This is a genomic window from uncultured Algoriphagus sp. (assembly GCF_963974365.1).
GTDB lineage: Bacteria > Bacteroidota > Bacteroidia > Cytophagales > Cyclobacteriaceae > Algoriphagus.
Genome location: NZ_CAXBBX010000007.1, coordinates 57,672 through 115,342 on the forward strand (window position 1 = coordinate 57,672; position 57,671 = coordinate 115,342).

Genomic DNA, 57,671 nt, shown 5'->3' on the forward strand with positions numbered 1-57,671 from the left:
AACTTATATTCAATATTTAAAATTTTAAAAAAACGAGGTCTGAAAAAAGTAAACAATACCTTAAACACCAAAAAAACAATCATAACAAATAATATATTTCTTATTCATGGAAGAGATGAAACTAAAAAACTTGAGGTAGCAAGATTTCTTGAGAATGACATTAAACTAAATGTCACTATCCTACATGAGAAACCAAATTCCGGGAAAACTATTATTGAAAAATTTGAAAAATATTCTAACGTTGATTTTGCTGTGGCAATTTGGACAGGAGATGACAGAGGTTCACTAGACCAGCATAATGAAATACTTAGAAAGCGAGCCAGGCAAAATGTAATATTTGAAACTGGATTCTTTTTTGGAAAGCTTGGCCGAGAAAAAGTAATTGTCTTATATGAAAATGATGTTGAGATCCCCTCTGATTATTTAGGAATTACTTATGTTCCTTTTGATGGTCAATGGAAAGATGATCTAAGAAAAGAAGTTAGCCATATTTATGAAAACTTTTAAAAGTCAAAAATATCAAATTTAAATATACCTCTCTATCTCAATATCTGGCATTTCGTCATAAGTCTGCCCATTTAGCTCTCTTCCAGCCTTTTTCTTATTCTTTCCTCCCCACTGTTTAAAGAAGAAAGCCACTTTTGAATGCTCGCATTGTTCCTGAATATCTAAGACCCATTCAGGACTCATAGATCTAGCCTTATGCCCGCTCTCTCCTCCTACGATCACCCAGTCTATCCCATCAAGGTTGATGTTAGGAAGTGGGCCTATCAGTGGCTCTAGCGATAGGAACTTGACCCTGGCACCCGTATTTCTTAAAAAGTCTATTCTATCTAAGACCAGTTCATCCTCTACAGATACGCCCATCCAGATATTGTGGGACCAGGTGAGGTGGTCATGGATCTCAGCCAATCGATCAGCACGTTTGGTAAGCACCTGAAAAACATGCTGTGGGTTCTCATGCATCACCTGAAAAACACGCTGAATAAACTCCAAAGGCACATCCTTGTGAAAAAGATCGGACATAGAATTTACAAAAACTATTTTTGACTTTTTCCAAGTATAAGGAATACCAAGCGTCTCTTCATGAATCCTGACTTTCTTGAAGCCATCTTTGTACTTCTCCACACCCATTGCCTTAAGTCTTCTGGTCATAACTTCCGCATAGCAGAATTTGCAGCCAGCAGAGATCTTCGTACAGCCAGTTACCGGATTCCAAGTGAGTTCGGTCCATTCAATTGAAGTTTGTGCCATACCTAAAACAATTCAAATTGATCATTATTACTTTTCCTTACTTTTTCGAAGAATTCTAAACCTCTGTCATGTTTCGAGTAAAATGAAAGGTAATAGATTCCACTTCCTTGACTATTTGTAATCCTTTCTTTGATCAATGCCGCTTTATATCCAAGCTTCTTAATATTTTCATCAAATTCATCAGATAGAAATTTGACAAATTTACTTTTTGCTACTTGTTCATCTGAAATTCTTGTTCTCCAATTTGAATCACCAAAGAAGAGATCCAATTTGGGATTATTCTCTTTGATGTAATGTCCCATATTCCGGATCCCATCCATTTGAAGAGCATGTAAAACTAGAATGTCAACCTGACGAACAGCCAGTTTTTTAATAGTCTCAAAATGAAGATTCAATGAAAATGGATCAATGAAAGCAAAAAACAAAGGATTTGAAAGTTTTAAATAGGCAGGCAAATCATCAAAAATCGTATCTACAACTTGATTAGCGTCTCCATTATAAATCTTATAGGATTTATCGGGATAAAGTCTTTCAATTCTCTTTTCAAGTGATTTCACTGTAGAAGCAGAATAATCATTTAATACATAATGCTGAAAAGAGTTAGGTAGAGACATTGCAATCAAAGCCGAATTTTTCATCATAGTTGGAGTCTCTTTAATTTTAACAATTCCTGGGCCAGTGAAAAGATCTATGTATACCAAGTTCCATTTATTCTTCATTCCGGTAGTAAAAATATCACAATACTTTCCTACGAGTTTATATTTCTTTTGTGCCCAGTTACCTACTTCCATTATATCTAAGCCGTCATTTTCAATGTGTTGGATAGGGTTGAATTTCATATATTTCAATTTAATTTTATCCTTCCCTCCATCTCAACAGCTCGATTATTTTTTAGCATCACCTGAATAGCTTGAGTGATTCTATCTTTCACCTGATTTCCGGTACGAGCAAAGCCAAATTCTTTCGCACCCTCACGGATCAAATCTTCTTGAGGTAAACTAATCAATTGCTGTAGGATAGCCTCTAAACCATTGATTAATTCCACCATTGGGATTTCTTCAATGCTCCGCTTATATCCATCTGGATCCAATACCCGATAATCCTTGTAGTTTCCTGCATCCTCCAAACTATTCCAGAAGCACTCTTCTCCATTTTCCTCCCTCGTCTTGGTCACCTCTGCCATTTGAAGCAACTCATCAAATCGTTTTTGAAGCCTTCCTCCCATCCTACTGATATCCCATGCTTCTAGGAGTCTTTTTCCAAGAAGGTTTTTGAGAATCGGACCTTCTACCGTCACGATTTCTTTGATTTGCTTTAGCTGACGCTGGGTATAGGTATAGGATAAAAAATCATCAGAGCTAGTTGGATTGACTTTGGTCAAACTTGCTTTCATATAATTTTTGGAATTGGATTCTATCTCGTCGATAGTATCTATATCGTCCGTTTCCTCTGATAAGGATTCTGAGGAAAATTCAACCATTGGTGGTTCAACCAATTCTGGTTGATTACTGATTTCTTCAATTCTCTTCAGCAATCTTGTGCCTTCTTTTGCCTTGGATTCCCACCAATCCAAAGACCAGACTTTAAGAATTTTCCAGCCCAAAACATTTAATACACCTTCTTGTACCAAAAGGCGATCTATGGAACTTTTAGAGCTTTCATGTGACTTGTTGTCAATAAGGATCCCGAGCAAATATTTACCGGGATCATCTGGATGAATGATTCCCAAATCTATTTTGAACCCAGAGCTTCCTACCCCCAGTTCTACCTGGTATCCATTTGAAATCAAGAAATCAGCTATTGACTTGGCTATACCTACAGATGAATAAATTCCATTGCTTGATTTGCTATGAGGCAGGTATGCTTTCCCTTTTTCAGCGAATGCCAGGAAAGCCTTAATTCCTGCAATTCCTTCAGCCTTTGAGCGATTTAGATCGATTTGATCAGCAGTAAGAGAGGAATAAATGATCATTTCATAGCGAGATCGAGACACTGCTACATTGAGTCTTCTCCATCCTCCATCTCTATTGAGTGGACCAAAATTTAAGGCTACGTTTCCATTTTCATCTGGTCCATAACAGATCGAAAACAGAATTACATCACGTTCATCACCCTGAACATTTTCGAGATTTTTGATAAAATAAGGCTCATCAAAAGAAAGAGCCATTTCCTCCAGTTGAGGATTTTGCTTAAATCTTTCCATCAAAAGATCTTCGATTAGTGTCTGTTGCACTGAGCTAAAGGTCACTACACCCACGCTTCTCCTCTTTTCAATAGGAATTTGGATTCTTCTGACCAGTTCATCTACCACTGCTTTGGCTTCTACAAGATTTTGCCTAGTCTTACCGCGGTCATACACCCCATTTAACTTCACGAATTTCACTTTTGTATCTCTATCATCAGGGGACGGAAAAGTAAAGAGTGAATTTTCGTAATATTTAGAGTTACTAAATGCAATTAAGCTTTCGTGCTTGGAGCGATAATGCCATTTCAGCTGCTTTGACGGAACGCTTAGCGCATCACAATCATCCAGAATGCTTTCCAAGTCTTCATTGGAATCTTCCTCATCTACATGCACTGAAGAAAAGAAATTGGTCGGTGGCATCTGTTTTGGATCTCCAACGATGATTAGCTGCTTCGCTCTTGCCATAGCGCCTACAGCTTCACTAGTAGGCATCTGAGAGGCTTCATCGAATATCAACAGATCGAAAGGCTCTTTGTCAATATCTAGATACTGAGCCACCGATATTGGACTCATCAGCATGCAAGGGCTAATCCGTGGTAATAGATTTGGTATCTGTTCGAAAAGCTTACGAATACTCAATCCTCTTCCATTATTTCGGATGGCACGTTGGAGTATTCCAGTTTCAGAACTTGTGGCTCCCTCCCTAGAAAAATCCGGAATCGACTCAGCTAATTGAATGAAGAGCATTTCCTTGGTCAGTTTGGCGAACTGAGAATTGAGTTTTCGGAATTCATGAATTCTGGACTCAAAAGCCTCTCCGGAAAACACACCTAAATCAGGGTGAGCTCTTAGGTATTCCATGGCCATCTTTCTATAGGTTGCCTTCAAGATGGAACCTTTCAAGCTGGCTGAAACTATTCCTTGCTTTTCCAGAGACTGTATTTCATTCTCTAAATGAAAAGTCTTTGAATTCGTTTTCACCAGAGTCCAGGCATGCCATTCTTTGAGGTTCTCGATATGATCTCTCCAGCCTTTGGCCTGCAGAAGTCCTGATTCAGCATTGGGATTCCAAAGAAAGGTTATTTCTGTCCCCATTTCATTTTCTAGGGATTCTCTGGCTGATTGATCTTTTTTGGAAATCTTTAACAGATCACGACAAAGTGACTTCCATTTGGTAGAATTTGAGTTGTTGAGTTCAATGACTTTTTTCTTGAATTCTAAAATCTGGGAAGCTGATCCAGCGATCGAATCTATGGAACGGTGAAGAATAGGAAGATTTTGTATAATCTGATCCAAATGGGCTAAGGAGTCACTATTTCTTAAAGCAGAAAAGACTCCCCAATTCTTTAGATTACTTTCATTAATTTCTAATGCCTTTTTTCTCACCTGAAATTCGCCTATCCCTGAGAGGAGCTCGACAACATCCTTTGCCTCTAGCTTTGTCTTGTGACTTAGGTAAGACTGAACAAGCATTTTAATTTTTCTCAGTCCAAAGAATCTAGGAAGAAACCACTCTTGCTCTTTTATTTTCCATTGCCGAAGTAGAGTTTCAGCATCTATTGAAAGAACACTTGGTTCATACTCTTTCCGAATACTCTCTTCCATGTCCAGATTAGCCTGAGCACTCTGAATAAGCGGAAGAAGCTCATCTACTAGTTTCTGTGGATGCGATTCTAAAAAAAGTTGATCCGGAATAGGAGGCATTTCCAGTAACAATCCCACAATTTTCTCCAAATGATCTTTATCAGTTTTCTTGAGACCCTTAGAAATCCCTAATTCACGAATTATGGCTTCAAAACTAGTAAGGTACTCCGAACGCTGAGCTATAAAAGTGATAACCAGAGCCTGGATTTTCTCTCTCAATTCAAGACTATACGTCTTAAGGTTTACGCCAAAAAAAGGATGATTAGGTGAAGGATCAGCTGCGAGCTCTGCTGCCTTCGCCAACTGGGTTAAGAAATCATCGAATAATGGGAAATTGGCCTTTTCCAGTTCAGAAATCAACTGATCAGGAATAGTTATTGAATCACTAAACCCTTCATGCTGGATATATTTAGAAAAAATCTCGAATAAGGATACCCCATGAAAGGTCTCTTGATGTAATTTTTGATAAACAGAATCCAAGTCAGCCTTAAGGGAATCTAATCTTGCAGATTCCGCATCAAAGTCAAATCCTGGTCTCCTACGTCTAACTTCAGTTGCACTTTTCAACTGACTTAGGACTTCTGCTTTTCTAGCCTTATTGGAATGCAACTCCAAACAAAATGGATCGAGTCCTATCGACTTCAATCTGCTATAAACGACTGACAATGCAGCCATTTTTTCTGCTACAAATAGAACCCTTTTTCCTCTGTAGAGTGCATTTGCAATGATATTGGTGATGGTTTGTGATTTTCCGGTGCCTGGAGGGCCATGCAGTATAAAACTGTTTCCTTCGACGGCAGCGCAGACAGCTTCCATCTGTGAAGAATCTGCAGGGATTGGTAAAAGGATATCTGAAGGTTTGTAATGTAAATCAAGATTATCTAAATCTAAAATTTGAAGACTTTCCTTCAATTGTCCTTCCAATAAGCCTTCAACTATAGGACTTTCCCTCAGCTTCTCGGTATGGCTGTGAATATCATTCCAGAGTATAAATTTGTTGAAAGAAAAAGTACCTAAAAAGAACTGCTCCTCAACGTCCCATCTAGGCATATTCATTACCGCTTGGCGAATAATGTGAAACACCGCATTGACATCAACACCAGAATCATCCAATGGTAAAGGGTCAAGGCCTGTAATCGTCAACCCAAAATCCTGACGAAGTTTTTCCAGCAAAGTGATATTTAGAACAGCATCTTCCTCTCTCCCCTTAATTATATATCCAACCCTAACTGATTTACGGATCAGATCTACAGGAACTAGGATAATTGGGGCAAAACGGGCTTTCTCGCTTCTTGGACTCTCATACCAACGAAGTAAGCCTATTGCTAGGTAAAGTGTGTTTGCACCATTTTCTTCCAGGGAATGTCTGGCGCTTCTAAAAAGAAACGTCAGGCGTGAGTTTAGCTCATCTTCCGTTAGGTAAGCTCGAAGTCGCTTTTGACTAAACTCTTTGAACACCAAATCATTCAGAGGATCACTCGAGGAATAAGCTTGATAGATCCCTTCATCTCGGAGCGTATTTTCCCAATCTTTTGGTTTATGAAGAATCTGGAACTCTTCACCTTGATATAGAGAATCCTCTAATTGACCAATTGGCACGTCAATAAACTGAATCGAAGAACGAGTTAGCCTGAGGTTCAATAAATTATTTCTAAGACTCAAATCCAGAAGCTTTCTCTCCCAAAGTTGCTGCTTCCCAAATACAGGCTTGTCGTGAGAATGTAACAAAGGAGCGAGCTGCTCTAGCTTCTCTGGTGCTATCGGTTCCCCTGCCTGGGTGAAAAATGAAGTATCATCGACTAGCTCAATTTCACCAGAATTGAATTTCCTCTGTGGCAAAGGGTAAATTCCTGAAAACCTCGCACGTTTGACATCGATGAAATAATTGAACTTTCTAAGATCTAGAAAATGGCCTCTAGATCTTTCTATAGCACTGTCAAAAGAAGCCGGATTCCCTTCACATAGGCAAGTTGCTTCAAGCATTAAGATTTCGTGAATACCAGAGGCCATTCGTTTGGTAAGCAATGATGTATCGTCATTCACAGAATCTGGAAAGGTATCTTCGACCAACCAACAACCGACAAAAGCATGTCCATCTATTAGCACCAAGATCGGATTCAAACCTATATTTTCTAGTGCGGATGCAAACAGTAAAGATAAGTCAAGGCAATTTCCAAGCTTTTGAGAAAGCACTTGATCTGCTAACCTAATTCGTTGACCTTGTGCGCCGAAGCTGGCAGGAACTGTCTGATAAACAATGTTCAGATTTTTTATAGCTGCATAGATAGCTCCAATTTGGGATTTGACGCGATTTGGATTTTTGGATTGATAAGCATCAAATGCTGAAGACTCAGTCCAAGATTTTAGATATTCTGCACCCTTTTTTACAATAGGTGATAATTCAGGAATATTTGGCAACACAAATCCAGTCAACAGTTCTGGAATTAAGCCTTCTCCAAGCCATTGATCAAAGGCAAGAAGCTCCAAATCAAATTCCTTCTCCACCAAAAGCTGTCCTTGATTCGCTAGTTGGACTGTCCATGCCCCTCTCATTCTTTCTGTCAGCGTAGCGAAAAAGTTGCCTTTCAGTTTTAGGTTAAGGTCTTTAATCTCCATGGTTTCACCAGGAATTAAATTGGCTATGTTTGTTTTAAATGAAGAGGAAAAATCATCAGAGGGGAATATCGTAAGGGTTAATTCATCCAAACTTTGATCAGTTTGGTTAGATATCGAAACCTTTCGAATTACCGGAATATGAGCATGAAAAGGCAGGTAGCTAATCCCTGGCAAATAATCCAGATCAAAATCAACCACCAATTCTTTTATATCAGAATTAGACATTATGTGAAATAAGAATGAAAGAGCAAATACCGAAACCGAGGCAATTCAATAGGAATTAATCATTAATAAACCAGCAAGAATGGCCTAGAATGCAATAAACTGATTTTCAGCAACAAAAAAATACCCAGTACAGGGTAATTTTAAGCTAAATCAACCAATCGGAAACTCCAATGAAAACTCCCAATTCAGTTTTGAGAGCCTTGGCTTTCTGCCCCTCAATGCTCTCAAGAAGTTTCTCAAAGGTTGGTGGCTTTTTCTGTCACAAATTTCATTAAGATTTGTGACAGAAATAAATTTAGGTTAAGGCGCCTAATTGACTCATGTGAATTAAAAATAAAGCCCCTAAGGGCTTTTTAATCAAGATTCCTCAGATTCTGGCTCTTTGACAGAAACATAAACTGTGTGGGTTTTTCCATACTGATCGGCTTCTTTGAGCTTTGCAACGTTGAATTTGACGTAGGTTTCTCCTTGGTATTCGAAGGTGTGGTTTTGAAGCTCAGCCATGTTAAGGCTCACTTCTACGATGTCCATGTTTTCAACTTGCTTTCCTTTACCGATGTACTTTTTTGAGAATGCCATACTATTTTGGTTTTAGTTAAAATTTATGCAGGTCATTTAGGACTGTTTGGAAAGCGAGAAAAAATTAGAATTTAAAAACTGGGAGGTAGTCCGTAGGAAACGCTGTTTTTAGAAAATTCTGCTTAATGCCTCAATTTTATGAAGCAGACAGGCAGTTCGACCTTTGTGCATACAATTGGACAAAACCGAAAAAAGGCATTAGAACACATCGGCAAATAAGTCAAGGCAAACGAAGGATTAATTGTAAGTAAACACCATAACTTAGTTTCGATTAAATCACCTATTCGTAAAAGTCAACCCTAGCTCATCCAGCTTCCGTAATGCGTCACCTGCGCGAGAGAATCTCCGTAGCTCTAGGTTATGAATGGCTTCAACCACAAGAAGGCGAATATCATTTCCTTTCTTCTTTCGCTCCTCCCACCCTTCAGAGTATCCTATCTTTTCAAGCTTAGCAACAACTCGAGCGTTCAGATCCTCTAGCTCTTTCAGCAGTGCCTTATTCTTCAGTGATAGTGATCGATCCATTCCGTGAAATTACGTATCACTATCCGAATGATTTGGAGGAATACGTTTTCTTCTCGGACGCAAATTGACATTGGGCGGGTGATATTTCTGCTTAGAGAATATACGAGCATGAACCAATTCATGATCCTTAAGTGTAGAATCGCATCGGTAAATAACCTGATCACCAGCAAGTACCTCTTTGATCAAATTCCCTTTCTCAATTGGAAAGAGTAGCACATCATAGGCAAGATCCCATTCATGATTATTTAGACGAATGATATCCTGAAAGGTGATTTCCCGAGTTTCCATAGGCTAAAAGATGTATAAAAAGTCAGGCTAATATCGGGAATACTATAAATTACACCTATGACAATCATCCATATTCCCTCCGATCCTGAAGTCACTTTTTAAGTTAAAGACTCTCTTGAGATACTAGAAATAGGCCAGATTCTTGATATTAAATACGAAGACTACATCACGCATGATGACTCTAGGGAACTTGCTCTATCTACACTGGAAAATGACGTAATGGTGGCAGATCGGCTATAGCAGTAAATCTTTAAAAGTATTTGGAATAAATCGTTAAATGACTGTTTATATGATTTCTATGTATGGATCGAAAATAAATCACATCTGCATTTTTTGTAAGCAAAGTAGAAAAATGGCTTAGATTCAAATTTTCTTTTTGAATGCCTTGAAATTCTGGCAAGATTTGAGAATGATCTAGTACTATAACTCTATCTACTTGAAATAATTTTTGATGAAGCTCGCTATCCTTATCCAGCATTGGATATAGGTATTTATAAAGGGGTTCAATCCATTTATCTGGTAATGGTTTCTTCCCAATAATCCACTTGTAAATCGATTTTCCCGTTATTCCCAAATCGTCCTCTATTACTGAAATCCTAATAATATGTTTATAAGTGAGTAAAAACTGTCTTGCTACGTTGTCTGCAACCATATATTAAATCCACAAGTAAAAATTCAAATCTAAAAAATTCGTCGATATTTAAAATCATGAATGTAAATTAAATATGACCAATATTAAAGAGCATTCACACTTCACCAGAATTTTCCACAATAATTATTCGAGCGTAATATTTTCAGAAATCGGAACAGAAGTCTGACCCGAAGGCAAAGCCTCATAATCATATTCTCTATAAACCTCACCATCAGCAAAAACTCGAATTGTTGCAGTTAAAACCTCAAAAGTTTCATCCAACTCCCTATCCAAAGGAACAGCATTGAAAACAAAACCCAGACTATGGATATCTGATGCTGATCGAACCTCGATAGAACTCATGGTAGGCTCATAGGTCAGTGAATAAGTGTTTCCTTGTTCGATTACCTGAGTCCATTCAAGCGAGGAAGGTTCAACCAATTGGGGAGCGACAAAAGTGGATGTGCCGCTCAGCATACTATGAACCGACAATGTCACCAGATATTCAAAATAATCGCCTCCCATTTCAATTTCAATGGTAACGGCTTTTTCCACCAATTTTGGATTTTCATCTTCCGATGAACATGCTAAGGAAAAGCTGACAAGAAAAAGAAGGAGGATGCAATTCAGTTTTTTCATCTTAAAGTTGGTTTAGTTTTAAAATTCTGTTTTAAGAATAGCGAGCTGATAAATATAGCAAAACCATATTATTTGCTCCCATTCCAAAAGAGCTGATTAAGTTGATAAAATGACTCTATTCCTCTCTGCTTTGGCTTGAATGTTCGAACAGTTTGCAATACACCTTGTGAAATACAATAAGTTCGAAGCGAAAAGGTGCATATTGATTCAGAAGAAATCTTATTAGACTTTCGGTTTTTTAGTTGAACAAGACTATCCGACAAAACATAAGTACAGTCTCGATCATGGACAAGATCCTGAATCTTACAATCCATCACCCGACCCAAAATCGATGTACTGAAGACCGAAATGATCTTGGCTTTTTTAGGAACATTTTTAAAAGCCTGTTTCAATAATGCATGGTCAAACTCAGCTCCTATGACCACAAAACCTGCATCTTCAAACCCTATTCTAGACTTATACTGATTTACAAAGTAAATCAGCGAAGCATAGGAATCCGATACATAAACTGACCGCACATTTCCCAAAAGATTAATAGCAGAAATGCCATAAGAAGCCTGTTTGTTTCGTTGAAGGCTAAGTATTTCCCTATCGACAAGCTGCTCCTTAGAATCAAAAAAGTCAAAGAGGATCTGCCCGTTACCATCTTGGGAAGCGTATCTGGAAAAAAGGCACTGAATTTCTTTTTCAACACCCTTGAAGCTCAAAATATCAAACTTCTCTCTCAAAGTCATTATTCTGCTCATCCGAGCGTTTTCTTGGATTTCTACCTTCTTCGGTATCGATGCTGTTCAACCGTTTGATTTTATGGATATCAAAATCGTCCCGGACTTCTTTCGGTAAAGAAGGGTCTGCAGAAATTTTAGAGTACTCTTCTTTTATGTTATTCAAATCTCGGACTGCATCCTTGTCCGTTGGATTTTTGGCGATCCTTCGTTCCACTTGTTTTTGAACTTCTTTGATGGCTTGCAGATATCCTTCACTATAGGCTTTATCCTCCTGACTTTCCTTTCCTAGCATTTTTTCAACTCCTGTGATCAACAGGTATGATAATCCTCCATCCAGCATCACAGAAAGGACTAATCCTGCCTTATTGGATCTGATCCCTTTGGGAGACGATGGGGAGATCTGAAATTCCATACCGTCGGCAAGCTGTACTTTGTCCCCTTCTTTGTATTTCTTCTTTTGCTGTGGATTTAGTTCCTCCCCATTGACAAGATTAGGAGCTTTGATATCCCTAGGATTGTAGGAAAGAAATTGTTTGGTGCGTTGATCGTACTCGATGATTTCCGACTGAATATTTCCTTCCCGGTCAACAAAGCTTTTCTTGATGTTGGCCAATTCTTTTCTGACAAGCTGGTTCCGTTCAACTTCACTCAAATCGGGATGGATCTTTGGTTCTTTGTAAACCGGATCTATCCTCAAGGCAGGATTCCCGTCCTCTCCCCTCACTATGGAAAGTCTTGCGGGTAATTTATCGATGTGGATATCCTTCCCCTTCAAATCAGACAGTTCCACTATATCGGTCATTTTACCGTTTTTCAAGGCATTGATTTCTTTTTCTGGAATGGTAAATTTCCCGTCTTTGACGACACCGAAAATCTCCAAGTCATTCATCGGTAAGTTGTTTTGGCTCTTCATATTGTTATGGCTATTATTTTGATAAATAAGTGATTAATTCTTCTTTGGTAGAAAGTCTGGATATCATCTGAATGAAAAGAACTGGATTAATGTAGTCCTTACCATTTTTGATAGTCAAATGAAGATGATCCCCAGTGGCCCTTCCCGTGCTTCCAGAAATTCCGAGCACCGATCCAGGCAAAACATGCTCTTCGGGAGAAACCAAGACTTCGGAAAGATGCCCGTAAATCGACTCGTATTTCCCATGTTGGACCTTGACGAAATTTCCTAAAAGCGGATTATTTCCCTCTGAAACGACCTTGCCGTGTAACATAGAATAGACTTTTGAATGGTGGGTTTCTAAATCGATTCCTCCATGGAATGTCTGCTCTTTGGAAAATGGATCTGAACGATATCCATAATCTGAAGTCAGAGAAAAATCTTCCAAAGGGACTGAAGCAAGCACAACTCCCCTCTCCTTTTCTGTCGTTGGGATAACTTGGGACAAAAGATCTACTTCAATCGAATCGAACTTCGCTTGGGATGCTGTAGTACTAATCACATTCACCAAATGCCGTTCCTTTTGAAATTCAACAGAATTGAATTGCGGGAATGCAACGTGAGCGACAAAAAGAAAAAGTATAACTGATAAAATCATTTTCATAGTGCATGCCTTTTAATCTATCGGTGCCATTTCTCTGTGCTTTTCAATAATCTCACTTACCTCCCGATGAATTCTTTCAAAGTTTTTATCAAGGATTTCTTCCTTTTTCCCTTTGAAGTCATAGTATTTGGGGGTAGAGCGATAAGAATTTTCTTCTTGTTTGATCTCCTTCATATCGAGATTAACCTGACAATGGACATTAGAGGTTTTGTATTTCCCATCAAACTCGGTCCCCTCAGTTGCGATTATTCCGGCAATCTCTCCCGTGTGCATGGAGGCTATTTTTCCGGCAGGAATAAGTGGTTCGTATTTTTCACTGTAGGACACGGAAGTTCTATCACGGTCAATGGACACACTTTGACCCAACTGCTTTCGCTTGCCAAACATCATTTCCAACCATGACAAGGTATCCTTGTGTCGGACTGAGCCACAAAGGACATTTCCAATTACCGAAGTCATTGTCGAAGCGGTTTCTTTTCCCTGTAGTTGGTTTAATTGAGGGAGTTCCTGAAGTCCCAACAAAACAGCAACCTTATTACTTCTGGCGGTAGAAATCAGGTTTTCGATTTTGTGTATGTAAAAAGTCGGTGCCTCATCTGCTATCAATGCAGTAGGTAGATTCCCTTTGGTATTAATCAGCCTAGTTAGTCGATTGATGATCACCGAATAGCAAGTTCCTGTGATGCTCTGTGTTTCTGTACTATTGGCCAGCACCAGAATAGAAGGATTATTTGGATCAGAAATCTTAAGGTCAAAATCATCACCACTAAATACCCATGCGGTTTCTTTGGTGTTAAGTCTAGAAAGGAAAATTTTCAGGGTTCCGACCTGTCCTTCTAACTGCTTGTAAACCTTCTTTTCATAGGCACTACGAAAAGGAGAAACCATGGATCTGAGTTCTGGATATTTCGTCAAACAGTCAAAAATATCCTCATAATCCCGATTAAGGAAATCAAGCACATGGGAGAATGTTGAATGTTCTCCGTTCTTATACCTGGAGACAAAGAAGATGCAGGCCGATAGGAAATTGATCGCTGACTGTTCGAAAAACTTGTCTGCTCCTCCTGTAGAATCCGATTTTTGCAGAGACTTAAAAATGGCTTCTGCTGTTTCAGATGCATTGGCGACTGTTTTCAGATACCTTCTATCGATTGGATTTATCCTCCTGGAATATTCCACTTCATCAAGGTTAATGACATGGAATTTAAAATTGGGATTCTTCTTTTTGTCCTGCGCTTTTAGATAATGGAAATAGGCGATTTGTGCCAGATCCGGAAACTTGAAATCATACAGACACATCGTAAAACCCTTTCCGATCATCTGACGAATAAAGGGATTGATCACCCCAAAGGATTTACCAGAGCCAGGAGTTCCGATTACAAAAGTGCCTCTGAAAGGATTTACTAAATTGATCCATCCTTTTCGAACTTTCCCTTTGTAATAAAATTTCATGGGAATGTTAACTGAATAGGGATTCTCTAATTTCTTCTTGTCCTGCAAAAAGGATTCTCCCTCAATATTCCACTCATCCTTGCCTAGACCAGATTTGATCATTTTGGAAACATTGTCCAAAGAAGTATGAATCAGTACTGCCCCTATGAAAATACTCAGGATATAGCCCAGATTTTCAATGGAAGTATAATCGATTACCTGAAAGGAATTTTCCAAGGTGTAGATATATACAGATCCAAAGAAAAGTATCAGCCCAATTGCCAAAGGAAAAACAATCTGGTTTCTTGAATTTAGGTCCAAGTTCTTCCTGGATTTGGTTCCGATAGCAGAAAGGCATATTGCTATCAAAATGGCAATTTTGCCAAGCAAGACATTGCTATATATTTTCAGGTTTAGGAATTTCTCAAAAAGAGGTTCAAAATGCTTTCCGATCCCATCCAACACCATCAGCTGAGGAGCATAGACAAACATCAGAATGTCCATAAACACCATCAGATAAACAATGAACTGGAATGTTCCGTGAAGGCTCTTTAATTCTCTTTTCTCATTCATAGCGTATCGGCGACTAATAGATCCGAATACTTTACCTGAAGCGTGAGTTTCCTTCCGCTGATCTGCGATTCCGCTAATTCAATGGTAAAGACCTTGGAATTGGGGAAGGTGATTTTTTTGAACACATAGATATTTCGATACTTCTTTTGAAAACTTTCTGGTGTGAAAAGCTGGTATTCTGGTTCTATTTCGATGGACTGAACATTGGTTGCTTTGGTGATTTTTTTGTCTTCGATCTTAAACCTCAGTTGGTCCAGGTCAAACTTTAGGTTGGTTTTGTTCTTGAATGAAATGTCAAGGAAAATGTAATCGTCCACCGTATAGATGTTGTTTACCTGACCAGTGATTCCATATTGAGTACTTTGGATGGTGTTTTTCTTCTTTTTCTGTTTGAAAGCTTCAGTTGAAAAATAGCGAAGCTCCTGATCACTCATTGGGATTTGACCGACGGCTAGAGGATTGGTATTGATTGGAAGAATTTCAATCTGGGTTTTGAGCTGCCGCTCGTCGTGCGCATACCATAAATCATACTGGGCAATGAACTTTTGCCCTATGATGGTTACTACTCCCAGCGATTTATTGTATCCATTCAGATTGGAAACACTATCTAGTACAGCCTTAACCCGAAATACATTTTCCAATGGAATATCACCGATCATTTTATTGGTGGAGATATCGACGTATTGGATGGGTTCAGGGGAAAGAAAATGAAGGGAAATATCCTCATCTATGTAAATCTTGGGAAGCTGGCTTTTCAGTAAAGTCCCATTCTGTTGCCCGTACGCGGAAGCAGATATCGCCCAAAGGATAAGAGTTATGATTTTAAGGTTCATAGTATATCAGTTTTGATTTTGAATCAACTTTTGGTTTTCCTGCAATTCGTTAGGATCTATCAGATACACAGAAGTTCCATATTTGATATTGGCCTTGTTCTTTTTGATGGTTTTGGTAACGGCTTGGGAAGTTGAGGTAAACATCTTCTGAATAGCCGACATATAGAGTTGGCTCATCGCATCCGAATTTTGTTGCATAGTCAGATTCATTCCGCCAGCTGTATTGCCTCCGAGTTCCTTAGAAAATTCCCTGAAAGCACTGGCCGGAACGTACAAGCCTTCCATCCCATCCACATCATAAATCGACAATTCGATGGGATAGATCTTATCCCCCATCATCACTGAGGAAATGGTTAGTTTCACCCGCTGGGCTTGATACCCAGAAATTAGTGCATAGAGATAAGTCCCTTTGCTGACGATGGCATTTCCGATAAGAATATCATCCAAAAGTCGAATTCTCAATCTTGCTCCCATTGTTCCATTCTTGATCTCCTGGTCAATGATAGCCTCGATGAACTTCCCTTTCTTTTCTCTGGTGACGGTATTGAATATCGTAGCCGTTCCGCTTGACTTGTGAACTCGATAAACCTCTCTTTCAGTTGTTTTTTGGAAATCTTCAACCTCATTTCCCTTTTGCAGTTCTTCCTGAAAAGTGGGATCATTCGCTTTAGATATTGAGTCTATCACAGCCATTTGTGCCTTGAACAGATCCATTGGATCTTCATATTTGTTGGATGGTTCTGCCGTCTTATTTCCCTCCAATTGATTGATGGCCTTTAACAATTCCTCATCCTCTTTGGAATAGCTCTGTTGTCTGGCAGTCATTTGGGTAACCGGAGGAACTGTATTGGACGAATTGGTGGGATCAGAATAAAAACCTGAGTTTTTAAGGGCGTTGTCAATGGAATCCAGTAGTCTTTTTTCCTCTTCGTTGTAAAGGCTTTTGATCTGGCTGGATTCCTCAATGTCCAATTCAATTCCTTTGATTGCAGTATAGCCATCATTTGCCCTTTTATAGGTTTCTCTGGATGCTTCCATTTTGGAATCGATCTTTTTATTCTGGATATGTTCTGACGCCTTCCCTATTTCGGATTGGATTCCACTTAATCCTTGTTTCGGCGCCGTTGGACTTTCTTTGCTAAATGATTTATACCCGTAAAACATCAAACACAAAAAAGGAAACATGATAATAGGCAGAATGTATCTCGGCTGTTTGAAGTCAATGTTCATCGTCTGTTGATTTATTGTTGAAGTATTGCAATTGCTCGATTGCTTTTTCTAGGTAGATGGAATCTTCCTTGGAGATCGATTTCTTAGATAAGATCCTTTCAATCTCTGCCTCTAGCTCCACCATTTTTGCTGCTCTTGATGATAAATTCTGAAAGGCTGAAAACTCATCAACAAACCCTTCTGGAATAGCATGTAGGTTTTCTTTGAAAGCTTTAGACTGATTTTCAGCGTCTGATCTGAGCACAAAAAAAGTCAGTATAAAAGAGACCAAGATCAGTAGGATCATTACGCAAAAAATGATTTTTGAGTGGCGTTCAATAACAGACTTAGCCTTGCTTCCTACAGCATCCACATAGGGAGAAAACTCATTTTTAAGTTCCTCGAATACGTTGGTATTATTTTCCTTAGAAGGTATTTTTCGAAACATTGGACAGGTCTTTATTTTCTATGGTTTTCCAATTGGTGATCAATACACCGTGGCTGTTATTCTCACTTCTTGGGATATCAATTAATTCCCCTTCAGTAATGATCGATCTAGTTATGGTGGCACTTCTGCGGTCGATCTTTTGCTTTCCGTAATAGCGGAACCTATTCTGTTCTATCACAATGGAATCTGTCTGGATGGAAAGCACGGAGCTTGACGATAGGATGGAATTGAAATAGCCTTTCTCTTTCAGATTGTTGTATTGTCCTACCCCTGTCTCATCCACAAAGTACATGGCCTTACTCATCTGATATTCGATATGCTTATCGTCCGGAGTAAGGTTGAAAAAGAGGCTGTGGAACAGATCTACGGCTGCTTTGTACTCTGCTGGTCTGTTCATTTGCATATTGGTCTGCTTCGCCAAAATGGGAATGTCATTGTCCAGGATATAGATGGATTGCCTGGCGTTTGCTACCTGTTGGTAGGCATAGGCTGAGACAAATCCGCATATGATGATGGAAGTCAGAAAGCTTCCCAAGGAAAGAACAGTTGCCAACCTGATTTTCGATTCAATGTTTTTGATGATCATGGTTAGATTAGTTTAGCTCTGGAAATTGATTTGGTAGCGGAAGAACTCATTCTTCCAGCGGTTGATGCGGCTGAGGAAATGCCCGACGTGGAAATGATCCATGTGGATATGGAAGGCACCGTCATTATAGCAATAGCACTTACAATGAAAGCGACTATTACGAGTCCGAAACTCAGGAATCCATTGGAAGCTAACCAAGCCATTTTTTCAAGCCTGTCTGCTCCGCCCCCTGTAGAAAGCAGGTATTCGTATTTATCAATTTCCACTTCCAATGCGTATTGCTGGAATCTTCCGGTGATGTAAAGAATCAGAAAAGCTACACCTACGTATAAATTGACCGATACGAAGCGGGCAATCCAGGTAGTAAAAGCATCCCGAAAAGCAGGAAGAATACTCGCGACTACCGAAAATGGGCCGAGTATGACCAAAACAGTAGAATAAATAATCTGGATCATGAAGATGATATAGACACAACTCCTGAGAATCCATATTGCCAATAATTCGATAATCTGGGTAGCAAGAAGTTGGATACTGGTCTGCATCCTGATTCTCATTTGCATGATTGGCCCAAGGACTTGATCTGAAAAAAAGCCCTTTACTCCGTCCACGACTACAGTCCCCAAATCATCGTCTGACTCCTGAGCCTGGTCGGATGCCATTTCTGTAACTGCTTGAAATTCCACCAGCTGATCTGCCATTTCTACCATATAGGCCGAGCGATCAAGTCTCAGCGCATTGTTCGTGTCGTTCTGTGTTCCAAATAGTGCTTCTGTTTTGGCAGCAATTAAATCTGTCGGAAAAGCGATGATCTGGCAGAAAATAGGCCACCACATCAGTAAGATTACCAAAGCAAAGGGTCTTAAAAGTGGCATGATTTCAAGCCTCTTGTCCCCTGCCATCATTTCGTAGCATTTCAGACTGAAAAAAATCAACATGAAAATACAGGCTAACGTCTGTGCGTCTTTTATGAAAGGATCTGCATGGGCAAAACCATAATCTCTCATCCCTTCAAAAAAGGTCATCACCCCCCTATCGTAAATGCTGTTCCCCTGCAAATAGCTGATAGTCTCCTTGTACTCATCATGATTGACAGATTGTCCAAAGCCAATGATGGGCAATCCAAGAAAAACAGAAAGTCCGGCTAGTATCTTTTTCATATGATTACAATTGTCTTTTTAAGGCCATAACCTGTCCCGTGGCGAAGGAAACGGGATGGAATCTCGCATGCGTTTTAATCACGCAAGTATGTGTCGTGTGAGTAATGCTCGATTTCATTTCAGCACTTGGGTTTTATTGGCAATTCTTTTCGCTCTTTCCACTTCATCCGTTGGATATGAAAGGGTTATTTCTCCGTTTATTTTCCGATCGTTCATCTTTCGGAATGCAAGCATATTGGCAGACATATCGAGTTTGTATTGCCACTTTTTGAGTATATCTCTCATGTCAAGCATGATTCTGTGATACATTAGAATTCGCTGTCCCCTTTCCATGTCCAGGCTCCTTGCAAATTCGTATCGCTCCGAAAGTGAAGCCATGTTGTTGAGATACCATTGATAGGCTCCATGATCTGTCATATAAGCAACTACCTCTTGGGAGATTCCATGAAAAGCATTGGAATCAGGATCATCTAAAGGTTTAAGCTCCTTTTTATAATAGAGTTGATAAAGTGGATCTGTAGCCGAAAGTGCTCCTGAAATGCGAGCCATTTCAGCATTTGCCAAGTTCTTGAGGGTATCAGAATGCTGCTTGTAGTAATCAGATGAGATTTGCATAGCAGCCGCCAAACCTAATCGTTGGGTCTGTTCCCCAGCCGCAGACAACGGCCTTCTGTCCAAATCTGGATAATCAGGATGCAGTGCCCAGGTAGAATACCACATAGGATTAGTTGGAATTCCAAGAAGTCTCTTGGGTTCTGGATAAAATTTATCTTGATCCCATTGTTTATAGACCATCCGTTCCTGTTGAGCAACAATTGCTTTATCATTAATAAGGGTCTGTCCAGATAGAGAGGAACAAACAGAAAAAAGGATCAAAAATGCCAGTGAATTTTTCATTGGGTAAGAATTTTCTGTTTGATGATAATTTCATTGATCAAGCCCAAATCCTTGTTGATGTAGGATTGGTAAGGATTGAGAGATCTGATTGCACCATTGGTTTTTGCCCAATAGATGCTATTTCGTGAAGCGAGAACCAAGGCGAAAATTACTTGCAATTCTTTCTGGACGGTATTGAGTAGCTCGTCCCTGACATTGTAATTCATCAATAGGTTATCGCCTTCTTTTATGATCAAACTTGATACTTCTAGTGCAAGCTTGATGCTTCTGGATTTGGCCTGAGCTGTGTATTCTTCGACAAAAAGGAAAAGTACTGGGTTATCTGAAGCCAACTGAAAAGCCTCATCAGAAACCGAACTGATATCCAAAACAGTTTCGGCAATCATCTCAATCTGAATGGCATCCTTAAACCCTTTATTTACTTGAGTCAGAGAGTTGACAATCATCGTTTGAACCAGAGCCAAGCTTGAAGAATTGAGAATGATATCATCGGTGTTTTGCTTGATGATATCTAATGATTGCTGATAGCCTATTTCACTGACGTTTCTCATTGCAGCATTTGCATTCACTGTCATAAAATGATTCCTATCAAAGACAAAAGTTTGTGAATAGGCATTTACGGAACCCATAAACAGAAAAAAGAAAAATAGCTTTTTCATTTTGTCAGGGTTTTGGCGTTTTGAATTATCTCTTCTACCAGCGCCATTTCCGTTGCCACATAACCGAGATAAGGGTTGACTCCCTGCTTTCTTTTTATATGATGTTGTAGGGATTTGGAAGTAGTATAGGACAGCCCGTTGATGTCCTTCAGCTCGTCTATGATGTGCTGAAAAAGAATTCGTCTTTCCGATACTTTCATTTGATTCACCACACCAATACTTGCTGAAAGTCCAATGAGGTAATTCATTAGAGAGTAGGATCTCTCGACGAAAAGCTTTTCTGTCTCAATAGCAAAAAGCAATAAAGACGGATCTTGCCTACTGTAATAGACAATCTGCTGTTGGTTGTCTATGATGGAGTTCACCAAAGGTGAAGCTGTGCTACCGATGCCGATGGCATCAATAACGATGGACAGTTTGGCAAAGCGTTCCTGGACGGTTCGGTATTTTTCTTTTACCGAATTGACCAGGTTGTTGTTAACCTCTTCATTAACTGCATTCTTGCCTTGGTTGGTTTTAGCCTCCTTTTGAAGATTGTGCTCAGATTTAGATTCTTCTACCAACTGGTGAAGAAGTGCAACATTCACTTGGGCATTACTCGCTCCTACATGGGCAAATAGTACGAAAAGAAAAGTCCAAAAAACTTTCATGGTTGAAGGGTTTTGGTTTTTCTTACGATATCATTTGCAAGCTGAATATCCACGTTGATATAGCCCTGAAAAGGATTCAATGCTTTTACAAATCCCTTCATTTGGGCGAAATACATGGAGCGATACATGCCGTAAGTGTAGGATCTCAGGATCACCATTTCTGTCAAAATCTGGTTGATAAGTTTGGATCTTTCACCTGCATCCATGAGGTTATTTTCTCCTCCCTTCAGAACAAAAGAACTGACTTCCAATGCTAAGGAAGTTGCACGTTGCTGAAACATGGTAGCATTCCTCTCTGCAAAAAGGAGCAATGCAGGATTCTCCCCTGCCAAGTCGATCACATCGCTTAAATCTCCTGAAATGGCAGTTGCCATTCTTGCTATTTCTTGGACGTTTGAGAGATTGGTCAAAATGGAACTGACCTCCGAAAGCCCCCTATAGATTTTGTCCTGCATCGAATTGACGATGGTTAGGTTTCCCGTAACTGCCAACTGCCCGCGCTCAATCAGTGTTAATCTCTCATTGGTTGCTTTCAATTGAGTATTTATGATTGCAGAATGAGCGGCTGTAGTACCTGAAACGGCCGCATCCACATAAACCGCCTGACCATAGGCAGATCCAGATAAGATTAGCAATAAGACTAAATACAAATGTTTCATAGCTGTATGGGGTTATGATGGAATCAAAGCTTCTCTTATAGGGCTACCCTGCTTATTGACTTCTCTAATAAAATTGTGTAGGGAAAGCTGGGAAGCTTTAAAATTCTCAACAAAGGCATCCAGTCCGTTTTGATAATCGCCGAATGCCTCGGTATAGATTTCTACCGCCGATTTTTCAGGCTTTTCAGTGGTATAGGTTAGATATTGATATAAGGACACTTCTACTCCATACACTTCACCAGTAGCCCCACGCCTTATATATACTTCCTTGAATCTTCCCCTTCCTTCTTGGTTGTTGAGTTGGTTGATGGTGAAGATCTTCTTCCGTTCATTCTCATTGATGGAAAGCAGAGAGGCTATCTGGGAATAGTTATCCTTGAATTTGGTTTGGTCTAACAGGCAAACCGTATCGGAATTGTTGATGATACTATCTTTGACTACCGCATTACCGATGATATCGCCAAGCTCCTGGGTCACCACAATTGCTTCACCCCAGAATTTCCGAACTGTTTTATAGAGATAAAGAATATACCCAGCCATGAGTGGGGATGCTATGGCCTTCCAGGCCTCTTCGATAATCAGAGCCTTGCGGTACTTGGTTCGGAACCTCATTTTCTGAATGAAAACATCCATAATTATGAGCGTAACTATTGGGAAAAGAACCTTATGCTCCTTGATACTGTCGATTTCAAAAACCACAAAAGATTCGGTGAAAAGGGATTGATCTACGGCTTCATTGAGAAGGCTTTCAAATTCCCCTCCCCTGTAGAATTTTTTGAGGACAAATCGAAATTCATCCAGTTCAAATCCGATTCTCTCACGCTCAATGATTTCTGGAATTTTATCAAGAGCATATTCATAAAAGCTATCGAAGCAAAGCCTGTCTATTTTACTCTCCTCAGAAAAGAAAGAAGAATAGTAGCCTGAAATAGTATTCGATATTACGTCTGCTTCTACTTGTGTGACTGTCCCTTCTGCTGTTTTCCAAAGCAGGGAAACAAGCGTTTGGAGGTAGTCCTTTTTTTCGATGTTGTATTCCTCTTCCGAGATGGAAAATGGATTGGTTGTAATGGGTTTTTCTTCGGTATAGGTAATGTATTTTCCCTGGTAATACTGACACAATCCTGAATAGGAATGTCCCGTATCTACAATGACCACGTCCATAAGCCATTTGGGATCAGGCCTTTTATTCCACATGCAGTATTGCTCGATCAGAGCATTCATAAAGAATGATTTCCCAGAACCAGAAGGGCCAAGGACGAATTTGTTTCTGTTGTTAATGCGGTTGGTTTCCATTGGCAAGTCAGCTGGATCTATTTTCAGCGGAATTCCTTGCCTATCCGTAAAGCGGATCTGAAAACCACTTTCTTCGTCTTTGTTTAGTGATTCCTTTAAGAAAAAACATAAGGCCGCATCAGAAGTGGTTAGAAAATAATCGTACACTTTCAGTTCTGCAGTATTGCAGGGAAGCAGTGTCCTAAACAGTTCGAGTTGATTATAAGAGTTTTTGTTGGCGACGATCCCTTGCTGGAACAAGGAAGATTCCACATAATTGCAAGCTGTTTGGATATGTTCTTTCTTAGCTGAAACGACCACGTTAAAATGGCAGTTGACCAAAAGTTGATTGTGTCTAGCTACATCCTCCAAAAGCCTGTCAATATCCTCAACACACATATCGTTAGCAGGATCTGGCATTCCAGAATGTCTTTTCCGCTTCAATTCGAGCTTTGTATGGATTGGTCTCTGCTCTATAATTTCAATGACTTGGTTGTAAACTACAGTTTGGAAATTGGGGATATCAAACAGAAAACCCATGTTATCGACAGGAAACCCTTTGAGACTATCCTTATCATTTCGTTCCAAATGTGTATTGACGTGTTCAGGAAGTTCCACCTTGTCGGTGTCAACCAAGGTGATTGAACGGAAAGCCCTATCTCCACTTTCCACTTGAGTTTCTTCTGACAGTAAATTGTTCAGCACTAATCTTTCTTCATGAAAGTTCATGCTGAGAATCCTTCCTACAAATCGGTCAGTTTCTATTTTGTTAAGAGCTTCAGCTTTTATCCCAGAGCGTTCGAGAAGATCTGTCACCTTTCCGAGTGTCTGGATAAAGTCATTCACTGACTTTTCGTTGTACTTGCCTTTTGCCCTTTTGGTGATAACCAAAAATGTTTTTAGCGAAGTGTATTGCCGTCCTTGGAAATGGTCGTCATACTTTTGCTGTAGGTATTCGGTTGAGGATTTTTCGCTGTAGGTATTTCTAGAAAAAACATCCTGTTTTTGGATTAAATGTCCCTCCCCCAATATTTTAATCAGATTGTTGTATAGCTGATGAAAGGAATCGTACTTGGATGAATCTGCGGAATATTGTAAAACAGGATTATCCAGTTTCAGCACAACCCCAAAATCTCCCTTTAGATTGAATAGACAATGAAAACCTTTGATCTCATTTTCTACTCCTAAATAGGGCAACTTAAATTCATTCCTTTTTTTCTTGAACATGATTCTTTTGATTTTAAGGATGTAGCGAACTGAAATACACCTACATACTTTGTTTTGCTGTGCAAACCTTTCTTTTGTTGCTGGGAAGTGATGAAAAGGCCTGCTGCTATCACTGATATGGTGATTACACCGCCTAAAACCATGCTTGTCAAACTTCCGATTAGGCCTCCCATCACGACACCTATAACTAGGGAGGCAACTCCCCACCCAATGAATTTCCCTTGAAAACCTCGATATATAAGAGGCTTCTGAAGCCCCTTATATATCGGGAATTGCTTTGCCATCAGACTCCGAAAAACGCCTTGATAATCACACTCACCAACACCATGAAAAGACAGGAACCGCCCCATCCCATTAGCTCTTTGTTGATATCCTGATCGCCAGAATTCCATTTGATGTAAACCCTTACTCCTCCGATGATCCCCACTACTGCACCGATCACTAGGCAAAGACTGGCCACGGGATCTACATAAGTAAGCAGTGAGGATTCGGCTGCTGTAATTCCTTGAACACCTTGGGCTCTAGCAGATAGTGTTGCAAGGGTCATTATTGATGCACTCGCGATGATTTTTTTGGTTCTGTTGAACATGATTTTTGTGGTTTTGATATTAAAATATTTAACTAACTATGTTTGATTGATTTGATAGTCCTTAAGTAAGCGGCACCCCAAATAGTCCGCTGAGAAAAAAACCCATGGTGGCTAAGAAAAGGCAGGCGCTAAACCAGCTGATCACCTGAACATCGATATGATGTTTTCCCATTTGCCAATTGTTATAGACCCTCAGACCTCCTAATAATCCAGAGACAGCTCCGACTACAAATGACAGTCTGGAGAGAGCCACATAGAATTTTTTCATATCTCTCTCCACCTCTTGAAATTCGGATACGCCAGGAGGAGATTGCCCAAAGGCTTCAGCTTCCGACAAAACCAAAATGAGTAAAAAGAAGCCACTCAGAAGTAGAAGAGGATGGATTTTCATCTGTCTATAATTGTTTTTTAATGGTCATATGGAATCTCGCAGGGTTGATATTCATCTCAGTATTTGCCGTTTTCATCATGCTCGATTTCATGAGAACACCACTTTCTTTTTCATTTCAATTGTGCCTTCCTTGGCAAGCACAAACAAGGAATTTAGGTTGGTCACCCCGCCTGTAGATTTGATCGGATTTGGCTCATTGATTTCAAGTTCGATTTCCTTGGAACCTTCCTCCCTTTTTACCGATTCTTCGGTCGAAGTAGCCGGTGCAGCGGGTTCTGATTTTCTATCTATAGTTTCATCGTCCTCTATGACAGTAGGGGTCTCCCCAAACTCACTGAGGTCAGTTTGAAAGGTGTATCCCTCCCCTTCTTTTGCTTCGGTCAATCGTGGTTTTCGTAAGACATCGACCACCACATTTATGGCATAATACACTACATAGAAAAGGCTTAGGTATAAGAAGAAATCTGTCCAGTTCATGCTTTTTTACTTTTTGGTGATTGTTCGATTTTGTTGATCAGCTCCGGATGGTTTTCCAAGAAATCCCAGCACAAAAAATTCACAAAAGTGGTCACGTCAATTTTAAGTATGGATTTTACATGCTTTAAAATTCCCTCGGTCCTCGCATCAATGCGGATTAACCTGTGAGCTCCCCCATTCACTTCAAAATTTCTTATGCTGTCCAAAAGCTTCATGAAGTCAAGGTTTTCCTTTATCTCAGTAAATTTTTCCAAGTGCTCAGTGACTACCTTTTCCTCATTTTCTGGAAGTGGAATTTCTCCCCGGACACCTTTCACTAGCTTGTTTATGTAGTCTCCGTTTCCCATTTGGATTCTGCTTCTATGTAGTCATCGAATAATTTGTTGAAAATCGGATCTAGGATAGGCACCAAAGATTCCGGGGTATAGGAGGTAGTCAGCCTCTGAAAATCAATCCGATCCGAGACAGGTGAAGTCACCTCACCAAACTGGCTTAGTGCCTGTTTGACACTATCCAGTGTTTCGTATTTGACAGATGATTTGACCCGGTTTGGTATCAGGATGATCCGGCTTGACGGATTCACCTTTTTGACCACATAGCAAAATTCAAAAGTGCTGGTCACGCTATATTCATCATAGCAGAATGGGCAAATGATCAATTCGGATTCTTTAAACACCTGCACCAGGTTGTCATCGTCCATTTTTCCCGCCAGATCTATGACAGTGAGAATTGTGGGATCATTGTTCGCTCTTTTCTGAATGGACTTGAATCCGGGAATGCTTGACAGCTCTACTTCGTACAGCTTTTCATTTTCCAGCTGAGCCGAATTGAGGTATTTATTGTACAGTGACTGTTGGAAATCCATGTCAAAGACTTTCACTTTTCTCTCCCTTTTTTGTACTGCGAAGTTGGAAAACAGCGCTGCTAGAGTACTTTTCCCAACTCCTCCTTTTTGATTTGCGAATAGAATTATCATGGGTAGTTTTTATCTAGTGAGTTCATTATCTCCTTTGCGTTTTTTGTTTCTTCTTTTACCGTGAATGGCTTCGTCATCCACGTCATCAGCAATATTCAGCATTGGCATCAAATCGAATTCTTCTTGATTCTGATTGATGGATTGCTCTCCTGACTCACTGAAATATTTTGATAGCTCCAACTGCTGATCTGCCGAAAGAATATCCTTGGTTGGAATGTCTCCCTCGGATGTTTTCAAATAGGAATCCCCATCCTTTTTCTCAAACTGAAGAGCATGATATTCCATGCCTTTTCGAACAGTAGGAAAATCGTTGAGGGCGGATTGGAGCTTCACCTTTCCACCAATCCTATCAATTGATAGATCCTTGATTTTATCCTTTGATTGGTAGGCTTTATTCTCACTTGCCTGCTCAAGCAAATTTTTCAATGGGAACACTTCACTTCCTTTGAAAATGATCCTACTGGAATTATCAATGATGGAATAGCCATAGAGAGTCTTGGTTTCTTTCCCATGAAAGATCAGTTCAACTCCAAATTTGTCCTTGAGAAAATCTCCAAGGTCAGAGCGATAGCCAATATGTTTTTGCTTTAAGTTGCTTGTAGATGGTTCGAAAAGTGGAGCTGGACTGCTTTGGTAAACCTTTGAGTATTTGTCAAGAATCGCCTTTAATTGATTTGATCGGGACTTATCCTTTTCATAAGATTTAATTTTATGATGGATTTCTGACATTGGGATTGCCCCCTGTACCGAACCATACTTGGTCAATTCCAACTGCTCATTTTTCTCTCTTAGCTTGAATCCCAAATTCTCCAGAATCATCATCCCTTGGGCTTTTGTACTGAATTGAAATCCTTTTAGTTTATCGACAGCCTTCCCAGCTTCATGCCTCGGATTCAATCGCATGATCTCGTTAATGGCTTCTTGGGCTCTCAGCTTTTCAAATGAATCACTGATCTTTTTGCCTTCCTTATCAATTCTCGAGGAAACGATATGGACATGATTGTTCGCAGTATCCTTGTGAAAAACGATCAGAAAAGGATTGCTTCCATAGCCCATTTTATCCACCCATTCATGGGCAATATCGGTCAGCTGCTCTTTGGAATACTCCCTTCCTTTGCAGCTGATCATAGCATGAAATTGCTTGTTCTTGACAATGGAATTTCTGTTTGAATGGGCTATCAGATAGTTTTTAACTTCATTCGGCCCTACTTCCTTGGTGTCCTGCAGATAGCCAAAATTCCGAAGCCTGGTCAGCTCTCCTTTTTCATTCTGCGTTTTATTCGTGTTGTAGGTTACCCCGTTGAATGAACTTGTACTGGATAGAATTTTAGCTCTCATTTGATTGCCTGATATATCTGTTTCAAAACTTTATTCATATTGTCCCGGTATTCAAGATGCTTTGCCATCTGTATAGTGTGATCCTGAAAGAGCTTAAGAGAAATTTTGTCCCTATAGGTATTCGCATGCTTAGCCAGTTGATTGATATTATTGTTTACTCTGGCTTGCTCTGATACAATTTTCGCGATGGCATTTAAGATTCCGGAAGTGTCAATGATCTTTGCTTCTGAACCATTAAGTTTCCTTCTGACCAGTTCGCTTTTGGAGATATTTAGGCGTTTAGAATCGGCTATAATCTGTGCTTCCTGGTTCGGATGAATCCTAAATGCCACCAATTTCAAAGTGGCAGCATTGTCTTTCATCGAATTAATTTTGAGTAAAGAATCTGATTGCCTAGGAGAAAAAAAATACCTAGAACTACGCAAAAATGAGATATAGGCATATATGCGTAAATGGATTTCCATATACGCACATATACCTATCTGAAGGGTTCTCCCTTTCTAAAATGTATTATGAATAGGAGTTTAGTGAGTTTATCAACTCAACCCTGTTTTTAGTCTCTGATTTTCGATAAATCGATTGGAGGTGTTTATTTACGGTTCTTTCAGAAATAAAAAGTACTTCAGCAACTTGTTTACTCGTCAATCCCTGGGAAACCTGCTCTGCCACTTCGGATTCTCTTTGAGTTAATCCCGTTTCAGTGCACCACTGACTGAACAATCCTTCTGTGTCAAGCTCCTTTTGCAGGTCAAACCGTTCCAACTTTTCGAAGGCCTCTCTGTTTTCATAAATCACCTGCTTCACAAATAAGAAGGTGATGATGATAAAGCCACAGTTTGTAAAAATCACTTCTATGAATTGAGAAGCTTCTATGTAGCTAAATAATGGAAGTAAGGCCCAGGGGCACATGGCTAAATAAGTAAGTATTGCTTCCGCGGAAGTTTTATTGTCTTTGAATTTCTCGCGGATTGAATCCAAAATTTTATAGACAAGAAAAAAAGCATACCCTAAAGGAATGGCCAGCCCGTACCAAAGTGTCTTAGGTAGATCATTGGATAAGGGATAAAGAATACAGAAAAACAAGAAAAACGGAAGTATCAGGAACAACCAAACTCCGTATTTGGATTGCCAACGGAGTTCTTCCATATCGTAAGCCTTGTAGAAATAATAGGGAAAGAAAGCTCCCATAAAGAAACCCGAACCATAAGCCAGATTCATCTGAATCTTGATGGGCAAGGAAAGATCAGGATCGGGAAAAAGACCACCGGCTACATTATAAATAATCAGAAGCCCTAGTAAAATCAGGTAGTACAACCTTTTTTTCTCAGATGGCCTCTGGAGATGAATTATGAATTGCTGCACAAAAAAGATGCATTCTACCAGGACAAAAATAAATGTCACCAGATGCATTTCTGTTCCAAAAACTGTCATAGTACGTCCTTTCTATAGAAGTAAAATGGAAATCCAAATTGATTGGATGAAGAATAAACTGAGAAACCAAAATTCTCATACCATTTGAAATTACGTTCTGTGGAAGTCTCTAAACATACCGGAAGGTTTTTCTCACTGGCAATTTCAAGAACGGATCTTAAAAGCTTCGACCCCTCTCCCTTTCCTTGACTTTCCGGCTGAACCCCAATAAACCACACATACAAAAATGGATCCTTAGGCTGGGTTTCTTCTATGCTTGATTCCCTTTTCAGAACTTTGGGAATTCTAGGAATCCCAATACCCCGGAGGGCAAGTTTCAGATCCCAAATCCATAGCTTTAGTGGCTTACTTTTTTGGTCAGAATACTTTATAAGGACGCAGGAATTCCCGGTGTCAGAAATATATACCTCCCCATTTTCCAAGCAATTTTCCAAGCTGTATTCCATCAGGATCTCTTTTCCTTTGGCTGATTTGCCAACTACAAAATCAACTGACTTATTCCCTTTAAAAGATTTGACTAATATATTAATGATGTTTTTTCTATCCTGTTCTATGAATTTTCTCATGATTCAGTCGATTAAAATTTTACCGAGTTGCGAGGTGAAATACCTCCATTTGAATGATTCTGAGAAGAATCTGAAAATGGCAAGGAAGTGTTTGTGATAAAAAATTCGACAGAATTTGTTATACAAATACACAACTTGCATGGAACACGCAAAGGGTTCCTCAACCTTCTTTTTTCAATTTAACCATGGGCGAAACCCGAAGGCATATCTTCAACGATCGTCGATCTCTAGACGTATTTTTTAGTCTCAAAAAGATGGGTAAATTTTATGCGCTCGCCATAAACAAACGTCCCATCATTTTGATATACAGACATTTACACGGCTATATTTTGCCATATCCCGAAAATTCTTATCTATATATCAGTATATAGCAACATATAAGAATGACTTGATTGAGAAACGCCAATAACCTTCTTTTTAAATACATTTATAAGTATATATTTGTACAGATCGATAGCGTAACAATCAACAAAAGGAAATAGATCTACGCCTTATTCCTCCGCATAAACCAGCGAACGGCAGTCTTTACTAATCGCGTAGAGCGCCCAAATTGTGAAAGGTTAGTGGACTACTCCGTTTGAATATACCCACATATACAAATATATGGTTTTGCGATATTTCAAAACATGTTTTTTAGTTTATTTAATAGAGATACTCGCTCATGACTGAAAATCAGCGGTTAAAAATTGTTAGAAAATTTTTGAGTAAAACCCAAGTGGAATTCGCTTCCTCTATTGGATTGACTCAAGCTGGCTATTCAGATATCGAGAGAGGCAAAAACAATGTCTCTGGAAAAATTAAAATCCTTCTTAAAAGAGAGCATAATGTAAACATCACTTGGTTGGAATCCGGCGAAGGAGAAATGTTCACGCAAGTAGATGAAATTCATTCCCAATCAGATCACACGGTAATCTCCAACCTGAAATTGGAGATTGATAGACTTCAAAAGGAAATTAATCATCTATCAACTGAAAAAATGCAATACCTCGAAACCATCAAGAATCTTGAGGCTGAACTCAGTAGAAAATAAATACATTTTTATATAAATACATTTTTACCTAAATGATTTTTTGTATCTTGGATTAAATTTCAAGCCAATGAAAACTATATCAATTATGAACCACAAGGGAGGAACGGGCAAAACGACTTCCTCCATAAATATCGGTGCTGGTCTTGCGAAAAAAGGATTGAAAGTTCTCTTACTAGATATCGACTCTCAAGCAAACCTAACAGAGGGGTTTGGGATAGTAGATCCAGAGGAATCGGTATATGACTCCATCCGGGAAAACAAAAAATTACCCATTCTCAACATTTCAGAAAACCTAGATTTGGTACCCTCCTCTATTGATCTTTTGGGTGCAGAAATGGAAATCGTTTCCAAAATCGGGAGAGAGCAGATTCTGAACAAATTGCTTAAAACGGTACGCCCAAATTATGATTATGTGATCATAGATTGCCCTCCTTCCGTTGGACTCCTGACCGTAAATGCCATGGTAGCGAGTGATACAATCCTTCTACCTCTCCAGGGAGAATACTTTGCTTATAAAGGAGTTGACCGCCTGTTGGGAATAGTCCAGGAAGTAAAAGAAAACCTAAACGAAAATCTGGAAATCGGCGGAGTTTTTATCACCCAAATCAACACACAAAGGGTTTTGACCAAAACCATAATTGAAAAATTGACCGAGGATCTGCAGGATAAGGTCTTCGACACAAAAATCAGGATCAATGTAGCATTGGCCGAAGCCCAACTGCAGGGACAAAGCATATTTGACTATGCACCGGAATCCAACGGAGCAAAGGACTACGAAATGCTAGTCGAGGAAATTATCACCAAACTAAACTGAAACTGACATGGCAAAGAAGCTAAACGACCCGAGCAAAAACAATAAAAATCTGGGTACCAAACAAAGAGGGTTAGGAATGCTGATCAACCCAGAACCTGAACCACAGCAAAAAGAAAAAACATCCAGTAAGGAATTTGACACTGAAGATGTGAAAATCTACTCTCTCCGGATTCCAACTGATATGTTTGAAAAGCTAAAATATGAGATTGGTAGAGAAACCAAGTTATCAATGAGAGATATGATTCTGAAGGCAGTGGCTGAGCATTATGGGATTTAGGAAAAAATATTCCATTCTACTAGAAAGATGGGCTGTCTCAAAAGTCTAGTAATAAACTGAGATTTATTGGCTTAAAAGTTGAATCAGACACCAACCTTCATCGAAATAGATTACCCTCCATCTGAGACAGCCTTATTTCGTTCTATTCTTAATCATACTTCCAATTAATCCAATTCCGACAATTACGTCAACTATGTTCCACATTTCTCTTCCAAGTGCTATTTTAAAAAATGGTTGAAAGAGTAGGGCAAGTCCACCGTAAATAATCATTTCTATTTTCTGATTTTGTTCATTTGCTTTGTATGCTAATATTCCGAAACCAATTAGAGCAACAAAACGGACAAATTGATAATATCCGTATGGCATATCCAACAGGCACAAAAACAGCAGAATTGCTAGAGCAATCTTTATCAAAGCTTCACTATTCTTCATTTTTGTCTTTAACGTTATCAAAAATATCATCATCAATTTCACTTATCAACTCAAATTCATTTGAAATATGAGTGTCAAAAAAGTCGTCTTGCAACCTTGATAAGTATAAATCAGTAATAATATCTTGTTCCAAATAGTCTTCAAAATCTGGATGTTTTTCAAGAATTGGCTCGTTGTCAATTTTCAGCTTTGAACGAATTACTTTAAAAAATTTGATTTCGCTGTATTCAACTTTATCGTCTGCTTTAATTGTGTCAATTGCAACTTCAATAAGTTTCAGTTCATTTGCTTCTGTTAATTCAGTAGCAGTAAGTTCATTGAAATAACCTTTTAAAAATTGATGACCGTCTTTATTGATAGCAAGTAGCAACGTGTCCAATTCGGCATTGATGTCAATTTCTCCAAAGGTTTTACGTTCCTTTTGCAATTGCTTAATAAGTTTGACCTCACGTTTGTCAATATCGCCATCACAAGCCATACAAGAAAATGCTGTCTTTAGCAGTAGTTTATTGAAATGTAATGTTTCCATATCTAATTGTTTTTAAAACCGATTCTTGGTCGGTCGTTAGTATTTTCTGATAATCCTTCCATTTTCGCTCTTATAGCGATATAGCTGTGCAATTCATCTAGCTTAATTGAAGGCTTATTATTGTTTATTGTATCAAGTAAAATTTCCTTGGAAATTCTTGATTTCATTTTAAGTGCTTTTCTCGAAGCTTCATCACAAAGGAATTTTATATCACTTGAAACGTAGTTTTCTGTTGCTTTTGCAAGTTCAGAATAGTTTAAACCAACTTCTCTTGGTCTTTTTTCCAAGTAAAGTTTAAACATTAACTCACGAGCTTCTAGGTCAGGTGGTGGCAAAAAAAATACTTTGTCCAATCTTCCTGCTCTCAATATAGCTGGGTCAATTGAATTAGGTCTGTTGGTTGCACCGATAATAAAAATGCCATCATCTCCGCAATTATTCATTTGTGCTAAAAACTCATTTACAGCGCTTGTATTCATATGATTTACATTCGAGTTGTCACGATTAGGAACAACTGCATCCAACTCATCAATGAAAATGATGCTTGGTGCATTTTCACGAGCTTCATCAAAAAGGTTTTTGATTTTTTCCTGAGATTCGTTCACATATTTACTCTGAATATCAGATGGCTTTAACTGATAGAAATTAAAACCTATTTCTTCTGCCATTCGTTCTGCAAAGAACGTTTTACCACAACCTGGTGGGCCATAAAGTAACATTCCGTTTGGAATGGTCAAGCCATACTCTGCATAACGTTCCTTTTCGTTTAAAGCATCAATTACATCAAGTTGGATAGTGTCTTTCAGTTCCTGCATTCCTGCAATTGCTGAAAATCCCTTTCCCTTTTTTATTTCGTTTAGTTTCGGTTTAGATACTTCTTGCGGTGATGAAAGCTGTTGCACTTCCATTTCTCCGTTTATTGATTTAATAAAGTCTTTAACACTCTTAAAACGATTTTCAGCATTTGACTGTAATGCTTTGCTAATTATGTTTTGGGTTTGTTGGTCTGTAACTGACAAAAATTTTAATGGCTTTTTTCTTTCTTCGATAACGGCATCCTCTAACTTTATTGAATCTGCTTTGTATTTTGAAATTTCAACGAACCAAGGTGGTAATCCTTCCAACAAGTGATAATATAATGCACCAACCGAAAACACATCACTTTGAACTGAAAACACTTTGTTGAATGCTTCATTGGCTTGGTAAAATGGATTTAAACCTTCCTTTAAAAAATCCTTATTCGACTGACTTAAAAAACGAGCATATCCAAAGTCAATGATTCTAGGAATCGAAACTTTACCTGATAAATCTAACATCACATTCAAGTTCGTAATGTCGTTGTGGATAATTGGATTATCAAGAGCGTGTAAATAATTTAATCCATTTAAAACGCCTGAAATGATGTTTTTAGCTTCATAAGGATTAATGGTTTGTTCTCTTTTTAATTTGTCTGCCAAGGTTTCACCACTGATGAAATCAAGAATTGCGTAAGCATATTTTTGACCATCTAAAAGCAGTTCGCCACTATCACAGTATTTAACCAAATTGGGATGCTTGACTTTCTTTGAAACCTCAATCTCTAGAACATCACCATTTTCATCAAATTGAGTTCTATCCAATTTTGAGAACGCAAACAGTTTTAATAATTTGGTTTTTTCTTCTTGGTCTTTTACGCGATAAGTTTCTGCGTAAGTCCCTTTTTTAAGGGAAAACGCTATCTTATATTTTGCGTCAATATTTTGACCTTTAGATAATATGTAAAGTGTCTTATTCATTTTAATTAGCCGACTAAAACTGAATCATCACCACTTGGACGTTCATCATTTGGCAATAAGTCAATTAGTGAAATAACTACTGGATGCAATTCATTTACATCTGGATTTTCTCCTATAATTTGCAACCCTTTATTTAGTAAGGTTCTTGCTCTGCTACTGTCTTTCCAATTGTATGAACCGAAATTGTCATTATGATGTCGTACAAAACCAATTAGTTGATAAATAAAAGTTATTTGAACAAAGAAGCTATTTATTTCTTCCAATAGAACGTTTCCAAATTTAACGTCTTTAGCTCTGATGATTTCATCTAATTGCGAACGGAATTGATTGACAACTTGCGTAGTTTTTTCATTCCCTAAATCATTATTTACTTTTTCTAGGCGATAAAATTCTTCTTTTAATTCGGCTTCCAATTTTGGCCATTCCGTTGTTTCGTTTAGTTCGTCAATGGTTTTGAGAGTTTTTCGAAGATTGGTCAGTACTTCCTGTTTTCCGTCAACATCATTCTTATTGTTCCCAAAAGATTTTTCGATATTCTCTAATTCTGTTTCTGCTTTTTTCAGTTTTGCATCATCAGAATGATTACCACCTCTCTTTAATTCAGAAACTGCTCCCTTTGCCTTTCTAATTTCGTTTGATAACCATTTTGTATCAACTGATTGTACTGTGTCGGTTGGAACTTCAATTTCAGAAGTATGGTCTAAATAAGGAAAGTATGCTTGGACAGAAACATTTTGTGATTTATCAATATGCATAGTTAAATCAACATCTGAATTTTCTGGAAGCAATGCAGGTAAATCTGCACCTGATATAACTATGTCGTAAACGTGTTCGTTATAAATCGCCCTTGTTCCATCTGAACCGTGTTCGCCTTGGTAAAGTGGGATTTTGATAAAATCAGAATCCATTCCTGGACGAATTTGTTTTTGAGTTTTTAGACCATTTTTAGTTCCTGTGGCAGGAAGTGATTTGTTTTTTTCTAATCCTGATACTTCCTTGAAAACAATTTTTCCTGTGGATTTCAATTTAATCTCAATGCCCCAATTATATGGAAGTGTTGCACTTCCAATCTTCGAACCTTGAATAACGCTAAATGAATTTGGTTCACTTTCTAGCAGGTTTCCTTTGTCGTCATAAAGGGTAACTCCAAAAACATTAGTTTTTCCTTCGTTTAATTGAACGTCTATTACTTCACCTATTGTGTTTATCTCTACTTTGCCACTTGACCAAGCATTATCACCTCTTTTGATTTCAGCAAAAACTTTTTCGGGGATTTCTCCTTCAGTTCTGTCTTCTAAAATTTTTAGTGTTACAAATTCTTCTGTTTCAACGGTTGATGATTCGTGTCCAATTTCAAGCTGAATTTTTGTTTTGTCTCTGGTTTGCTCTTTGATTTCTTCGGATAATTCAACAGTAGAAGCATATAATGCAGCACCTTTTGAAACAACAGTCATAGGGTCGACACTTGTATCAGGTTTGCAAATTTGCTTTTCAAGCATTTCTCTCAAAGTTGGTGATAGTGTTGGGCCACCTACCAAAATCAAGGAATCTAAAGAACTGCCTTTCAAGTTGTTCCTTTTTATAAGAGTTAAACTGCAATCAATTGCTTTTTGGAAAATGGGGTCAAGGACATTTTTAAGCTGCTCCTGTGTAACTGTTAAATCAATTTCAACTTCTTCTCCTTCATCATCTTCACCACATTCTCCCGGGTCAACATAGATATTATGTGATGGATTAAATGAAAGGTTGTTCTTTATTTCTTCTGCAAAAAATTTCAATCCACTTCGATATTCTTCTTTCTTTATGTCGTCTGATAGCAAATCGTCAATGGAGAATCTTTCTTGAATGTGAGGAATAATCAGTTGGTCAACAATAGCGTAATCTAAATTTTTACCTCCTAGATAATTGTCTCCTTCAGTGTCAATTACTTTCATTATTCCATCTTCTACCTTTAGCAGTGCAGCATCAAAAGTTCCACCACCAAAGTCAAACACTAACCAAAAACCATCTTTCTTTTTACTGTCAAGTCCATAAGCCATTGATGCAGCAACTGGTTCTTGAAGTACTTCTACGTGGTCAAAACCTGCTAGCTTTCCTGCTCTTCTAGTGGCATCTATTTGGTTGTTCTTAAATGCAGCAGGAACAGTGATGACCGCAGCGTTTATATTTTCGTCCTGCACATATTCTTTAAGCCTTTTTAGTACTTCTGATGAAAGTTCTTCTGATGAAAAGTCTTTGTTAACGTAAGTACTATGATACTTTTTGTCAGTACCCATAGTTCTTTTGAACTCAACATAAGCGTTTAAAGGGGTTTTGTTGGACAGACTTTTGAGACTGTTAGACCTGTAACTATCGTATGCTTTATCGCCAACAAACAAAGTCCCTTTGGGGTTAAAGGCTATGCAAGAAGGTGTTGTGTCTTTTTGTTTGTCTAGTGATTTGATGATTCTTACTTCACCATTTTCCATTCTCGAAATTGCCGAGTTGGTTGTTCCCAAGTCAATCCCGTAATCAATTTTTGTTCTGGCCATTTTGTAAAATTTAGTTTTGAGAAACTTCAACCTGTGCTCTTTGAATCAAGATGCCATTAAAGTTTACTTGCGGTTTTATGATTTTAGAAATTATTTTTTTGCCAGACTCTAATGTGTCATCTTCAACAAAGTTAATTACGTCAATATTCATTCGCTCGTCATATTCATTGTTTAACAAATTGACCATTTCATAACCATTTGCTGCAAAGTTTGCCTGAATACGCTCAATGCCCTTTTCCAATGGCTTAAGACCTTTTATATCTGCATCCATTCGCGAAATGTTCTTTTGCATTCTTACGATTTCATCAGCAACTTTTAGAGCAAGTGAATGGTCTGCTTTTTCAGAATATATATTTGATTGTGATTTACTTTCTTCCTGTTTTAGTTTTAAATGAGTTTCTAAAACTTCCAATAATTTATTGTCCAACTTCACACTTTCTTCTTCAAGTGAGGCTTTGGTATTTCTGATTTGGGTTTCGACATCTGTTTTACTCGAATTAATACGTTTGCCCAACAACCAATAAATCAAACCGCCTAATAAAAGAGTTGCCAAAGTGGCGATTATCCAATACAATCGGTTTTTTTCAACGCTGTTGTCCAATTGTGCAATTTGCGTATCTGCTCTTTGACCTGTTTCTTGGATTTTAGTCCCAAGCTCGTTGGAATTGGTTGCAATATTTTGACTGTTCGTTTGGATGAGTTGGCTTAAACTATCGATTGAAGTATTTAAACTCTTGTTCTCGCCCTGCAAAACTGAAATAGTCTGGCTTTGATTTCCAAGTATATTATTTTGGTTGTTCAGCTTTTTAGTTAAAGCATCAATCTCTTGCCGTTGCTGAAATACGTTGTTTTTTATGGTCGGAATTTCCTTAACCAAGATTGAATCCTGTTGCTGTTGAGCAAAAAGATTGGTTGCTCCAAAAAAGAGCGATATGAGTAAAAATTTCTTCATAGTTAATATTTTGCTGCTGAAAGCTCCATTTTTAATTTGTATATTTTTTCTTCCTGAGTTCGGACATCTTTTTTCTTTTCTTCTTTGGATCGCTGAATTAGCTTGTCAATTTTAGCCTGTTGTGCTTGAATTTGACTTTGCTTTTCTGAGCTTCCTCTAAACAATTTGAATTTCTGAATTTCGCTCATTTCGTTTTTGGCAGACCTGATTTCGGATTCATAGTAATCCATTTTATTTATCTCCCTTAGTTTCTTTTCTGTACTAGCTATTTCTTTCTCAAACCTTTCAGATGGTGCTAGATCAACTGCGTACTTCTTGGTGTGAATCAAATATTCATCTATATAAACTTCTATTCGATGTTCTCCGATATCATAAGTACATTCCTCTGAATTCCCCCATCCTGGTAAAATCACTCTGCTAGTTTGCTTAGTTATTTTTTTTGTTACGGACTGGGAATATCCTTTTGGAGAAGATTTGGAATTCCTTTTAAGACTGCCATTTGGGTTTATATATTTAAGATAAAAGGTTACAGACATATCGCTTGTTACATCCAAATTAAGGTTCAAACCAATGTATCTTATAAATTTTGTGTAGAGAGGCTTGTTATCGGTGTTCGTTATAACAGACGATACAATTTTGAAAGATAGTTTCGGTGGTATTCTTTTGTATTTTTCAATGATTCTGCTAATCAATGAATTACTTTGTGAATATTCTTTAAGCCAAAAAGCTAATTCTGTAAACTCAGATTTAAGTTCGTTATTAGTACTTGCTTTAATTCTTTCTAAACTCTCATCGGGTAAAATTTCTTTTAGTAAATCATTTACTTTATCCCAATCAATAGAATTCTTGATGTTATCTTCAACAGCGGACTGGTTAATAGTTCTGTGACCAAGTCTTATCAATGGGTCACTCTCCTTCAGCTCTTTAACTTGTTGTCTTATTTGTTGCTCATTAGTTTCATAAGCATCCTTCACGGATTGTAATAAGGCAATTGCTTGTGCGACCTCTCGGTCTTTCATTTCTTCAAGCGTATTAAGACTATCTTTCGCCCTATCTATTGTTAACTTTCCAACCGCAATTGACAACGCTGTCTCATTTAATTCCAGGGCTTGTTTTAAGAAATCTTCGCTTGAGTCATTTTCTTGACTTTCATTAAAATAATCAATGCCACATTGCATTATTTCATTTGCCAATTGGTCTGCTACGGCCTTGTATTTTAAATCGCTTGTTCCAAGTAATGAATTGAGAAGTGATAAATCGTCCTTTGTGTTTGTGAATAATTTTAAACCAAATTCATAAGCTCTGCCTTTGTCTGCTTTTCGTTTCTTTTTACAACTCTCAATTTGGCTTTCAATTTTATGTAATGGTTCTTCTGTGAATTTTTTAGAAAGATACTTTTGAGTAATTCCGTTACATCCCCTAAACAATTCCAATGTTTCTGAACTTGAAAACTGATTTTTGAATTGCGATAGCAAATCATCAATCAGTTTTTCAGATTGTTTTTGCTTGTTAATGATATATGTTTCATCCGCAACAGAATGAACAAAATTTTCAAAACAATCAGATTCAATTAGTTTGATTTTGACTTCAATTCCCATTTTTACGTCTGATTTATTCCGACTTAAAAGTTTATAGGTACCCAAGTTGTTGAACGCAGAGAAATTTTTGGAATTAACATCTTTGCCGGTCGTTACTTTCTCCCAAATTTCAAGCGCTTTTTCTTCATCACCATTTTTCAGATATTCAATTGCCGTCTTGTCATATGGACTGGCATTTAAAAACCAAAACAAGGCATAATTTACCTTATCTTGGTTTTGCTCAACATTTGAAAATGCTTTGTTTACAACTTCAATTTCCTTTCGGGAAATTTTTGGTAAAAAATGGAAATCGAATTCTGAATCTGTATCCCTTTCAACCCGAGCGTGAGCTGCAATTCTTCCTTTTTGACGTTGTAACTCTCTATCCGTTGCGTTTGAGAGAATACCCGCAATACGATAGGGGTTATTTTGTATTAACTCCATATTTCTTCGGTTGGCTTTAAGTTCCTAAAAATACTGTTCATTCTATATCTTTATTACGGTTTTCCGTATTCTGTTCATTTTTCGGTCGAGCGTTGGCAAAAAACAGCTCTTTTGGTTTTTTCAGCGTTAGCTGTGCGTTTCGGCAAAAACCAAATGTGCTGTTTGTGCGGTGGCTTTTCTTGTATGCCGTACAACTATTTATATTTGGATGGTTCTACATAGAGTATATCTTACAAACAGGTTTAGCAAATGCTTACTGCTATTCTAATTTTTTCTTAATACTCACCAAATATTCAATATCCTTATCTTGTCCATCGTATCTCTTCATTACTTTTCTTTCTTTAATGGAAAGTCCAATGTCACCAATTTGTTTAACAGCTCCTCCTAGCTCTGCAGAACTAAGTCCAGCCATAATAGCCGAAACAGATGTCAATCCAGGATTAAGTAAAGCACATATTCCATATGATAAAAGTTTAGGTATGTGCTTTAAACTTAGAAAAGCTTTTAATGGACCTTTACGTGTGGTAAAACCATGTTTATTCGCAGCTATTTCATAGTCTTCAACTTTAGTCAACAACAAATCTTGTATATAAGCCTTTCCCTTTGAGTGATCTAGTCCGTCCAAAAACAATCTCGATCTCCTAAGTTGTTTAATTGATATTTCATCATCACGAATTTCCTTTACTTGTTCCCACTCGATGTTTTCAGGCTTAACTAATGGTAAGTCTAGCAATGCTAGTTCAATACCATCTTCTAAACTATTTCCTCCTATCCAATTTGGCGAATCAGCATTTTCGAGTACAGGGACTGTATATAAACCATTTTTTCTATAATAGGCTGTCGTGGATGAAATCATTAAATTATCTAGAAATGATTCGGCTTCATTGGCATCAAAATTAATTTCTTCATTTATCTTACGGAATGAGGTAATGAGGTCACCTTGCTCACCTTGATTGCCTTACCATATTGATTTATTGATTTTTCAATTTCTTTTAGAAGTTTGTCTGTTCGGTTATCAGCAATAAAGTTCCGCCTAATTATTCCTAAGGTAAGCGCTGTTATTTCCGACTTTGCATCATGCCAATTACCCATTTTTTCATCTGGAACGAGAACAAAACCTTCAATGGGCTTTGGATTTTGTGCTCGGAAAATATCACTTGTAGTTGACATAACACTTAGAGGGGTATTATGTAAACAATAAGCATGTTCAAAATAAAGAGCAGCTCCAGGTTTAGGTTCTTTAACTACTGCATATCTAGTGTTTTGGTATTCCATATTTTTAATATTTGCTACGATTGCATATCTCCAATTGGTGATAATTACGCACACCAGACAGGTATCCACATGTAGTTGGGGGTATATCTCATTTATTTGATAATGTTAATTAACTCTATCATGCTCTCCGGATTAACGGAAAGGTATTCGACAGAAACTGCTTATCAACATAAATTGCTAAAGTTTCCCACTTGATATTTTTCATTTAGATCTCTGCCTAAAAGCCAAAGCAGGTAAATGGTTTCTGGATTTATGCCCGAATAGTAAAAAAAGCTGGTTTAATTACCTCCCAAGGATTTTATCTCAAAAGAACCAAGTCATACCTCAAATCAGGATCAAGGAATGGTTGCCTACTTTCTCTTAGAAGTTATCTGCAAGAAAAGGATTATCTCAAACAAAAAAATACCCTGCACTGGGTATTTTCAGGTACTCAATAAAATTTCAATAAATTATGAATGCTTTACCACCTCTCAAGATTTATCAAACTGTTCTACCAAATTTAATTTAAAAAAGGCCTTCCCAGGGGTCCTTCCTAACTCTCTCAATTTCGATTCCAATGTCACTTTGGATATTGAGGCAGAACAAGTAAATAACTCGCTGGCGTAGTGAAAATAACCATCATGTGAATACTCCCTGAACGTTTGAAATTTAGATAGCTCTTTGTGCGTTGCTCTTTCAACTTTTGCAGCACTTTCGCTGAAAACATGGTAAAATACCCTCCAATCCGTTTCCCCACCATATGTTGTCCTCACAAGCGAATCTTCCCTACCTTCAATATTTTCGGTAAATCCTATTTTTACCAATTTGCTATTCCTAGAGTATGCTATGTAAGTGAAACCTTTAGTCCTCTTGATAAATGAAATATGCTTGGTTTCACATTGGATACAATGGCCATACTTATCCTTAAGCGTATGCATGAGGCCAGTACAAGGGTTTGCATTGAATCCAATTTCCTTTTTTAGTTCTTTCATGGCTTCTAGGTAATCTTTCTTCTTCATTCCACCAATGTCAAAAAGAAGATCTAGCGATATCCCATGATGATCTAAGAAATTGATTTGGTCTTGGGATATTTTGGAGATTATTGAATTCATTGAGTTTACAAAAGCTATTGTCTTGCCTGGGATAATTAATAACTCTTTTTAGTCAAATTGTAACTAATTCCAAAATACACTGAGTTGTCAAACCGATCAAATGTCGGGACAGTTGTAAAGCTTTCAGGAACATAGCTTCCTTCGTTATTTTTCTCGGCAGTACTCGATAACTCCTTAACCTTGCCAAAAGCCACCCCCCCATTTAAAGCTACTTTTCCTTTTTTCCCTAACAAAAATCCGGCTCCAACTGAATACTTTGGCTTTGCATCCAAAATGGAAATACCAATTCCAACTTGAGGTCCAAAACTAACAAACCCTGAGAATTTATAGGTTAAATGTGCCATTCCTCCTATTGCTATGTCCCATGTAGAATAATCCTCTGCAATAACTTCTTTTTTTTCTTCAATTGGTGAACCAAGATAATAAGGCACATCTACCAATTGGTTGAAAAGAAAACCAGTAGAAAAGTCAAAATTCCACATCTTATAGTTTACAAACTCGATTTCACCCTTGTAGAGGGTATCTTTCAGGTATGTGTCTATGATTGAAACCTGAAGGTCAACACCATCCTTAACAGCTTTAAAGCCAGAAGTCATCACTTCTGGTTTTGCTTTCATTGATTTTTCGATAAAAGTTGCTTTGCCTAAAAAATCCTGTTTATCGATAACTTTTTTCATGGATTGTATTAAAGAACCCATCTTGAAAAACTCCTCATTGACATCTCCGTTTTCTAAAGTTTTATCAAACCAAATGGAATATTTTTCAGAAAAATATGTAATAAACGATATACTTTCCTCAGTCTTTTTTACCGTTGCTCCCTCTTTATCTATCGGAAGTTCATCCCCAATAATCATTTTAACCTTGGAATCAGAGGGAGCAAACTTTGTAGCCTTATAAACTTCTTTAGAAAGAGAATCAACTTTTTGAAGAAATAAATAAGCCATTCTTGCTGAATCAATAAGGGTAATAGTCTCTACAATTCCTGGCTGAAAATCAGTACTTACACCTGTTCCCGGAAACAGAACTTTAAGTGGCTCACTGATACTTGATTGTAAATTAAAAGCCTTTGAGCTAATCACAGCTCTGATATGTGCTGAGTTTACGCTTTCAATTTGGAGCTTGTAATTTTTCCCGTATTCTAATTTAAGAAGCTTATTTTCCAGCACTCCCAGATGATTCCCATCTTGTTCATAGCCTATTTTACGGATTTCTTGTGCAAAACTTTGAACAAAAACTAAAGCAAATAATACGACGAAGCAAAGTCTAACAGTCTGATTCATAATTAAAAAGGTTTAGTGAATCGAAAGATTTAAAAAAAAACTCAAATTAAAATACCCTGCACAGGGTATTTTTTAGGTAAAAATGAAAAATGACGGAACAAAATCACTCTTCTTTCTCAAATCAATCAAGGATTTTCTTTTCAAGAACCCTACTCTTCAAAAACGCATTCACATCTACAAACCCTACATAGTTTGATCTTTGATCAGTAACACCCGACTGAATTCTCCAGATTTCATTCACTTCTGATGGTCTTACTTTCAAGTTAAAAAGCAACTTCCCAACTTTATCCCTACTCCCTCGCAAAGCTTTCAAATCCCAATTAGTTTCCAAACCATTTTCACGGCAGTATTGGTATAGCTGAGTAACCCTAATGAAATTACTGGTACATTTCTCACCAGTAACATCATTATCTAGATAGAGATCAATTAACTCACGCTCTTTCAACATGTCCAGCATCAAGCGAAAAGTTAGATTGGCAGTACTATTTAAAATAATGGCTTTGAAATCCCACTCGGCAGAAAGCTTAAGGTAACTAAGAAAATCAAACCATCCTTCAAAGATTTTTGTACTAACAGGATTTCCAAGAATCTCAATTGATATACCTCCTCCCAGGATATTCCCTTTAAAAATTGAAGACCTGAGCACCCAGCCCCCAGATTCATTGGGAAAGCCGATAGCAAAATACCGCTTCCCCTTGTTTCGCCAATGTACCTCTTTGGCAAACTGAGAGATTTCATCTGGCTCTAAGCCCCTTTCCCGAATGTAATTAACCAAAGCAATATGAGAGATTTCCTTCACGTTTTCAACCACAATCTTTGATGCAGATACAGGTTTCTTTTTTGGAATAATTATTTTTTCAGGAGGTGAATCAGAAAGTCTCTGAACTGATTCCGTAAATGATTTATCTTCAAATACCTGGACAGCTTCTATAATATCACCACCTCTACCCTCAGAGTGGTCATACCATACATTGGCATTAGCGTCCACAGCTATTGACCCGGTTCGCTGAGTAAGGAAACCAAAGAAGTATTCCTTTCCCTGAATCCCTTCATATTTCAGGAAACCTGAACTAACTAAACTTTGGAAATAATCAACTATAGGAAAATCTCTCTTAATGCGTTCTGCTTCCTGTTTTACTCTTGAATAGTTCAACATATTTACATTTTTATATAAAAACATCTATACATAAATATACTTTTAATCAACTTAAAAGCAAACTATTGTTTCTTCTTTTTGCCAGCGTTTTCTTGAATTCATCAAAAAGAAAAAGAGGGACAAGAGATAGACGAATTCGTACGATTCGCACACCTCGTACCTCTCGTACCGTACGAATAGTTCGAGCTACGTTAATCTTCTGCTTCAACCTGCTTCAACCACTTTCTTACAGCACCTTCGGAAACCCCAAGCATCTGAGCAATTTTCACATTGGAGTGCCCCTCTTCCTTAAGCTCATATGCCTTACTTTTTATCTGACCCTTATTTGTCAGATTAAACTGCTTCAGGTGATCGGATTCCTTTCCAAATTCTAAAAATCTGAATGAGCTAAAATTGGTTTCCTTACCGATTTTGCAGACCATAACATTCTCAGTTGGGAATTGAAAAGCTCCGTACCTCACTTTGATTTGCTTTAAATACTTGATAGAAGGATCTTTCTGGCTCTCCCCTACAGCAAAGCAGGAATCAATAAGATTGATGAAGCTTTTACTTCCTTGAATGTCATTTCTACTTATTGGTGCGAACAGATTTCTTTTGGGAGTGTGTGCAATCAACAAGATTGACCACCCATGCATTTTCTTGAGGTTATTCAACCTTATCAAAAATGGAGTAGTGTTTCTGGCTTTCTCATTATCCGAAATCACGCAGGAGAGGTTATCGATCACCAGTATTTTAGCGCCGGACTTTGATGTTTGAGTTTCAATCTCTTTAAAGAGGTAAGTTTCGTATTCTTCTATGCTCTCATCGTGCCCATAAGGATTGATCTCTGCCCTCAAGAAGTGCTCACTGAATTCAAAATGATCAAATAGAATATCCTGTTCCTGATCATATTGGGCATACCGCATTTCAAATTGCTTAGCAGTTAGTTCCAGGTCGAAATAAATCACCTTAGAAGCTTTGAGCTCCATTTCAATCCCGAGCGTGGATACTCCCTTGGTAACACTATCAATTATTTGAACAGCGAGCAGTGACTTTCCCTGGTTGGTATCTGCGAAGAGGATGCATAGCTCTTCTTCATACCAGAATGGCCCAAATATCCTTTTGGGAATGGGCTTGGTCTTAGCTTCATCTATCCATTCATTAGCTGATTTGATGATTAGAAAACCCTCTGAATGTGGGGTATCGAACTTTTTATTTTGGATGTAATTTTCCATTTTCTGCATGTAAGAGTTTGAATATGAATGCAGAAACAGTATCTTTAAGTCGTCAAACAGGATACTGAATCCACAAAATTATTTGAGCGAATCCGAAAGGGTTCGCTTTATTTTTTTCTAGGATTTCGCTGACGACCAGCATTGAGAACTTCGGATTTTTTGAAATAAACACTACTGTTTATCATGTGCTCCTTTAGAAAGCCTTCCTTCCTCCAATTATTTATTGTGGTACGGGATCTCCCCAGAAGCTTCATCACTTCAGGGATTTTGATGAATTCTTCTTCCGGTGTAGAAGCAGTAGGAACGTTGGATAGCTTGTGGACAATAGCCTCTGCTATTTCATTGATGAGTTGCCCTTTTTCGATGGGGCTTAAAATTAGATTGTTCATAATCGGCTGAAATTTTGTTTCTGGCCGAATCTGCCCAAAAAAGGGTTTGGATAGTTAGTGGGATACTATCCAAAAAGAATAATTAGGTTACAAATTTGTTCTTTCTTGAATAAAATCATCGATGGAGACTGCTTTTTCCCTGAGTCCTGCATTGTTAAAAATCTCTTTCACATGATAGAGTTGTTCCTTTCTCTTAGGACTTAAGTTATCAGATTTCGCAATCTCAGGTGAAATTTTTGAAAAATAATCGCGGATCCCTCTGTCAGTTCCACCCACTGCGTTAGACAACACCTTATCAAAGGATCCACTTTTAATACTGTGGTCGCTTTGGAGCACCCGTTGTTTTAGATCGTTGAGAACTCCCAATTCTCCAAGCATCAGTTCAATGGCAAGAAGTGAAACCGTTTTATCATATTCTACAACTTCAATCTGCTCTTCCTGATAATCATTGCCTTTCCTCAAATTGGAATAAAATTTTTCAGCTTCTTCATAATCATTGAGCGCAAGACTTTGAAATGCCTTATGATTTTCCGGTTTATTAATTGGATCTATATATTGAAAAAACCGCCTTGTTTCACGCAGATTCTTTCTGGCTTTGCCCACTATCACAATGAATGTCATAAGTGATCCCGCCAGAACAAATCCTCCTAAGGCATACTTTAAATCTGATGGATGTACCAGGATGATAAAAAATACAGAGAGGAAAAGTATGGCAGCTATGGAATATCCAAGGCTCTGAAGAATAAATCCTTTCCTTTTATGAAAGGAGGAGAAATCGGCAAAGAACATTTTGTTTCGATCAAAAATCTCCCACCCTAACCGATAGGCTAAAATTCTCTCTTCTTCAGAGAGCTCATCAAAATACCAGAATGATTCTTTTGCTTTGTATTGACCAAGTGAAAGGTTCGGGTCATAATTTTTCATTTGTAAAGTTGGTTTAGTCCCAGGCGAGACTCATTGCATTTCGTTTACGATCTTCATCTACATCAACGTATCGCTTAAAGCTTTTATAATCTGAATGACCAGTTATTTTCATTACCACTTCAGCAGGAATACCTTTAGAAAGAGAAATTGTCACAAATGTTTTTCTACCAGTATGCGCACTAACTAGATCATATTTTGGACACATATTGGCTATTCTCTCCGATCCTCTATACCGGATAATCTCCACAGGGTCATCGATTTCAGCTAGCTTGCAAAGCTCCTTGACATATTTATTAAACTTCTGATTTGATATCATTGGTAGTGGAGAAATTCTATCACTGTACTTTTTCAAAATCTCCCGGGAAATACGAGTGAGCGGCACCACTGAAGGCTCCTTGGTTTTTGTGATGGTCATTCGGATTTCATCAGCCTTTATATGTTCACGCTTAAGTTGACACAAATCTGAAAACCGGTACCCGGTTACACAACTGAATAAAAAGACATCCCTGACTTGATCAAGTCTAGAATTAGAAGTCAAATCAAGAACGTATAAACTATCAAATTCTTTTTTGTTTAATGCAATTACTTCTAGTTTTTCTTTTTTGATTGTAAAGTCTTTATACCCTTCAGCTATCTTAAACCCTTTCCTTTTAGCATATCCTAAGAATGTTTTTAGTGTACTTAGTTGTTTGGCGATGGTAATATTATTCAGTGTGCTTACTGTTCCGGTGGTACGGTGAACTATTTTATGATTAATAAGAAAATTCTGAAACCCTTGCATGAATGCGTAATCCATGTTCTCAAACTTGAAATTTTCATTTATTTGATCCTGGTAATTTTTCAGGTGCCTTTTCAGGGATTTGTAAACAATCATGCTCCCCCTTACTCTGGTTAACTCATTCTCTTTAATGTAGAGATCAATGAAATCATAAACTGAATAGGTGGGCTCTGCCTTCTTAATCTTTGGTTTCTTCGACTCCTTGATTTTTGTCATGAGCATATCCAAATCATATGGCACATCCTGTGCTCTGAAAGATTCTTCTATTTGTCGTATTCTAGTGCGAATTTCAAGCAAGTCGTCCTGATACTGGAGCAGGTAGCTTTTCGGTGGAACGGCAGATCCAAATTTCTTTTCCAGCTGTGTTTTTTGTTTTGCTGTCATATCCACGATCTCTTGCTTGTCAGCAGACCATAAATCGGGTAATAGTTTTATTCCAGATGACATTAATTTTCTTTTGCCAGCTAAATGAACAACTATCATCAAAGGCTGCTCACCCTTCTTGTTTTCCAAATCATGCCTCAAAATAAATTTAACTGTCGCTTCCATACCCGTATCTTGAATTTTGATAAAGATACTAATTGAAAAATCAGTAGCGAATTTAGTAGCGAAAAAATCACTCAAGAGTGGTCAAAGGTGTACATAACCTACTAATAGAAGTTAAAAAAAGCCTCAAAATGACCATATAAAGGCACTTTTGACAAATGATGTAAAAAAGGTTCGAATCCCCCACTCTCTACCAGTAATCTACTGAAAACTAGCGAGTTACGATCTAAAAAATTGTAAACTCGCTTTTTTTATCGCCATACTAAATCGTAAAGAACTAATTATCAGTAAGATATTTTTTTTTACCCTGAATTAAGTCTCCTGAATGGGCTGGATCGGAAATGGTTCTATTGCATAGATACAGGAAACTTTAGAGTTAGACGAAGCTTTATACAGTTGATCTGGTAAGATTCAAAATCTTAACTTTGCCAGCACAGGCAAATGATCTGAAGCGTAGTGCTCCTGAATTACTTCATGAAACATAGTCTGTATTCCAAACCCAGAAGAATACATAATAAAATCAATGGCTTTTCTAGGGTTCACTACTGGGATAGTGTTAGGGCAACCTTGTTCACAGGTTCTGTCAAATGTTTTGTCAAAATGCGCGATTGTCTCACTCCTAGCTTCTACATTAAAATCTCCAACTAGAATAATTGGCAATTTCTCTCCTTCTAAATGGGAGGTGATAGCCTTGGCTTGGGAAAGTGCATTTGCATCACTGGTAAAGTCTAAATGCGTGTTACCAAATCTGAGCTGCTTCCCTTCTGTAAGGTCAACTGTAAGTATTGAAAGCGTCCGCTGTTCGGTGCCAGATTCTTGGGGAAGAGGAATAGTTTCCATGTTCGAAATCGGAAATTTGGAGAGAATAGCAGTCCCATAGGCTCCACCTTTGTAATCAATCCCTTTGGAGAAATAAAACTCCATATCGGTGAGTTCCGCCAGTTTTGCCGCTTGATCCAAGTTCATACCTGATCGCTCATTGTTCACGTCAATCTCCTGCAAGCCTACCAGATCCGCCTTTGAATCATTGATCACCTGAGCAATACCTTCTACATCTATCAAATTGGGTTTGCTGGGAGGATTGCAATGATGGACATTGTATGAAAGCACTTTGATCTCCAAACCTTCAGCTATTTCAGGCTCTTCGATTGGGTCAGTTTCGATGATTGGTTCCTGAGCATTTGCACAAGAATTCAGGAAAAAGACAAGTAATGCAGCTATGAATAATGGTGTTTTTTTCATTGTAATAGTTTATAGATCAAGCTGAACGCTTGGTGTCATTTTGATTTTATACTTATTTCAGCTTCCAAGGGAAGATGGTCTGATGAATGAATGCCTAATGGAATATTGACTTTGGATACTTTTAGAAGAACTTCTCTACTCACCCAGATGTAATCAATCTTTTTGACTGGATTAAGAACAGGGAAAGTGTTTCCGAGATTTTCATCCGACATTTTAAATGGACCAGTAATCATATCAATTTCTTCCGTTCCTGGCTCAGCATTGAAATCGCCTGTAAGAATCACCGGAAGGTCTGATTCCAGAAAGGATATAGTTTCACCAGCCTGAATCAATCGCGTTGACTGATCCAGTGCAAAGTGAACTGTGGCAAAATCAACTTCTTTGTTATTTGGCAATTTGATCCGTGTTGATAGCAATGCCAATGATGCTTTCTCTCCATTTTTCATAGAAGTGATCGTGCCATTTCGCTGACTTGTGATCGGATGTTTGGACAAAACTCCCAACCCATAAGCTCCACCATCATATTCAAAGTGTCTGAGAAAAGCGTAATGCATTCCTGTGATTTCAGCTAATACCTTCATCTGGTCTACCTTTCCTGAACGATTGCACACACTGTCCACTTCCTGCAGGCCCACCAAGTCCGCTCCTGAGTTCTTGATATATTCGCCCATTTCTTGCAGCGTATTTACTTCATTCCGATCTGCACCGTGGTGAATGTTATAGGAAATCACCTTCAGAGATTGTGCCTCTGAAATCTCTAGGGATAAAAAAATAGCTATCAGCGCAATTAGGAAGGTTTTTAATTTCATGGTGAAACCTAGTTTATTTGTTCTCTTTAGCAGAAATCACAAATTCAGTTTGTAACCCAGCTTCCGGAGTCACCAATATATTTTCTACTGAGACAATTATTTTAGTTTCCTCTGGATATTCCCAGACGGCTTTCAAAATCACCTGAGTTGTATCATGAGCTGCAATACGAACCTGCCCTAATGGAAAACCTTCGATATCATATTCGGCTTTCATCTTTGCTTCAAAGGGAATATCCGAGTTGTTGATAAAATTCACAACCAAAAGAGGTTCAGATTTTCGCATTTTCCGCTCAGTGAAAACATCAACAGAAGCCTTGAATAATGCCTCAGCTTCTGGCTGTCTTGCTACCACATAATCTCCAAAATATAAAGCGGTTCGCTTCGCAAAAAGTGCTTCCTCCACCCCTTCTGCTGTTTTCTCCTTAGCAAAAACCAAGGTCATCGGTCGATGGGTATCCTTATATCTCGGATGATTATCATAATGCTCATCGGTATTGCAAAGCATAGTCAAATCATACTCCAGCGCCATTCTGTGTGCAATCACATTGTAATTACCGGAATTTACAACCTCCACTCCTTTAAGAATATCCGCATCGAGTAATTCCTGATGAAAAGAGGTAAACAGCACGGTGTCCTTAGTATCCCACCAGCCCCAACTGGGATGATTATAGGACACAAATGCATTTTGCTTTTTTACTGCCAGAAAAGGTCCCATTAATTGGTCATGGGTAACGCTGTCTTTCATCACAAATTCAGCTTTTCCACTTTTCATGTACTCTGTAGGCAAGATATTCGCATCCTCCAAAAACAACGCATTGTGATGATAAGGAGCTACTCTAGGAGAGATTTCTACTCCTTTAATAATAATCAATTCTTTATTCTCAGCAGCTTTGGTGGCGATTTCATAGGACTTGTTGTAGTCCTGATCAATGATATCCGGAAAGCCTTCGTAATCTATATGTTCTGTAAGAGAAATTACGTCGAGATCATCCCTAATAGCTTCATTCACTCGGAAAGTCGGCCATACGTGTCCATCAGAAAAGACGGTATGCATATGAAAATCGGCTTTGAGCGTATAGAATCCTGGAATATCAGGAACAGTTACTTTACTGTTTTGCGCGAAAGAAACACCGCTGATGGCAACAACCATCAGCAGTGAAAATCTAAGTTTAAGTTGCATAGCTCGTATTGGACGTCTGATTAGTCCCAACCTGGGTTTTGCTCCAGATTTGGATTCAAGACAATATCCGTGTTGGAGATTGGGTGCAAGTATTTTTTATCCGTAAACTCTCTGTTTTCATCGTCTCTCCAGATCAAATGACCTTTTGTTCCTTCCGAAAGCTGCGATGCACTTCCATCTATTACAAAGTAGATCACTCCTGGAACTTTGGTCGCCGGTACAGTTTGGACAAAGGATACATCAGGTGTACCATTCCCATCTAAATCCATCGGAGTATCCAGTGCAGGCACATAAATTCCTTTCCAGGACATTTCCACCAGATCCCCTTTCTTCCAGCGCATCAGGTCATCATATCTCAATCCTTCGTAGCAAAGTTCTATTCCACGCTCTCTTCTCACTTCCAATAAAAACTTGTCTGAGATCCCAGGGAAATAAACTCCTTGAAGGTATGAATCTGGCTCAGTCGGAATAGAAGAATCAACTCCTGCTCTTTCTCGTAATGGCGCGATAGTTTCCATCCACACCGACTCATCAAACTCACCCAATTCAGCTTTAGCCTCAGCATAGTTCAATAAAACCTCGGCATACCTGATGAGAGAAATAGAATTGTAGGCTTCGCTAATCCCATCGTACCTCTTATCATCCAAGCTGAATTTCAGAAGATGATATCCGGTATACGTATATCCAAAATTCGGTGGTGCTGCACTTCCGTCGCTTCGAGTGTAGCCAAGAGAACGTACAGTCTGAGCCAATCTATAATCCCGGTTTGCCATCTCTTCTACGAATACCTTTTCATCAAAACCAGCCTGATCTGTAAATCTCGAGCCATCCGTCATCAGATAAGTATTTATAAACTGCTTATTTAAACCCCATCTAGCGCCATAGGTAGCAGAGTTGAATTTCCAGGTGATGTTGTGCCATCTTCTAAGTGCATTATTATAAACCACCGCCAGCATGACTTCCTGGCTTACCGGATTTTCTGAGATAAATAGGCTCCGGTAATCAGATTCTGGAGATCCCGTAGTGTATAGGCTGTACTGTCCAGCATCCATTACACTTTTCGCTGCGCTTGCCGCTTCTCTAAGCAAATCTGTAGATCCAGCTAACCCCAATTCAGTGTGGTACTTCCTATAGGTTCCCTCAAAGAGAGCCACTCGTGATTTGAATGCCAGTGCTACTTGTCTGGTAATTATGGACGCACTGTTATCTTTTTTGTCACGGATATTCTCAACTGCAAAATTTAGATCTGCCATCACATTATCCATTACCATTTCTCTTGGATCTCGGGCTTTGAATAATCCTTCATCATCAGTTGAAAGTGTTTTGTCATACCAAGGCACATCTCCATACCGCTTCACTTTTTCGAAGTAGAACCAAGCACGGAAAAATCGTGCAATTCCCGCATAATGATTTCTGGCTTCTTCAGGAATCACTTCCTTGTCATAGTTTTCTAGAAAGTAATTGATGTTTCGCAAATCCGTCCAGCTCCAGGCTCCTTCATTCACGGAAGAATAAGATCCTGCGATGAAAGTTGGGCTCTGATTTTTGGAAGTAAATTCTCCCAACTCATCACTTTGAACCACTTCAAGACCACCAGGAATCATGCGCTGATAAAAGGAATTGGTGTAAAGCTCTAGATCTTTTTCTGATTGGAAAAAGGTATTGGGCACTAGCTTGTCCATAGGTTCTGTCTCGAGAAATTCATCGCAAGAAGTGAATGCGATTGCTACGAGCAGTTGGACGAATATGACTAAGATTGATTTTTTCATCTGTTTATCATTTATTTTCAGCAATCATATGAAATCAAGTATTGAGTTTAATTACTCCAGATCCTGAAGCTTGTCTCCTGCTCGATTTCAGCATCATTGTCAATAGTTTAGAAAGAAAGATTGAGTCCGACAGTGTAGGTTTTCAGCATCGGATACGCATCGCCTTGGCCATGACTATTGGTCATGCCACCAGCTGGATTTTCTATGATTTCAGGATCGAAATTGTCCGTGTGCTTATAAAGACCAGAGAAAGTCAGGATATTTTGACCACTCACATAGAGCATTACATTCTTCATCCCAGCTTTTTCTACCCATCGAGTAGGAAATGTATAATCCAATGTGAGGTTTTTCAATCTCATGTAGCTAGCGTCCTGTAGGTATCCAGTCTGTGGAGCACCCAAAGATCTGTTGGTACCCAAAGCAGTATATCCACGAAGTCTTGGCCAGTAAGCATCCGGATTTTCTTCCGTCCAATAGTCATCCATCATGATCTCCGGCTGGAAACCGTAGGGTCTATTGTAAGGCCCGTAAAACAGATCTGCTTCAGGAGCGAAATACCAGTCTCTCTTAGCTATCCCCTGGAAGAAAGCACTGATCCCAAAACCTTTCCAATTGGCTGAAAAATTAAAACCGAACTGGTATCGTGGAGCATTATTACCAATGATTCGGCGGTCGCCAGGGTTGTCCACTGTATTTTCTCCCTGATTGATCACACCATCTCCATTTACATCTGCAAACTTCAGATCTCCAGGAAGCCATTGTCTATTGTTGGAATTGATCAAGAAGGACTGATCGGCATGATTGGCCACATCTTCTTCAGAAGTGAAAAAGCCCATGCTTTCGTAGCCCCAGATTTCACCAATTTTGCTCCCTACGTAATAGGTGCTGCTGATGATTTTTTCAGGATTGTTGAACTTTGTGATTTCAGATTGATTGTCCCAAAGGGAACCAGTAAAACTAATATTTAAAGGACTTCCGCCAGCATTGAACTGATCTCTCCAAGTCGTCGAAAACTCCCAGCCTTTGGTAGTCAGGTCCGCGTAGTTACCATACGGCTCCGTAGCACCGAATACATTTGGTAAAGGAGGCCCATAGGTAAACATATCAGTAGTGACACGGCTGTACCAGTCATAGGTCATGCTTAACTTGCCTTGGAAGAAGGCCGCATCCAACCCAATATCCAATGTAGTAGCTTTTTCCCAAGTTAATCCTGTAGGAATTACTCCAGGCAATGAGGTGTAGCCTTGTTGCACACCCTCAAGAATTACACTCGTTTTACCTACCGACATAGTTTCCATATAGCGATACGGAGCCACGTTCCCATTCCCTAAAGTACCGTAGGAACCTCTAACTTTCAGATTGTCCAACCAGCTACGGGTATCTTCCATAAATCCTTCTTCGGAAATATTCCAACCCGCAGACATGGAGGGAAAGAATCCAAATCTCTGATCATTCGGAAACTTAGAAGAGCCATCGTATCGGCCGTTAAATTCTAATAGGTATTTGTCTTTGAAAGCATAATTGAGTCTATAGAATACACCTACATATTTCCATTCATTTCCTCCACCGGAAATATTGTAGTTCAAACCATCGAGTAGGTTAAAGTCAGGCTTGGTAGGAACAAGCAATCCATCACGCTGAGAATCAGTGTTGAGGTATAGGTTACTTTCTACATTGTAGCCGAGCAATAATGTAAAATTATGTGCGTCGTTGAAAGTCTTCTTTAGCTCGGTGGTAATATTGGATCCCCAATAGGTGGTTTCATCAGAAAGCTCTCTCAGAAGGCTTTGGCCAAATCTAGAGGATTGACCAGGCGCGTTACTATAATTGATAAAGTTGTTGAAACGCTTGTCGGTATTAAAGGTCTTTGCAAAGGTGAAATTTGCTTTAAAAGTTAATAAATCCCCAAAAGGCATTGCCGTCAAGCTAGGTGTGTTTCTCACATAGAATTTAGACTGATTGGATTTACTGCTACCTTCTACGAAGGATGCACCCGTATTCACTCCTTGCTGGGTAAATGTCCCGTCAGGATTGCTCATCATCGCCATAGGAAATCCTCCTACTGCCATGTATCTCCAGATACCCGCATCACCATTAGCCAGTAATGGGTATTCATACTTATAGGTGCTGAGGTCGAAGTTATTTTCTAAGGAAAGCCAAGGCTTTAAGTCCACTTCACCCTTTGCACGTATGTTGTATTTGTCAAACTTATCCGGAGAATATCTAAAAATACCGTCTTGGTGATAATACAAACCGGATATGAAATATCTAGCCTTATCATTCCCACCTGAAGCGGATAAAGAAGCTTCCAAAGCAGGCATTTTGTCCCTATGTAGTAATTGAAACCAGTCGGTATTCCCATAATACTCATAGCGGTTAAGCTCTTCATTGAACTCAATTTTAGGCAAGGAAGGATCTTCATCATGTGCTTTAAGACGATCTAAATATTCTAATGAGAAAGGGAAATTTGCATTGACAGAAATCGGGTGCGTCTTGTAATCGTACCAAGCAAAAAATGCCTCATCAAAGTTTTTTGCCCATTCATATCCATTGGTGACGAGATTTGGAACAACTGTACGTTCATTTACAGATCTGCTGATTTTCAGATCCAAGCTAGTCTTACCTGCAGTAGGATTTTTAGTAGTGATCAGGACAACTCCAAAAGCAGCTCTAGAGCCATATACCGCAGCAGATGAAGCGTCCTTCAATACCGTTACGCTTTCCACATCGTTTGGATTCACTAGGTTAGCATCACCTTCTACACCATCGATCAGAACCAAAGCATCTCCACCTGCGCCGATTGACGTTGTTCCCCGAATGTTAAAAGCCGCAGAACGTGTGGGGCTACCATCCACCATTTTGATGTTCAAGTTTGGCAAAGTCCCCTGAAGCATTCTGGTCAAATTCGGAGATGGTCTATTTTCTATTGCCTCAGAACCTATTTGTGAAACGGCTCCGGTCAGATTGATCTTTTTCTGAGTACCATAACCTACTACCACCACTTCAGCCAACTCCTGTGGAATCAGGAAAAAAGTCATCCCATTTTCATCAATTGCGATTACCTCCGGATTATATCCCAAAGCAGATGCTTTGATTTCTTTCCCTACCAAAGACTCATCGATCTCTATGGACCAGTTTCCATCCAAATCAGTAACTGCCCCTTGACTAGTTTCGGAGATGAATACACTCGCTCCAGTAATGGGTTCTTTCGTTTCAGAATCCAAAATCCTTCCTGATATCATAATTTTCACCTCAATCGCTTCCTGGGATTTCTTTACAGAAGGTTTGACCGCGATGGATTCGTTGATTTGTTTGAAGCCAAGCTTGGTCTGTGCAGCCACTTCATAAAGCAACGTCTCCAAGTCGGTATTGCCTGAAAGAGCTATTCGTTTATTTTCAAGCGCTTCAGGATTAA

56 protein-coding genes (2 of these 56 cut by a window edge) are annotated in these 57,671 nt (G+C 38.6%); 4 read left to right on the forward strand and 52 right to left on the reverse strand.

Annotation, left to right across the window (positions count from 1 at the left end):
- On the forward strand, positions 1-507 hold the end of the coding sequence (locus AACZ87_RS10760) for a nucleotide-binding protein (RefSeq protein ID WP_339867065.1). 510 nt of this gene lie to the left of the window's left edge; the window shows 507 of its 1,017 coding nt (coding positions 511-1,017); its start codon lies off the left edge, out of view; it ends in the stop codon at positions 505-507.
- An 18-nt stretch (positions 508-525) separates the two neighbouring features.
- Here the strand turns inward: AACZ87_RS10760 and AACZ87_RS10765 are convergent, their stop codons facing one another.
- From AACZ87_RS10765 to AACZ87_RS10920, 32 genes are all read right to left on the reverse strand, one after another.
- On the reverse strand, positions 526-1,254 hold the full coding sequence (locus AACZ87_RS10765) for a phage Gp37/Gp68 family protein (protein WP_339867066.1): 729 nt from the start codon (positions 1,252-1,254) through the stop codon (positions 526-528).
- Positions 1,255-1,256: 2 nt separating this feature from the next.
- Positions 1,257-2,093, reverse strand: a complete 837-nt coding sequence (tcmP, locus tag AACZ87_RS10770) for a three-Cys-motif partner protein TcmP (RefSeq protein ID WP_339867067.1) — start codon at positions 2,091-2,093, stop codon at positions 1,257-1,259.
- Between the two features lie 5 nt (positions 2,094-2,098).
- Complete coding sequence (locus AACZ87_RS10775) at positions 2,099-7,924, reverse strand: DUF3320 domain-containing protein (RefSeq protein ID WP_339867068.1); 5,826 nt, start codon at positions 7,922-7,924, stop codon at positions 2,099-2,101.
- 357 nt (positions 7,925-8,281) lie between these two features.
- Complete coding sequence (locus AACZ87_RS10780) at positions 8,282-8,503, reverse strand: hypothetical protein (protein WP_339867069.1); 222 nt, start codon at positions 8,501-8,503, stop codon at positions 8,282-8,284.
- 276 nt (positions 8,504-8,779) lie between these two features.
- The gene (locus tag AACZ87_RS10785) at positions 8,780-9,028 is read right to left on the reverse strand and encodes a hypothetical protein (RefSeq protein WP_339867070.1); all 249 of its coding nucleotides are present in this window, start codon (positions 9,026-9,028) and stop codon (positions 8,780-8,782) included.
- A gap of 9 nt (positions 9,029-9,037) precedes the next feature.
- Positions 9,038-9,316: a hypothetical protein gene (locus tag AACZ87_RS10790; RefSeq protein WP_339867072.1), complete on the reverse strand. Its 279-nt coding sequence runs from the start codon at positions 9,314-9,316 to the stop codon at positions 9,038-9,040.
- A gap of 250 nt (positions 9,317-9,566) precedes the next feature.
- Complete coding sequence (locus AACZ87_RS10795; protein WP_339867073.1) at positions 9,567-9,968, reverse strand: hypothetical protein; 402 nt, start codon at positions 9,966-9,968, stop codon at positions 9,567-9,569.
- A 123-nt stretch (positions 9,969-10,091) separates the two neighbouring features.
- Positions 10,092-10,586: a hypothetical protein gene (locus tag AACZ87_RS10800; protein WP_339867075.1), complete on the reverse strand. Its 495-nt coding sequence runs from the start codon at positions 10,584-10,586 to the stop codon at positions 10,092-10,094.
- Between the two features lie 68 nt (positions 10,587-10,654).
- The gene (locus AACZ87_RS10805; protein ID WP_339867076.1) at positions 10,655-11,332 is read right to left on the reverse strand and encodes a hypothetical protein; all 678 of its coding nucleotides are present in this window, start codon (positions 11,330-11,332) and stop codon (positions 10,655-10,657) included.
- Entirely contained in the window at positions 11,298-12,227 is a 930-nt protein-coding gene (locus AACZ87_RS10810) for a DUF4099 domain-containing protein (RefSeq protein ID WP_339867077.1), read from the reverse strand. Before AACZ87_RS10810 ends, AACZ87_RS10805 begins: the two co-directional genes overlap by 35 nt.
- A gap of 13 nt (positions 12,228-12,240) precedes the next feature.
- Entirely contained in the window at positions 12,241-12,870 is a 630-nt protein-coding gene (locus tag AACZ87_RS10815; protein WP_339867078.1) for a M23 family metallopeptidase, read from the reverse strand.
- Between the two features lie 12 nt (positions 12,871-12,882).
- Entirely contained in the window at positions 12,883-14,874 is a 1,992-nt protein-coding gene (locus AACZ87_RS10820) for a type IV secretory system conjugative DNA transfer family protein (protein WP_339867079.1), read from the reverse strand.
- The gene (gene traN, locus AACZ87_RS10825) at positions 14,871-15,707 is read right to left on the reverse strand and encodes a conjugative transposon protein TraN (RefSeq protein ID WP_339867081.1); all 837 of its coding nucleotides are present in this window, start codon (positions 15,705-15,707) and stop codon (positions 14,871-14,873) included. Before traN ends, AACZ87_RS10820 begins: the two co-directional genes overlap by 4 nt.
- A 6-nt stretch (positions 15,708-15,713) precedes the next feature.
- The gene (traM, locus tag AACZ87_RS10830) at positions 15,714-16,937 is read right to left on the reverse strand and encodes a conjugative transposon protein TraM (RefSeq protein ID WP_339867083.1); all 1,224 of its coding nucleotides are present in this window, start codon (positions 16,935-16,937) and stop codon (positions 15,714-15,716) included.
- A complete protein-coding gene (locus tag AACZ87_RS10835) occupies positions 16,927-17,364 on the reverse strand; it encodes a hypothetical protein (RefSeq protein ID WP_339867085.1) in 438 nt (145 codons plus the stop codon). The genes traM and AACZ87_RS10835 overlap by 11 nt, the downstream gene beginning before the upstream one ends.
- Positions 17,342-17,950 carry a conjugative transposon protein TraK gene (gene traK, locus AACZ87_RS10840; protein ID WP_339867087.1) on the reverse strand — a complete coding sequence of 203 codons (609 nt, stop codon included), beginning with the start codon at positions 17,948-17,950 and terminating at the stop codon, positions 17,342-17,344. Before traK ends, AACZ87_RS10835 begins: the two co-directional genes overlap by 23 nt.
- 2 nt (positions 17,951-17,952) lie before the next feature.
- Positions 17,953-19,107, reverse strand: coding sequence for a plasmid transfer protein (locus AACZ87_RS10845; protein WP_339867089.1), 1,155 nt, complete (start codon positions 19,105-19,107; stop codon positions 17,953-17,955).
- A gap of 114 nt (positions 19,108-19,221) precedes the next feature.
- Positions 19,222-20,004: a hypothetical protein gene (locus AACZ87_RS10850; RefSeq protein WP_339867090.1), complete on the reverse strand. Its 783-nt coding sequence runs from the start codon at positions 20,002-20,004 to the stop codon at positions 19,222-19,224.
- Positions 20,001-20,663, reverse strand: a complete 663-nt coding sequence (locus tag AACZ87_RS10855; RefSeq protein WP_339867091.1) for a hypothetical protein — start codon at positions 20,661-20,663, stop codon at positions 20,001-20,003. Before AACZ87_RS10855 ends, AACZ87_RS10850 begins: the two co-directional genes overlap by 4 nt.
- A complete protein-coding gene (locus AACZ87_RS10860; RefSeq protein ID WP_339867093.1) occupies positions 20,660-21,313 on the reverse strand; it encodes a hypothetical protein in 654 nt (217 codons plus the stop codon). The genes AACZ87_RS10855 and AACZ87_RS10860 overlap by 4 nt, the downstream gene beginning before the upstream one ends.
- On the reverse strand, positions 21,310-21,972 hold the full coding sequence (locus AACZ87_RS10865; RefSeq protein ID WP_339867095.1) for a hypothetical protein: 663 nt from the start codon (positions 21,970-21,972) through the stop codon (positions 21,310-21,312). Before AACZ87_RS10865 ends, AACZ87_RS10860 begins: the two co-directional genes overlap by 4 nt.
- A gap of 12 nt (positions 21,973-21,984) precedes the next feature.
- A complete protein-coding gene (locus tag AACZ87_RS10870; protein WP_339867097.1) occupies positions 21,985-24,474 on the reverse strand; it encodes a TraG family conjugative transposon ATPase in 2,490 nt (829 codons plus the stop codon).
- Positions 24,432-24,758 (reverse strand): DUF4133 domain-containing protein, encoded by a 327-nt coding sequence (locus tag AACZ87_RS10875; protein ID WP_339867099.1) that lies wholly within the window; start codon positions 24,756-24,758, stop codon positions 24,432-24,434. The genes AACZ87_RS10870 and AACZ87_RS10875 overlap by 43 nt, the downstream gene beginning before the upstream one ends.
- A complete protein-coding gene (locus tag AACZ87_RS10880; RefSeq protein WP_339867101.1) occupies positions 24,758-25,063 on the reverse strand; it encodes a DUF4134 domain-containing protein in 306 nt (101 codons plus the stop codon). The genes AACZ87_RS10875 and AACZ87_RS10880 overlap by 1 nt, the downstream gene beginning before the upstream one ends.
- A 61-nt stretch (positions 25,064-25,124) precedes the next feature.
- A complete protein-coding gene (locus AACZ87_RS10885) occupies positions 25,125-25,454 on the reverse strand; it encodes a DUF4134 family protein (RefSeq protein ID WP_339867103.1) in 330 nt (109 codons plus the stop codon).
- An 87-nt stretch (positions 25,455-25,541) separates the two neighbouring features.
- Positions 25,542-25,931, reverse strand: a complete 390-nt coding sequence (locus tag AACZ87_RS10890; RefSeq protein WP_339867105.1) for a hypothetical protein — start codon at positions 25,929-25,931, stop codon at positions 25,542-25,544.
- Complete coding sequence (locus tag AACZ87_RS10895) at positions 25,928-26,278, reverse strand: hypothetical protein (RefSeq protein WP_339867106.1); 351 nt, start codon at positions 26,276-26,278, stop codon at positions 25,928-25,930. Before AACZ87_RS10895 ends, AACZ87_RS10890 begins: the two co-directional genes overlap by 4 nt.
- Complete coding sequence (locus AACZ87_RS10900; RefSeq protein ID WP_339867108.1) at positions 26,257-26,907, reverse strand: ParA family protein; 651 nt, start codon at positions 26,905-26,907, stop codon at positions 26,257-26,259. The genes AACZ87_RS10895 and AACZ87_RS10900 overlap by 22 nt, the downstream gene beginning before the upstream one ends.
- A gap of 9 nt (positions 26,908-26,916) precedes the next feature.
- The gene (locus AACZ87_RS10905; RefSeq protein ID WP_339867110.1) at positions 26,917-28,245 is read right to left on the reverse strand and encodes a relaxase/mobilization nuclease domain-containing protein; all 1,329 of its coding nucleotides are present in this window, start codon (positions 28,243-28,245) and stop codon (positions 26,917-26,919) included.
- The gene (locus AACZ87_RS10910; protein ID WP_339867111.1) at positions 28,242-28,607 is read right to left on the reverse strand and encodes a hypothetical protein; all 366 of its coding nucleotides are present in this window, start codon (positions 28,605-28,607) and stop codon (positions 28,242-28,244) included. Before AACZ87_RS10910 ends, AACZ87_RS10905 begins: the two co-directional genes overlap by 4 nt.
- A 148-nt stretch (positions 28,608-28,755) precedes the next feature.
- The gene (locus AACZ87_RS10915; protein ID WP_339867112.1) at positions 28,756-29,676 is read right to left on the reverse strand and encodes a helix-turn-helix transcriptional regulator; all 921 of its coding nucleotides are present in this window, start codon (positions 29,674-29,676) and stop codon (positions 28,756-28,758) included.
- Entirely contained in the window at positions 29,673-30,242 is a 570-nt protein-coding gene (locus AACZ87_RS10920) for a GNAT family N-acetyltransferase (RefSeq protein WP_339867114.1), read from the reverse strand. Before AACZ87_RS10920 ends, AACZ87_RS10915 begins: the two co-directional genes overlap by 4 nt.
- A gap of 661 nt (positions 30,243-30,903) precedes the next feature.
- Between AACZ87_RS10920 and AACZ87_RS10925 the strand changes: the two genes are divergently transcribed.
- The 3 genes from AACZ87_RS10925 to AACZ87_RS10935 all read left to right on the forward strand — a co-directional run bounded on the left by AACZ87_RS10925 (position 30,904) and on the right by AACZ87_RS10935 (position 32,363).
- Complete coding sequence (locus AACZ87_RS10925; RefSeq protein WP_339867115.1) at positions 30,904-31,272, forward strand: helix-turn-helix transcriptional regulator; 369 nt, start codon at positions 30,904-30,906, stop codon at positions 31,270-31,272.
- Between the two features lie 67 nt (positions 31,273-31,339).
- Entirely contained in the window at positions 31,340-32,086 is a 747-nt protein-coding gene (locus AACZ87_RS10930; RefSeq protein WP_339867116.1) for a ParA family protein, read from the forward strand.
- 7 nt (positions 32,087-32,093) lie between these two features.
- Positions 32,094-32,363: a hypothetical protein gene (locus AACZ87_RS10935; protein WP_339867118.1), complete on the forward strand. Its 270-nt coding sequence runs from the start codon at positions 32,094-32,096 to the stop codon at positions 32,361-32,363.
- A 132-nt stretch (positions 32,364-32,495) separates the two neighbouring features.
- On the opposite strand, the gene AACZ87_RS10940 is transcribed toward AACZ87_RS10935, so the two are convergent.
- The 20 genes from AACZ87_RS10940 to AACZ87_RS11035 all read right to left on the reverse strand — a co-directional run.
- Positions 32,496-32,795: a DUF6804 family protein gene (locus AACZ87_RS10940; protein ID WP_339867120.1), complete on the reverse strand. Its 300-nt coding sequence runs from the start codon at positions 32,793-32,795 to the stop codon at positions 32,496-32,498.
- Entirely contained in the window at positions 32,785-33,324 is a 540-nt protein-coding gene (locus tag AACZ87_RS10945; protein WP_339867122.1) for a hypothetical protein, read from the reverse strand. The genes AACZ87_RS10940 and AACZ87_RS10945 overlap by 11 nt, the downstream gene beginning before the upstream one ends.
- Before the next feature lie 2 nt (positions 33,325-33,326).
- Positions 33,327-35,099, reverse strand: coding sequence for an AAA family ATPase (locus tag AACZ87_RS10950; protein WP_339867124.1), 1,773 nt, complete (start codon positions 35,097-35,099; stop codon positions 33,327-33,329).
- A 5-nt stretch (positions 35,100-35,104) separates the two neighbouring features.
- On the reverse strand, positions 35,105-37,630 hold the full coding sequence (locus tag AACZ87_RS10955) for an Hsp70 family protein (RefSeq protein ID WP_339867126.1): 2,526 nt from the start codon (positions 37,628-37,630) through the stop codon (positions 35,105-35,107).
- Positions 37,631-37,640: 10 nt separating this feature from the next.
- Positions 37,641-38,582, reverse strand: a complete 942-nt coding sequence (locus AACZ87_RS10960; protein ID WP_339867127.1) for a hypothetical protein — start codon at positions 38,580-38,582, stop codon at positions 37,641-37,643.
- Between the two features lie 2 nt (positions 38,583-38,584).
- Positions 38,585-40,603, reverse strand: a complete 2,019-nt coding sequence (locus AACZ87_RS10965; RefSeq protein WP_339867128.1) for a hypothetical protein — start codon at positions 40,601-40,603, stop codon at positions 38,585-38,587.
- A gap of 259 nt (positions 40,604-40,862) precedes the next feature.
- Positions 40,863-41,459: a hypothetical protein gene (locus AACZ87_RS10970; RefSeq protein ID WP_339867129.1), complete on the reverse strand. Its 597-nt coding sequence runs from the start codon at positions 41,457-41,459 to the stop codon at positions 40,863-40,865.
- Positions 41,460-41,512: 53 nt separating this feature from the next.
- Positions 41,513-41,878, reverse strand: coding sequence for a hypothetical protein (locus AACZ87_RS10975; RefSeq protein ID WP_339867130.1), 366 nt, complete (start codon positions 41,876-41,878; stop codon positions 41,513-41,515).
- Between the two features lie 470 nt (positions 41,879-42,348).
- Positions 42,349-42,969, reverse strand: a complete 621-nt coding sequence (locus tag AACZ87_RS10980) for a GIY-YIG nuclease family protein (protein ID WP_339867131.1) — start codon at positions 42,967-42,969, stop codon at positions 42,349-42,351.
- 35 nt (positions 42,970-43,004) lie between these two features.
- Positions 43,005-44,135, reverse strand: coding sequence for a hypothetical protein (locus AACZ87_RS10985; RefSeq protein ID WP_339867133.1), 1,131 nt, complete (start codon positions 44,133-44,135; stop codon positions 43,005-43,007).
- 235 nt (positions 44,136-44,370) lie between these two features.
- Positions 44,371-45,405 carry a toprim domain-containing protein gene (locus AACZ87_RS10990; protein ID WP_339867135.1) on the reverse strand — a complete coding sequence of 345 codons (1,035 nt, stop codon included), beginning with the start codon at positions 45,403-45,405 and terminating at the stop codon, positions 44,371-44,373.
- A 191-nt stretch (positions 45,406-45,596) separates the two neighbouring features.
- Positions 45,597-46,619: an AAA family ATPase gene (locus AACZ87_RS10995; RefSeq protein WP_339867137.1), complete on the reverse strand. Its 1,023-nt coding sequence runs from the start codon at positions 46,617-46,619 to the stop codon at positions 45,597-45,599.
- A gap of 107 nt (positions 46,620-46,726) precedes the next feature.
- Complete coding sequence (locus tag AACZ87_RS11000) at positions 46,727-47,008, reverse strand: helix-turn-helix domain-containing protein (protein WP_339867138.1); 282 nt, start codon at positions 47,006-47,008, stop codon at positions 46,727-46,729.
- Between the two features lie 87 nt (positions 47,009-47,095).
- Positions 47,096-47,932 carry a hypothetical protein gene (locus AACZ87_RS11005; RefSeq protein WP_339867139.1) on the reverse strand — a complete coding sequence of 279 codons (837 nt, stop codon included), beginning with the start codon at positions 47,930-47,932 and terminating at the stop codon, positions 47,096-47,098.
- A gap of 13 nt (positions 47,933-47,945) precedes the next feature.
- Positions 47,946-49,259 carry a site-specific integrase gene (locus tag AACZ87_RS11010; protein ID WP_339867141.1) on the reverse strand — a complete coding sequence of 438 codons (1,314 nt, stop codon included), beginning with the start codon at positions 49,257-49,259 and terminating at the stop codon, positions 47,946-47,948.
- Positions 49,260-49,667: 408 nt separating this feature from the next.
- A complete protein-coding gene (locus AACZ87_RS11015) occupies positions 49,668-50,498 on the reverse strand; it encodes an endonuclease/exonuclease/phosphatase family protein (RefSeq protein WP_339867142.1) in 831 nt (276 codons plus the stop codon).
- 35 nt (positions 50,499-50,533) lie between these two features.
- A complete protein-coding gene (locus AACZ87_RS11020) occupies positions 50,534-51,307 on the reverse strand; it encodes an endonuclease/exonuclease/phosphatase family protein (RefSeq protein WP_339867143.1) in 774 nt (257 codons plus the stop codon).
- Positions 51,308-51,320: 13 nt separating this feature from the next.
- The gene (locus AACZ87_RS11025) at positions 51,321-52,487 is read right to left on the reverse strand and encodes an Sb-PDE family phosphodiesterase (protein ID WP_339867144.1); all 1,167 of its coding nucleotides are present in this window, start codon (positions 52,485-52,487) and stop codon (positions 51,321-51,323) included.
- Between the two features lie 20 nt (positions 52,488-52,507).
- The gene (locus AACZ87_RS11030; RefSeq protein WP_339867145.1) at positions 52,508-54,256 is read right to left on the reverse strand and encodes a RagB/SusD family nutrient uptake outer membrane protein; all 1,749 of its coding nucleotides are present in this window, start codon (positions 54,254-54,256) and stop codon (positions 52,508-52,510) included.
- 107 nt (positions 54,257-54,363) lie between these two features.
- Positions 54,364-57,671: the 3' portion of a TonB-dependent receptor gene (locus tag AACZ87_RS11035; protein WP_339867146.1), read on the reverse strand. The gene runs 211 nt beyond the window's last position; only the last 3,308 of its 3,519 coding nucleotides appear in the window; its start codon lies off the right edge, out of view; it ends in the stop codon at positions 54,364-54,366.

Bases quoted from the DNA above. Each gene is read 5' to 3' on its own strand.
- AACZ87_RS10765 (WP_339867066.1), bottom strand. From the start codon at position 1,254: ATGGCACAAACTTCAATTGAATGGACCGAACTCACTTGGAATCCGGTA.
- tcmP (WP_339867067.1), bottom strand. From the start codon at position 2,093: ATGAAATTCAACCCTATCCAACACATTGAAAATGACGGCTTAGATATA.
- AACZ87_RS10775 (WP_339867068.1), bottom strand. From the start codon at position 7,924: ATGTCTAATTCTGATATAAAAGAATTGGTGGTTGATTTTGATCTGGAT.
- AACZ87_RS10780 (WP_339867069.1), bottom strand. From the start codon at position 8,503: ATGGCATTCTCAAAAAAGTACATCGGTAAAGGAAAGCAAGTTGAAAAC.
- AACZ87_RS10785 (WP_339867070.1), bottom strand. From the start codon at position 9,028: ATGGATCGATCACTATCACTGAAGAATAAGGCACTGCTGAAAGAGCTA.
- AACZ87_RS10790 (WP_339867072.1), bottom strand. From the start codon at position 9,316: ATGGAAACTCGGGAAATCACCTTTCAGGATATCATTCGTCTAAATAAT.
- AACZ87_RS10795 (WP_339867073.1), bottom strand. From the start codon at position 9,968: ATGGTTGCAGACAACGTAGCAAGACAGTTTTTACTCACTTATAAACAT.
- AACZ87_RS10800 (WP_339867075.1), bottom strand. From the start codon at position 10,586: ATGAAAAAACTGAATTGCATCCTCCTTCTTTTTCTTGTCAGCTTTTCC.
- AACZ87_RS10805 (WP_339867076.1), bottom strand. From the start codon at position 11,332: ATGAGCAGAATAATGACTTTGAGAGAGAAGTTTGATATTTTGAGCTTC.
- AACZ87_RS10810 (WP_339867077.1), bottom strand. From the start codon at position 12,227: ATGAAGAGCCAAAACAACTTACCGATGAATGACTTGGAGATTTTCGGT.
- AACZ87_RS10815 (WP_339867078.1), bottom strand. From the start codon at position 12,870: ATGAAAATGATTTTATCAGTTATACTTTTTCTTTTTGTCGCTCACGTT.
- AACZ87_RS10820 (WP_339867079.1), bottom strand. From the start codon at position 14,874: ATGAATGAGAAAAGAGAATTAAAGAGCCTTCACGGAACATTCCAGTTC.
- traN (WP_339867081.1), bottom strand. From the start codon at position 15,707: ATGAACCTTAAAATCATAACTCTTATCCTTTGGGCGATATCTGCTTCC.
- traM (WP_339867083.1), bottom strand. From the start codon at position 16,937: ATGAACATTGACTTCAAACAGCCGAGATACATTCTGCCTATTATCATG.
- AACZ87_RS10835 (WP_339867085.1), bottom strand. From the start codon at position 17,364: ATGTTTCGAAAAATACCTTCTAAGGAAAATAATACCAACGTATTCGAG.
- traK (WP_339867087.1), bottom strand. From the start codon at position 17,950: ATGATCATCAAAAACATTGAATCGAAAATCAGGTTGGCAACTGTTCTT.
- AACZ87_RS10845 (WP_339867089.1), bottom strand. From the start codon at position 19,107: ATGAAAAAGATACTAGCCGGACTTTCTGTTTTTCTTGGATTGCCCATC.
- AACZ87_RS10850 (WP_339867090.1), bottom strand. From the start codon at position 20,004: ATGAAAAATTCACTGGCATTTTTGATCCTTTTTTCTGTTTGTTCCTCT.
- AACZ87_RS10855 (WP_339867091.1), bottom strand. From the start codon at position 20,663: ATGAAAAAGCTATTTTTCTTTTTTCTGTTTATGGGTTCCGTAAATGCC.
- AACZ87_RS10860 (WP_339867093.1), bottom strand. From the start codon at position 21,313: ATGAAAGTTTTTTGGACTTTTCTTTTCGTACTATTTGCCCATGTAGGA.
- AACZ87_RS10865 (WP_339867095.1), bottom strand. From the start codon at position 21,972: ATGAAACATTTGTATTTAGTCTTATTGCTAATCTTATCTGGATCTGCC.
- AACZ87_RS10870 (WP_339867097.1), bottom strand. From the start codon at position 24,474: ATGTTCAAGAAAAAAAGGAATGAATTTAAGTTGCCCTATTTAGGAGTA.
- AACZ87_RS10875 (WP_339867099.1), bottom strand. From the start codon at position 24,758: ATGGCAAAGCAATTCCCGATATATAAGGGGCTTCAGAAGCCTCTTATA.
- AACZ87_RS10880 (WP_339867101.1), bottom strand. From the start codon at position 25,063: ATGTTCAACAGAACCAAAAAAATCATCGCGAGTGCATCAATAATGACC.
- AACZ87_RS10885 (WP_339867103.1), bottom strand. From the start codon at position 25,454: ATGAAAATCCATCCTCTTCTACTTCTGAGTGGCTTCTTTTTACTCATT.
- AACZ87_RS10890 (WP_339867105.1), bottom strand. From the start codon at position 25,931: ATGAACTGGACAGATTTCTTCTTATACCTAAGCCTTTTCTATGTAGTG.
- AACZ87_RS10895 (WP_339867106.1), bottom strand. From the start codon at position 26,278: ATGGGAAACGGAGACTACATAAACAAGCTAGTGAAAGGTGTCCGGGGA.
- AACZ87_RS10900 (WP_339867108.1), bottom strand. From the start codon at position 26,907: ATGATAATTCTATTCGCAAATCAAAAAGGAGGAGTTGGGAAAAGTACT.
- AACZ87_RS10905 (WP_339867110.1), bottom strand. From the start codon at position 28,245: ATGAGAGCTAAAATTCTATCCAGTACAAGTTCATTCAACGGGGTAACC.
- AACZ87_RS10910 (WP_339867111.1), bottom strand. From the start codon at position 28,607: ATGAAAGACAATGCTGCCACTTTGAAATTGGTGGCATTTAGGATTCAT.
- AACZ87_RS10915 (WP_339867112.1), bottom strand. From the start codon at position 29,676: ATGACAGTTTTTGGAACAGAAATGCATCTGGTGACATTTATTTTTGTC.
- AACZ87_RS10920 (WP_339867114.1), bottom strand. From the start codon at position 30,242: ATGAGAAAATTCATAGAACAGGATAGAAAAAACATCATTAATATATTA.
- AACZ87_RS10925 (WP_339867115.1), top strand. From the start codon at position 30,904: ATGACTGAAAATCAGCGGTTAAAAATTGTTAGAAAATTTTTGAGTAAA.
- AACZ87_RS10930 (WP_339867116.1), top strand. From the start codon at position 31,340: ATGAAAACTATATCAATTATGAACCACAAGGGAGGAACGGGCAAAACG.
- AACZ87_RS10935 (WP_339867118.1), top strand. From the start codon at position 32,094: ATGGCAAAGAAGCTAAACGACCCGAGCAAAAACAATAAAAATCTGGGT.
- AACZ87_RS10940 (WP_339867120.1), bottom strand. From the start codon at position 32,795: ATGAAGAATAGTGAAGCTTTGATAAAGATTGCTCTAGCAATTCTGCTG.
- AACZ87_RS10945 (WP_339867122.1), bottom strand. From the start codon at position 33,324: ATGGAAACATTACATTTCAATAAACTACTGCTAAAGACAGCATTTTCT.
- AACZ87_RS10950 (WP_339867124.1), bottom strand. From the start codon at position 35,099: ATGAATAAGACACTTTACATATTATCTAAAGGTCAAAATATTGACGCA.
- AACZ87_RS10955 (WP_339867126.1), bottom strand. From the start codon at position 37,630: ATGGCCAGAACAAAAATTGATTACGGGATTGACTTGGGAACAACCAAC.
- AACZ87_RS10960 (WP_339867127.1), bottom strand. From the start codon at position 38,582: ATGAAGAAATTTTTACTCATATCGCTCTTTTTTGGAGCAACCAATCTT.
- AACZ87_RS10965 (WP_339867128.1), bottom strand. From the start codon at position 40,603: ATGGAGTTAATACAAAATAACCCCTATCGTATTGCGGGTATTCTCTCA.
- AACZ87_RS10970 (WP_339867129.1), bottom strand. From the start codon at position 41,459: ATGATTTCATCCACGACAGCCTATTATAGAAAAAATGGTTTATATACA.
- AACZ87_RS10975 (WP_339867130.1), bottom strand. From the start codon at position 41,878: ATGGAATACCAAAACACTAGATATGCAGTAGTTAAAGAACCTAAACCT.
- AACZ87_RS10980 (WP_339867131.1), bottom strand. From the start codon at position 42,969: ATGAATTCAATAATCTCCAAAATATCCCAAGACCAAATCAATTTCTTA.
- AACZ87_RS10990 (WP_339867135.1), bottom strand. From the start codon at position 45,405: ATGTTGAACTATTCAAGAGTAAAACAGGAAGCAGAACGCATTAAGAGA.
- AACZ87_RS10995 (WP_339867137.1), bottom strand. From the start codon at position 46,619: ATGGAAAATTACATCCAAAATAAAAAGTTCGATACCCCACATTCAGAG.
- AACZ87_RS11000 (WP_339867138.1), bottom strand. From the start codon at position 47,008: ATGAACAATCTAATTTTAAGCCCCATCGAAAAAGGGCAACTCATCAAT.
- AACZ87_RS11005 (WP_339867139.1), bottom strand. From the start codon at position 47,932: ATGAAAAATTATGACCCGAACCTTTCACTTGGTCAATACAAAGCAAAA.
- AACZ87_RS11010 (WP_339867141.1), bottom strand. From the start codon at position 49,259: ATGGAAGCGACAGTTAAATTTATTTTGAGGCATGATTTGGAAAACAAG.
- AACZ87_RS11015 (WP_339867142.1), bottom strand. From the start codon at position 50,498: ATGAAAAAAACACCATTATTCATAGCTGCATTACTTGTCTTTTTCCTG.
- AACZ87_RS11020 (WP_339867143.1), bottom strand. From the start codon at position 51,307: ATGAAATTAAAAACCTTCCTAATTGCGCTGATAGCTATTTTTTTATCC.
- AACZ87_RS11025 (WP_339867144.1), bottom strand. From the start codon at position 52,487: ATGCAACTTAAACTTAGATTTTCACTGCTGATGGTTGTTGCCATCAGC.
- AACZ87_RS11030 (WP_339867145.1), bottom strand. From the start codon at position 54,256: ATGAAAAAATCAATCTTAGTCATATTCGTCCAACTGCTCGTAGCAATC.